Below are 57,671 nucleotides of genomic sequence, written 5' to 3'. Positions count from 1 at the left end.
TTAGAACGTGGAACTGTGGTTTCGTTAGAAATCACGCTAAAAAATACAGCATCATGAATTACAATCTAATCATTGCCGACGACCATAAAATGTTCATTGATGGATTGCAGAGCATTTTAAAAGAAGCTCCTGAATTTACCATCGCAACGACCTTTAAAAACGGAGCTCAGGTCGTTAAATATTTAGATATCAATGGCGTAAAAGACCTGCATCTTTTAATTACGGATCTGACCATGCCAGAAGTAGATGGTATTGAATTGAACAGCATTATTAAAGAAAAATATCCTTCCTTAAAAACGTTGGTGGTGAGTATGCATATTGATGGGGGTATGATTGACACACTTATTCGAAACAATGTAGATGGCTATGTTCCAAAGAACGCAGAGAAGGATGAACTTTTAGAGGCCATTAGAACCATCGTAGCGGGTGAGAAATATTTCTCAAATGAAGTGAAACGCGCCTATACTGATGCCATGTTTGAGAACAAAAAGGCAGAAGAGATATCTTTGACGCAACGCGAAAAAGAAGTGCTCAAACTTATAGCCGAGGAGAACACTACCCAAGAAATAGCCGATACGCTTTTTTTAAGCAAACACACCATAGAAAGTTACCGCAAAAACCTCATCTCAAAACTACAAGTAAAGAACTTAGCGGGGCTTACCAAACATGCCATAAAAATGGGGTTGCTAGATTCTTGACAAGCTACTTTTCTTTGGAGAAACCTGTGTTTTGAGACGCTAGCACCTTTTTCAACTTGCAGCAAACACGTATCTCTTGTGTAGCAAGTTTTCGGTGCACGTGGGCTGTAAGTCTGACAAGAACTTCTCGTCAAACTTAAGTTAGTATGTGCACTATTTCACAATTGGCTTTGACACCATAGGAGGTTTCCTTATCTTAAACAAAATAGAAAAAGTGATTCCTAAATTGCTTTCCCATTTTGTGATTCTAAAAAATCAGATACCTACAATGCTATTCCAAAAGGCGTTTATTCATAGTGTTGAGGAGACCAGGAATACGGAAACAGTGCTTAGAAAAAAGACATGAAAACCCAATTCGATCTGAACTAGTAGACAAGTAAGCATGCTTGCAAGACTTAGTAGTTACCTATTTGACGAGATCAAGCTAAAAAGTTCCTCCTACAGCAGGTATTGTTCAAGTTGCAAAGTAAGCTTTAAAAAATAGGAAGTACAGCTCCCTTTTAATAATTATATGAATCTTAAAAACAAAACCCATGTCAGAGCAACTACAAAAAATGACGGAACATCAATGTTCAAATGCCCCTGCAAAATATGATGACCTTAATGTACTCTTCCTCAATTGTACCTTAAATAGAACTCCAGTCTTGTCACATACAGAAGGGCTAATTGCAGTAGCGCAAAGGGTATTTGAAGCAAATGGTGCTTCTACCAAGGTAATTCGTCCGGTAGACTATGAAATTCCTGCAGGCTTAGGCCTAGATATGTCTCAGACTGCAGAATGGGAAAAGGATGATTGGCCAAAGCTACAAAAGGAAGTAGATGCTTGTGATATTCTAGTGCTTTGTACCTCGGTATGGTTGGGAGAAAAATCTTCAGTCTGTAACCGTGTATTGGAACGCATGTATGGTTATACCCATCAATTCAATGCGAAAGGTCAATATAGAGACTATGGCAAAGTAGGCGCCACCCTAATTACAGGAAACGAAGATGGAGTAAAACACTGTGCCATGAATATTCTATTCTCACTTTCCCATATCGGATATACAGTACCTCCTCAGGCCGATGCAGGGTGGATGGGAGAAGCCGGACCCGGACCTTCATATATGGATGAAGGATCAGGTGGACAAGAAAACGATTTTACCAACCGAAATACCACTTTTCTAGTTTGGAACTGTCTGCACTTGGCACGAATGCTAAAAGATAATGGAGGTATCCCCGCACATGGAAATCAACCTGATGAATGGAAAGCTGGTTGTCGCGCAGGGTTTGACAGCCCAGAGCATAAACGATAGAGCATGGAAAAAATGATGCACTTGGCAGCGCAATATTTGGCTGCCGCCGGAATTAGTTTTGTCGAAAAAGAAGCAGATGATAGTCATACAAATCTGGCGTTTTCAGCCGAAAGTCGAAGTCTAGAAACACGCCCTCTCGCCGATTCAGGCGATGTGCTATCGCTAAATTATACTAATTTTTCCTTAGAGTGGACTGGCAAACATACTAAAACCACCTTTGCATTGGATGGTCAAACACATAGCAATGTTTTGGTCTGGATTGAACAGCAGCTTACCACTTCTAAAATCGGTAAGCCCTACATATATCAATTTCATTACGATCTACCCCATAAAATTACTCCCAGTTTTAGATTTCAGGCGAACCCCAAAAAACTTCAAAAATTGATGGAGTTACGTATATTGGCCGATACGGTTATAGAATCCTTTTTAGAAGATCATCAACTATCTTCCGCTATTAGAATATGGCCACACCATTTTGATACAGGTGCTTTAATAAATCTGGGAGGTAAAATCGACCATACGGCAGGGTTCGGACTTGCTACACCAGATACAATGGTAGATGACCATTATTTTTATTTCAGCGGTTATCACGCCCATAATGCCCTTGATACGGTAAATTTCAACCAATTGACTAATGGCAAATGGCACAGCAACGGATTCAAAGGAGCCGTATTGCGCGCAACGGGGGTAGATAAACAAACCGCCACTACATTTTTTACCGAAGCCTTAAATGCTTATATGACTTAAACAGCACTTTTCCTTTTCAGTTTTCATACCCCTGAAAACAGGGACTCTATTTTCACCAATTCAGGCGTACTCACACCCCACCCTTTATTTCATCTTTGTAGTATAAATCTGCAACACCTACAATTATGAAATTCAAAGCATTTATCCTTAGCATCGGCACGCTTATTATGGCGTGCAATAACGAAGTAAAAGCAACAAAAACCAACCTACAGGTATCTACTTTAAAGTCAGATGTCTTATTGCAGAGCACTGCCTTCAAGCCTTTTTCACGCATTAATAAAAAAGACTTTGTATACCTGAGTCTTTCGGGAAAAACAATCTTAGAAAGCGTGGCAACTTTTAAAGTCACCAACGAAAAAGGTGAAGAATTGCACTGTGAAACCTTCACTGCCAAAGAATTGATTCAACCGGAATATAAAACCGCAAACTCTTCCTTAAAAGAAACACATATACGCGAAGTTGTTGCGGGCTTTTTTGTGGATGATCTTGACTTTCAAAAGGTAAAAGACCATACAATTGCTGGGCTTTAATATCAAATCTTGCTAATCTGTTACTAACCCAAACACGATATCATGATCTTAATTGGAACGAAATCTACCCATCTGACATCGGTAAAGGCATCGAATAGATATTGTGCTGCTTGCCAGAAGTATGAGACTCTAATTTTAAATGTTTTTAGAATACAAATACATCTATTCGGCATTCCCATATTTCCGATAGCGAAAACAGGAAATGCATTCTGCCAAGATTGCAAACAAGTTCTTCAAGAGGAAGCTATGTCTGAACTCATTCTACACGACTATCTCCTTATTAAAAATAACACAAAGGGGCCTACATGGCAGCTTTCGGTCGGACTTTTATTCCTTGGAGTAGCCATCGCCCTATCACTAATAAATACAAGTACGAACCAGACTGAATTGGAATATTTGGCATCGCCGATACAAGGTGATGTCTACGAATACCTAATTGATGACGCTCAATACTCTACTATGAAAATAATTGCGGTTAGCGCTGACAGCTTTTACATAGCATTGAACAAACATAACATTAACGATATTTCGCGAATCGATTGGATTGACAAGGACGAGAATTATCAAAAAAACACAATAGCCTTTGAACGGCAAAAAATAAATGACATGTACAATTCTGGTAAGATTCTAGAGATTAAACGCAAGGCACAAAAAGTAAGTGATACCTTGTAAAACACATGATAATATGCAAGAAAAAAGGTTTTGCCTAGGCAAAACCTTTTTTTGTGACCGCGGAGGGATTCAAACCCCCAACCCTCAGAGCCGAAATCTGATGCGCTATTCAGTTGCGCCACGCGGCCATTATTTCTGGTATTAAGTCATCAAAGCTAATAAACTCTGAACCGCTAAGCTAACTTACTTTTTACTATTGTTGAGATGGTTTTTCCATCTGCTTGTCCAGCTAATTTTTTGGAAACGATTCCCATTACTTTTCCCATATCCTTCATGCCATCAGCACCAACCGCAGCTATTGTTTCAACTACAATTTTTTCAATCTCGTCTTCAGCCATTTGTTCGGGTAAGAACTGCTCAATAACAGCAACTTGGGCTAATTCTGGATCAGCTAAATCCTGTCTGCCTTGATCAATAAAAATAGCGGCACTGTCTTTACGTTGTTTAACCAACTTCTGAACTAATTGAATCTCTGCCTGTTCGCTTAGTTCACCATATGCACCTGATTCAGTCTGCGCTAACAACAAAGCCGATTTAATGGCGCGCAACGATTCTAAAGCAACCTTATCTTTAGCTTTCATAGCTGCTTTCATCTTTTCCATTACTTGTTGTTGTAAGCTCATGACGTTACCTTTTTTTTGGATTGCGAAGATAAAAAATAAACCCGAAAGTAAAACTTACTTCCGGGTTTAAGTAGTGTGTAATTATTGAGTTAGTCTACATTGTCATGTAGGAAAGAGTTATTCGAACGCAATTGAATCTCGTCATTACTATCTTCACTCAAGGTTGTTCTAGAAATCTTTTTTTCCGCAGGAGAATTATCTAGATCAACACCCTGACGTTTGTAAGCAGGTTCTTTTTCAATTTCATCAATATTGCTTAAACTATTCTGAAACTTATAATTGAAATCTTTCAACTTTCTTCTTCTTTCGTCAGCTCGTTCTTTGAGTAGTTCCTCCAATGGGGTTTCCATGGGGTCGATTTCTTTTATGGTCGCACTTGCATTTTCAGCAACGGTTCTTTTTTCAAAAACCAATTCGTCTTCAACAATCTTTGGTTCGAACTCTTCAGCCTTTGATTTTGCTCCGGTCAACTGATTTTCCAACTCCATATAATCGTCCAGGCTATAACGTGTCTCTCCTTCTTTATTATACTCGAGAACGGGAATTACTTCGATATGATCATTTACATCCATCTCACTAAGATCTTCATCGAGATCGAATGTGATAATATTTTCCTTTTCTTCTTCATTCTCGTCGGAAGTCACCAATGGTAATTCAAAACTCATAGCAAATTGATCTTCCTCTACTTCTAGACCAGAAACGACCTCAGGGTCAACCACATCAATATCGCGGATATTGCTTTTTGAATCGACAATAATAAAATCATCTTCCGAAACATTTTCAGCGACCACTTCTTCGTAAAAAACATTAAAATTACGAATGTAGTTTGTAGTCGGAATCAAATCGAAATCGTCGAAGTCATCGGTTAAGGTGTGTTTTAAAACGGGTTCATGTATCGGTTCTTCCTCTTCAATCAGTTGATGAACAATATTTTTTGGTGTCAAATTTTGAACCGCTTTTTGTCCCTCTTCTAAGGTGTGAATTATTTTCTTAGCCTCGCTATTTACAATATCATCTTGTTGATCAACATCAAACCCGGTTGCTATAACGGTTACCGCGATAGACTCGCCTAGGTCCTCATCTTCACCAACACCCATAATAATATTAGCACCATGACCCGCTTCCGTTTGAATATGATCATTGATTTCACCAATCTCATCGATAGTTATTTCTTGAGAACCAGAGACGATTAGTAAAAGCACATTCTTGGCACCTGTAATTTTATTGTCATTCAATAGCGGAGAATCCAATGCTTTCATAATGGCTTCATTTGCTCTTGAAGAACCGGTAGCAATTGCAGAACCCATAATAGCCGTACCACTATTTGAAAGCACGGTTTTGGCATCGCGTAAATCGATGTTTTGCGTGTAGTGATGTGTTATAACCTCGGCGATTCCTCGGGCGGCGGTTGCTAAAACTTCATCAGCTTTTGAGAAACCAGCTTTAAAACCAAGGTTACCATATACTTCTCTAAGCTTATTATTATTAATTACAATCAAAGAATCCACATTGTTTCGAAGTCTTTCGATACCCAACTGAGCCTGTTGGCATCGCATTTTTCCCTCAAATTGAAATGGCATAGTAACAATACCCACAGTCAAGATATCCATTTCTTTGGCCATTTTAGCTATAACGGGAGCAGCACCAGTACCTGTTCCCCCACCCATTCCGGCAGTAATGAATACCATTTTCGTAGTAACATCCAACATTCCTTTGATCTCTTCTGTACTTTCTATAGCGGCCTGTTCGCCCACTTCAGGGTTGGCGCCAGCACCTAATCCTTCTGTTAAGGAAACCCCCAACTGAATTTTGTTAGGTACAGAGCTATTTGTTAGCGCCTGAGAATCGGTATTCAAGATTACAAAATCAACACCATTAATGCCTGCTTGAAACATGTGATTAATGGCATTGCTACCACCACCACCTACTCCGATAACCTTAATTACGTTGCTTTGATTTTTGGGCAAATCGAAAGCTATTCCTTCAAATTCCGTGTTGTTGCTCATACTATTTATATTACTGGTTAATGGATAAATTCTTTTATTATTGGGGTCTCTATTCTGCATTGTCTAAAAAGTCCTTCAACTTGTCAGACCATTTATCAAACACTGATTTACGTTCCTTTTTTACTTTGGTAGCGGTTTGTGAGTCACCATCATGACCTGCTAAAACCGCTTCTTCTTGGGCAAACTCCATGTCATCCTCAGCCGTTGGCTCTTTGCCTTCATTTCCTATAGCGTTCATCAAAAGACCAACCGCAGTTGCATAAAGCGGACTTGCAACCGCCTCGTCGGAATCTCCGGCCAAATGCTCGTTTGGATAACCGATACGGGTATCCATCCCAGTGATGTATTCTACTAATTGCTTCAAGTGCTTTAACTGGCTTCCACCGCCTGTGAGTACGATACCTGCAATTAATTTCTTCTTCTGCTCTTCGTGACCGTAATTTTTTATCTCAACATATACCTGCTCGACTATCTCTACCACTCGTGCATGTATGATTTTTGAAAGGTTTTTAAGGGTGATTTCCTTGGGCTCTCTACCTCTTAAACCTGGTATGGAGACAATCTCATTGTCTTTGTTTTCTCCGGGCCATGCAGAACCAAACTTCATTTTTAAAAGTTCAGCTTGCTTTTCAATAATAGAGCACCCCTCTTTTATGTCTTCAGTAATTACACCTCCACCAAATGGAATAACTGCCGTATGTCTAATGATACCGTCTTTGAAAATTGCCAAATCAGTGGTACCGCCACCTATGTCAATCAATGCCACACCAGCTTCCTTTTCTTCTTGGCTTAATACCGCCTCTGAGGAGGCCAAAGGTTCCAAAGTGATATTACCCAAATCTAAACCGGCACTTTTAATACATCTTGCTACGTTTTTAATAGAGGAGACTTGCCCAACAACCACATGGAAATTGGCTTCTAATCTGCCACCATACATTCCTATCGGTTGCTTGATCTCGGCCTGTCCGTCAACTTTATACTCTTGAGGTAACACATGTATTATTTCTTCCCCAGGAAGCATAACCAGCTTGTACACTTGATTACACAGTTTGTCGAGATCATCTTCATTAATCACTTCTTCCGAATCAGCCCGAGTGATATAATCACTGTGGTGCAAGCTTCTGATATGTTGCCCTGCAATACCAACCACGACAGAACCAATCTTAAGGCCTGAATTAACTTCGGCTTCTTCAACAGCCTGTTGAATAGACTTGATCGTCTGAGTGATATTGTTTACCACACCCCGATGAACGCCAAGGCTTTTAGACTTACCAATACCCAAAACCTCAATTTTACCATACTCATTTTCCTTTCCAATGATGGCTACGATTTTGGTTGTTCCTATATCAAGACCGACTGAATATTTTTCTTGTTCCATTTGATTGATTTATATTTTAGTGCACACTACTTGGTTGTTGAATTCTAAGCTTACGACATTGTAATTGTCTAAGGTTTTATCTCTGTTCGCTTTGGTGTAAAAAGCTTTGAAATTGTTGAACTTTTCTTCCAAACCATCAACTCCTCCCAAATGCACCGTAAACTGCTCCAATCGAAAACGCAATTCGTATTTATCGACATCCGCAACGTGAATACCAATCACATTTTTTCTAAGGAATTGATCCGCATTGATATACTTCAAAATTTCATAGACATCCTCTAAACTTTTGCCAGTAACTTTACCTGTTATTATGGGCACTCTCGCCGAATGAGTCATAGACAAAGGCATGCGTTTACCCTCTTCGTCCAAATAAAATTTGCTTTCTCCTTCTATTCGTCCGATAGGCTTACGCTGCACAATTCTTGCTTCAAGTTCACCATTTATTGTCAGATAAACTTGGGCATTTTTGACCATTTTATTGGTCTCAATGATTTTTTCGATCTTATTCAAAACTAATTTTTCTTTGGGCACATTTTTAAAGCTCCCGTAATTTTGTATTAACAATTTATTAACCATAGCTTCCGTTATGTAAAGGTTCTGATCCCCAACGAATTCAATGTTCAATCCGTCGATTTTCTTCACATTACTTCTATGATTCGAAAATGCATAAAGCCCAGTAACTATAGCTAACAAGGCGATTACCTTTATATAATTCCAATTAATTCGCATACGCTAGTTCTCTTTTTATTTTTGGCACTTCTAATCCTATATCGCCCGCACCCATAGTGACCAGAACTTCAGGTCTTTGCCTATTAATTTCGGCTATTAATTCCGTTTTTTGCACTACTTTTTTCTTCGGATTTTCTATTTTTTCCAAGAGCCAGGCCGATGTAATGCCCGCTATGGGCAATTCTCTAGCCGGATAGATATCTAGTAACAGCACAGCATCGAATTTGGACAAGCTTTTTGCAAAATCGTCTGCAAAATCTTTTGTTCTAGAAAACAGATGAGGCTGAAAAATAGCGACCACCTTTTTATTTGGATGCATTTCAGAAATCGCATCATAAACGGCGTTAATTTCAGTTGGGTGATGCGCATAATCATCGATAAAAACAAAATCATCATTTTTGATTTTGTATGAAAATCTGCGTTGCACTCCTTTAAAAGTTTCAAGTGCTTTGGCTAGGCGGTGTACCGAGGAATTTGATTCCACCGCCATTGCAAAAGCTACCAAACCATTCAGCAAATTATGCCTTCCGGGCTTGTTGAATCGTACTCCTGATAGGGTAGCTTCAGGAGTGTTCAAATCAAATATGTAGGTGCCATGTTCAATCGTTAAATTTGTAATACAATAGTCCGAATCATCTTCAATTCCATAGGTGATTCCTTCTAAAGGCAACCCATTTCGGACGAACAACTTTCCACCAGGTTTTAGTCGATCTGCAAAATCTTTAAACGATTTTTGCAATTCATCGCTGCTGCCATAGATATCTAAATGATCTGCATCCATAGAAGTAATACAGGCAACATTGGGTGATAATCTCAAAAAGGATCGGTCAAACTCATCTGCCTCTACCACAGAAAAGGCTGTTCCCTCCAAGACAAAATTGCTATTAAAATCTTCTGAAATACCCCCTAGAAAAGCCGTCAAAGGCGTACCCGTCTCCTTGAGCAAGTGCGCTAAAATGCTTGAAGTAGTCGTCTTGCCGTGGGTGCCTGCAACGGCAAAACAAAAGGTATCTTTCGTAATTAAACCCAGTACTTCAGATCGCTTTTTAATACTACATCCTTTTTCTATAAAATGTTGATATTCCGAATGTGAAGTTGGCACCGCGGGTGTATAGACCACTAAAGTACTCTTCGCATCAAAATACTCAGAAGCAATCAAGGCTACATTATCTTCATAGTGAATATCAATGCCCAGTTTAGCGAGGTCTTTCGTTAGTGGAGTTATTGTTTTATCATATCCCGCTACATTTTTCTTTATAAACTTGAAATACCGTGCCAAGGCCGACATACCAATACCCCCGATACCGATGAAGTAGACATTATGTATGTTTTTCAAATTCATTTTACGATCTTCTTGTTCAGCATTTTAAGTTAGAAGCCACCTCCCTTGGGGAGAGGAAGGTGCCCTAACTCGTGGCTAATTCAATAATTTTTCTATTTCGTCAACTATATGTTCTGTAGCCTTTGGCAAAGCCATTCTTTTAAAATTTGTGCACAACTCTTGTTGTTTACTTTCGGATTCGAACAATTCGACAAAAGCTGTTTCAAAATTGGCATCTAAGTCTTTTTCCCGTATCATCACGGCCGCATTTTCATCGACTAATGCCTGCGCATTTTTAGTTTGATGATCCTCCGCTACCGTTGGAGAAGGAATAAAAATGGTAGGCTTACCCACGATACTCAATTCAGATACCGAACCTGCTCCAGCTCTAGATATTATAATATCAGCCGCGGCATAGGCAAAATCCATACGGTGCACAAAATCCTCGACCTTGACCATATCAGACTTATATTTTTTATACTCCTCATAGTATAATTTACCACATTGCCAAATAACCTGAATGTCATACTTCTTGAAAAAAGGCAGCTTTTCTTCTATCAACCGGTTGATTCTCCTTGCACCCAAACTGCCACCTAAAATCAACACCGTCGGCGTTCTGAGATTGAGTCTAAAAAACCCTAAGGCTTGGGCCTTATCTGTGTTTATTTCCGATAGATTGCCCCTAACCGGATTGCCCGTTTTTATGACCTTATCTGCAGGAAAGAACTTTTCCATTCCATCATAGGCCACACATATTTTTGCCACTTTATTCTTCAATAGTTTATTGGTGACCCCTGCATATGAATTTTGCTCTTGTAATACACAAGGAATGCCCCTACCGGAGGCCACGCGTAATACAGGGCCACTAGCAAAACCTCCCGTACCAATTACAACATCAGGTTTAAACTCTGCAATGATTTTACCAGCTCTTCTCAAACTTTTAAATACTTTAAAAGGGAAAGACAAATTTTTAAAGGTCAACTTGCGCTGAAACCCAGAAATTTGCAATCCAATAATCTCGTATCCCGCCAAGGGCACTTTTTCCATCTCCATTCTATCCTCAGCGCCTACAAAAAGGAAGTCCGCATTTGGATGCCTTTTTTTTAATTCATTTGCTATCGCAATGGCGGGATAAATATGTCCGCCTGTACCACCTCCAGATAGAATAAACCTATAATTGCCCACTTAGTATTTCTAAAGGATTGGTTTCGTCGATATTCAAATTCGCCTTATTCTTTTTGTGTTTCTTATTACTTACGCTCAATACTATTCCAATGGCCAAACATGTCATCCAAGCAGAGGTTCCACCACTACTAATTAAGGGTAAATTCTGTCCTGTAACCGGAAACAGTTCCACCGCCACCGCCATATTTATCAAAGCTTGAAATATTATTGGTAGCCCTACGGCCAGTGCCAATAAGGTTCCAAAGGTGGTAGGGCTTCCATTCGCTATTACCACTATACGAAATAACAAGAACAAGAAAAACAACATAAGTACTACGCCACCAACCAGGCCATATTCTTCAACAATGATCGCGTAAATAAAATCAGATGAGCTCTGAGGTAGAAAATTCTTCTGAACGCTTTTACCCGCTCCACGGCCAAACGAACCACCCGTAGCTATAGCAATTTTTGCCTTTTCGATTTGATAATCCGCTTCGGTATCCTCTCCATTAATAAAATTCTGATATCTATTCTCCCAGGTATCAACGCGATTAGCAAAGGCATCGGGAAAGGCTTTTGCAACCAGAATAAAAAATGTCAGTGCCAGGAGCCCCGACCCAACAATTCCCAATAGATACTTTATCGGATATCCTCCAATAAAACAAAGCACTAAGACCATTGTAAATATGATTCCTGCCGTGGAGAAATTAGCTGGCAATATTAACCCAACAACTGTAAAAACGGGGATCCATAACGGCACTATGCTGTCTTTAAAAGTGATCACCTCATCCTTGATTTTGGTCAGGTAACGAGCTACATAAATCATCAAAACGACTGCAGCCAAAGTAGAGGTCTGAAACTTTACGAACGGTAGGCGAATCCATCGGCTGGCGTTTGTTCCATCCACCGAGCTTCCTTGAAATAAAGTAATTACCAACAATACAACTACAATCGGCATTGCAATCAGTGATAAACCTTTGAAAAAATGCGTCGGAATTCTGTGGATACCATATATGATTCCAAAACCAAAAATTAAAAAAACGGCATGTCTGACCAAATGACCTATAGGCGTTCCATTACCCACCACATAAACCAAATTGCTACTAGCACTATAAACGGGCAAAAAAGAGAATAAGCCCAATAGCGCTACAACCGCCCAAAGTGCTTTATCACCATTTATATGTTTAAATAATGCCAACATTGTTATAAATTTTTAATCGCATCTTTAAATTGATTTCCCCGATCCTCATAATTCTCAAAAAGGTCGAAACTAGCACAAGCAGGTGAAAGCAAAACGGTATCACCTCGCTCAGCAATTTTATAAGCGACCTTAATGGCTTCCTCCATCGCAAAAGTTTCCACCATAAGGTCTACAACCTTGCCGAACGCATCCTTTATTTTTGAATTATCTAATCCAAGACAAATAATTGCCTTCACTTTTTCACGAACCAAGGGCATTAACTCTTTATAGTCATTGCCTTTGTCAATACCTCCTACAATCCAAACCGTCGGTGTGCTCATACTATCTAAGGCATAATAGGTAGCATTGACATTGGTTGCCTTTGAGTCGTTTATATACTGCACATGGCCAATTTTTAACACCTTCTCTAAGCGATGCGGGGCCCCTTGAAAATTCACTATGCTCTCTCGTATGGTTTCCTTTCGAATACTCACGAGCTTCGCCGCAGTAGCTGCTGCCATCGTATTCTTAAGATTGTGTTTTCCTTCAAGCGCTAAGTTGTCAGTGGTCATATGAATTGTATCGTTTTCTGTTGTTATTGTTATCTTCTTATTTTTGAGATAGGCCCCTTCTATCAATTCTCTTTTAATAGAAAAAGGCATCAAATTAGAGGTTACAGGATGATCTTTTAACCAGTCTTTTATCACTTCATCGTCGGCATCATAAATCAGATAATCCGTCTTGGTCTGATTCATAGCAATACGGAATTTAGAAGCGATATAGTTTTCAAATTGATACCCATATCGATCTAGGTGGTCGGGTGTGATGTTCGTTAGGATAGCGATGTGCGGTTTGAAATCTACAATGCCATCTAACTGAAAACTGCTAATTTCCAATACGTAGAAATCAAAGTCGTTTTCTGCGACCATTTTCGCATAGCTATCACCAATGTTTCCAGCCATGCCCACATGCAAACCAGCTTGTTCACAAATGTGGTTGGTCAACATAGTTGTTGTGGTTTTACCGTTACTTCCAGTAATTCCAATGATAATGGCATCGGTATACTGTGATGCAAATTCAATTTCGGAAATCACGGGAATCCCACTTTTTACTAGTTGTATCACCAAAGGCACAGTATCAGGAATACCTGGACTTTTCATCACTATATCAGCATTTAGAATTTTGCTTTCCGTATGGCTTTCATCCTCCCAATCTATCTCAAAATGTTCAAGAACTTTTTTATACTTTTTTTTAATCTTCCCTTTATCCGATACGAAAACTTCGTATCCTTTCTTTTTGCCTAGAATAGCTGTTCCAACGCCGCTTTCACCTCCACCTAGCACTACCAATCGCTGCATACTAGCGGATTTTTAAGGTCACTATACTCACTACCGCCAAGAATATCCCAACAATCCAAAAACGTGTTACAATCTTACTTTCGTGATATCCTTTTTTCTGATAATGATGGTGCAAGGGTGACATTAGAAAAATACGTTTACCCTCTCCAAATTTCTTTCGTGTATACTTAAAATAGGCGACTTGCAACATCACAGAAATAGATTCCGCGAAGAAGATTCCGCAAAGCAATGGAATCAATAATTCTTTCCTTAATATTATGGCCAAGACGGCTATGATACCTCCGATAGTTAAACTTCCGGTGTCGCCCATAAACACTTGTGCCGGAAAGGTATTGTACCATAAAAATCCGACCAAGGCTCCCACAAAGGCCGAAATAAAAACCAAAATTTCCGCCGATTCAGGTATAAACATAATGTCTAGGTATTCGGAGAAGAAAATATTACCCGAAACCAAGGCAAACACCCCGAGTGTAAAAACAATGATCGCTGAACTTCCCGCTGCCAGCCCGTCAATACCATCGGTAAGATTTGCCCCATTAGAGACTCCTGCTACAATCAAAATAATTATTGGAATAAAAATTAACCATGCATACTGCTTAGCACCTTCTCCAGCCCAAGCGATGATATCACCGTAATCAAACTCGTTGTTTTTGAAGAAGGGAACGGTGGTCATTGTAGACTTTATTTCCTCTCCCCGCACTTCTTCAACTGTAAATTGTTCGGTGATAATTGTCTTACTATGCTCTCGCATGGTTACTTCAGGATGAAAATAAAGCGTGGCTCCTACAATTAGCCCTAGGCCGACCTGACCTAAAATCTTAAACCTTCCTTTGAGACCCTCCTTATTTTTACGGAATACTTTTATATAGTCATCTGCAAAGCCTATAATACCCATCCAAACCGTAGCACCAATCAGCAGAATGATGTAAATATTTTCAAGTTTGGTAAAAAGCAACACCGGAATCATCGTAGAAAGAATGATAATCAAACCACCCATGGTCGGTGTACCAGCTTTTTGTTTCTGACCTTCAAGTCCGAGATCACGAACGGTTTCACCAATTTGTTTTTTTCTTAAAAAGAGAATAATACGCTTACCATAGACCGTAGCAATAATCAGAGAGAACAAGATTGCCATAGCTGCACGAAAGGTTGTGAACTGGAACAAACTGGCACCAGGCACCTGGTACTGTTTCTCTAAATATTCAAATAGGTAGTATAGCATTATTCTTTTGGCTTTGTTTCCCTTCTTCTTCGGTCAGGGTGACATTTTTTTCTTCTTCCTCTAAGCTTTATTCTGTGTTTTATTTATTCAGACTCTTTAAAAAATCCTTTACCATTTTAAAATCATCAAAATCAATTCGCTTGCCGTTAGTTTCTTGATAAGTCTCATGGCCCTTACCAGCCACTAGAATAATATCATGGGCCGAAGCCAACTGACATGCCGTTTTAATTGCCTGTTTTCTATTCTCTATGGATACTATTTTTTTTACATTTTGCGGCTCTACACCATCTTCCATCTCCTCAATTATAGTCGTTGGTGATTCAGTTCGTGGGTTATCGGAGGTAAAAATGGCCTTGTTACTCATTTCCGATGCGATATGACCCATAACCGGGCGCTTAGATCTGTCTCTATCGCCACCACACCCCACAACGGTGATGACGTTTTCATTTCCAGTTCTCAACGTGTTTATAGTTTCAAGCACGTTTTTTAGCGCGTCCGGTGTATGGGCATAATCGACTATAGCTGTAATCTTTTCTTTTGAAATAAAATATTGGAATCGCCCATCAACGTTTTCCAATTCACTTAATAATCTTAAAATCTCCAGTTTTTCTAATCCTAATAAATCTGCGACGGCATAAATAGCCAACATATTATAGGCATTGAAATGACCTATTAGCTTCGACCATAGCTCGTTGTCATCAATTTTCAACAATTGACCATCCAACTGATTCTCAAGAATTTGAGCACGGTAATCGGCATAGTTTTTTAAGGCGTAGGTTTTCTTTCTTGCCACAGTGTTTTGCAACATGACCAAGCCATTCTTGTCGTCGATATTCGTAAGGGCAAAAGCCTTTTTCGACAGCTTATCAAACAATATTTTTTTAGTATCCCGGTACTCCGCAAAGGTTTTATGGTAATCTAAATGATCGTGAGAAAGATTCGTAAAAACCGCACCTTCAAAAACCAGTCCTTCTGTTCTCTTTTGGTGAATACCGTGAGAACTAACCTCCATAAAGCAAAACTCCACACCTGCTTCGTTCATTAAGTTTAAATGTCTATTTATGACCAAAGGATCTGGCGTTGTATGACGTGTAGTGTATTCTTTGTCATCAACCATAATCTTGATGGTAGAAAGCAATCCAACCTTATAACCTGCCTTTTTAAACAACTGATACAACAAACTACTAACGGTTGTTTTTCCGTTGGTACCAGTGGTACCAATAAGTTTTAAATTTTTTGACGGGTTACCATAAAAGTTAGAAGCCATAAGTGCCAAAGCCTGATGCGAATCGTGAACTTCGACATAGGTGATTTCGTTGACTAACTGCTCAGGGAGCTCCTCGCATATAATTGCTTTCGCCCCAGAGTTAATTGCCTTTTCAATGAATTTGTGTCCGTCTGTAATAGTACCCCGCACAGCAATAAAGACATCATCCATCTTGACCTTTCTAGAGTCAAAATGAATTTCGTTGACCATAACATTTGTCGAGCCGCTAACGGCACGAAGGCCTACTGCATATAATATGTCTTTTAACAATTTCACTTCTATTTTCCCTGCTTCTTAAATTTCAATTGTAAGCTCAACTACTTGAAGTTTTAATTCTGCATTTTATCATTTCAGTTTTACGATAATTCAAGTACTATTTTTTGCGCTTTTTTAATGTCAGTTCCCTGAGCAACAGACTGTTTCTTGACCTTTCCATTGCCCTTAATTTCAACTTGAAGACCAAGGTTTTCCAATATAGAAACCGCATCCATTCCACTCATCCCCTTGACATTAGGCACTTTATTATATTTTTTCTGGGCTTCAGCATAATATTTCTGATAGGCCTGTTCAAGATTTTCGTATTCTGCCTGGAACATATCAACCTCGTCAACCATTGGAGATGTAGCGTATATTTTCTGAGCTATCGATTTAAAAACCGGACCTGAAACATCAGCTCCATAATAACCTACACTTTTGTCTGGTTCATGAATCACAACAATACATGAATATTTAGGGTCATCAGCAGGAAAGTATCCGGCGAAGGTGGAGATATAACCAAACTTATCACTGCTCTTATCTCGATAGTTTTTCTGCGCCGTACCTGTTTTTCCAGCCATAGAAAAGTTAGGAGAATACATTCGATGCCCAGTGCCATGTTTTTTCTCAACTACATTTTTCAGCATTTGCTGTACGTGTTTTGCGGTTTCTCGAGAACAAACTGCAGGATTGATAACTTCCTTTTCAAACTTTTGAATAGTCTTGTTCCATTCCTTGACTTCCTTAATCATTCGCGGTTTTATCATAATGCCATCGTTAGCGATAGCATTGTAAAATGTCAAGGTTTGCAGGGGAGTCATTGAAACTTCGTAGCCGTGAGACATCCATGCCAATGAAATTCCTGACCACCCTTTATCACCTGGGTATCGAATGACTGGAGTACCTTCTCCTTTTATAGGAAGCCCCAATTCTTGATGCAGGTTCATGCTCATCAATCGATTCACGAAGCGCGATGGTTTCTCTTTATACCCGTTGTGAATCATTTTGGCAAAAGCCGTATTCGAAGAAACCTCGAAAGCCTTTGCCGCCGAGATTTTACCATAGCCTCCGTGTTTAGAATCACGAACTGTACGATCATAAATTCTCCAACGCCCCTTTTCCGTATCCAAAACCGAACTAGTATCAATAACTTTGTCTTCTAAGGCAGCAACCATGCTCATCAACTTAAAAGTAGAACCCGGTTCATGTGACTCTCCAATTGCATAGTTTAGACGTTCGTAGTATTTTCCTTCTTTGGTGATTCCAAGATTCGAAATGGCCTTTACTTCTCCCGTTTCTCTTTCCATGACAATCACACAGCCATGATCTGCCTTGTATTTTTCCAACTGCCCCAATAGCGCATGATGTGCAATATCTTGTATGTTTATGTCAATTGTTGAAATCAAATCATAGCCGTCTTTGGGTTCAACAATATTGTCCCAACCGATGGGTTTCCATTGCCCTTTGGCTATTTTTTGTTTGAGACGCTTTCCTTCAATACCACGTAAGTATGCTCCGAAAGCTCGCTCAAGACCCACGCCGCTATAGTATCCGTTTTCATCAACATTTTCATAACCTACGCTTCGCTCTGCTATTTTTCCCAAAGGATGCTCTCGAACTGTTTTCTGTTCAACAATTAATCCGCCTTTATAAGGACCTTTATTGAACAGAGGAAACTTTTTCACTTCCATATATTCAGAATAATCCAAGTTTCTGGCAATTAGAGTGTAGCGATTCTTATTCGTTTTGGCCTTGCGTAGCAACTGCTGATAGTGCGATGCAGGCTTGCCCAGTAGTTTTGATAATGCCTCAGAAAGGGGTTTTATGTTTTCCTGAAAGTCTTCCGCCTTTACAGTTACAGCGTCAAATCTTATAGTGTAGCGTGAGACTGAGGTCGCTAACAAACTTCCATCATCGGAAATAAGATTTCCGCGATTCGGGGCGATAGTAAACATCTTTGTTGTTCGCTTTTCTGCCAAGTCACGATATTTATCTCCATGTACCATTTGGATACTCACCAACTTAAAGACCACTGCACACGAAAACAAGAAGAGGCTGCCGGCCACCAAATACAAACGGGTCAATATTTTTTTGTCACTTACTGCCACTATTTTTCTTCCTTTGCTTTTACTTTAATCTTTTTAGGTGGTGTTTCAGAGGGGTACAACTCTTTTTCTTGAAGTACCTCAGTAATTTTTGACTCCAACTTCAACTGTTGCACATCAGATCGAACATCGACAAACTCGCTATTCAGTTCTTTTACTTCTTCGTTTAATGCAGCAATTTGATGTACCTTTTTATCGGCGCTATGTGAACTTCCAATCATTACGGAGGCCAAAAAGGAAACGAATATGATAAATAGCCAGTTTTTAGGTGCATCACCACTTACCAAAAATTTTCCTTTTAAAATGTCAAGAATTCCTTTTTTTACCATCAAACTATATATTGTCTTTTCCGTCCGTTGATCTCAGTTGCGATAGCCGCAAACCTAAACTCGTTTATGTCATACAACAGCTTGTACATCAGTCAAACCCCTTTATGGGAAAATTATAATCTTTCCGCAATGCGCAACTTTGCACTTCTTGCTCTATTGTTGATTCGTATTTCTTCTTTTGAAGGAACTATTAATCCTCCCACTTTTTTAAAGGGAACATCGATATTTCCATAAAAGTCTTTTTCAGGTTCTCCTTCAAATTGACCAGCCCTTATGAACCGCTTAACCAAACGATCTTCTAAAGAGTGGTAACTGATAGCACTCAGTCTTCCGCCTTTATCCAACAAATCAGGAGTTTGCATCAAAAACTCCTCGATTACGGCAATTTCCTGATTCACTTCAATGCGAATGGCCTGATATACCTGTGCCAAAATTTTATGCTCTTTTGACTTTGGTAAAAATTGTCGCAATGCCTCTTTTAATTGTTCGGTAGTTTGAATTGGGCTTTCCTCTCTTTTCACTATAAGTGCTTTCGCCATAGCTCCTCCACTTCGCAAATCACCGTACTTAAACAGTACATTTCGCAACTCCTCAAAAGTGTAGCTGTTAACTACATCATAGGCCGAGATGCTATTTTTCTTGCTCATCCGCATATCTAAATCTGCGTCAAAGCGTGTTGAAAAACCACGTTCTGCCCTATCAAATTGATGTGATGAAACGCCAAAATCTGCTAAGATTCCATCAACTTTCCGAATGCCATAGAACTTTAAAAATTGTTTGATGTACCTAAAATTTTCGTTGATCAGCGTAAATCGGTCATCGTCAAGCCCGTTCTCCAAAGCGTCTTCATCTTGATCGAAGGCAATCAACTTGCCGCTCTTTCCCAATCGATTCAAAATTTCCCTAGAATGACCACCTCCTCCAAAAGTTACATCTACATATACACCATCCTCTTTTACCACCAGTCCGTCAACAGACTCCTTTAATAAAACCGGATTATGATACATTGTCGGAGTCATCACCATCATCTCCCATCACTTCCTCTGCCAAACTTGCAAAGTCCTCCGCCGTTTCGTCCAAAACCTTTTCATAGCTATCCTTATCCCATATCTCAACAATATTAATTGCTGAGCTTAAAACCACTTCCTTTGTAATTCCTGCAACGGCAACTAAATTTTTTGGTATCAACAGCCTTCCGGTAGCATCGATCTCAATCATTTTCACCCCAGCCGAAAAGCGTCGAATAAAATCATTGTTCTTCTTCTTAAAACGATTCTTCTTGTTCATTTTCTCCATAAGAAGATTCCACTCTGCCATCGGATATAATTCCAAACAAGGCTGAAAAACTGACCTTTTTATAACAAAACCTTCTTTTAGAACAGGTGCCATCTGATTTTTTAGGGCAACAGGCAACATTACCCTACCTTTGGTATCGGCTTTGCAGTCGTATGTTCCAATGAAATTGATCACTTAAAAGCTTGGTTTTCATTTAATAACTCAAATATATATATTTTATTACCACATTTTACCACATTTTACCACTTTCTTGCTAAAAAAGTGCTTTTTTAGATGAACTACATCTAAATGAGACGTATACCTATTGATTAGAAAAGTTGATTTTAAATCGAGTTTGTTGTATTTAAAAAGAAAACTGCTATCTTTTGCCCCGTCTAACCAACCCGGCTTATACGAAGGGAAATCGTATATTTGCCAGCAGAGCTTGAAGCACCGCTGAATGGAAGAAAAAATTATTACGGAAGGAAAATTTAAGTATGTTGAAATAGGGGAAGGCACCCCTATTATCATTTTACATGGCCTCATGGGAGGCCTAAGTAATTTTCATGGAGTAACCGAATACTTTCCTGATAAGGGGTACAAAGTTCTTATTCCAGAACTACCCATTTATGACATGCCCATGTTAAAAACCAATGTGAAGCAGTTTGCCAAATTTTTGGAAAAATTCATAGAGTTCAAAGGGCTAAAAGATGTTATTCTATTGGGAAACTCGCTAGGTGGTCATATTGGCTTATTACATACCAAGTTATATCCTGAAATGGTAAAAGCTTTGGTAATTACTGGAAGCTCAGGATTGTATGAAAGTGCTATGGGAGATGGTTATCCCAGGAGAGGAGACTATGATTTCATTAAGAAAAAGGCACAGAATGTTTTTTATGATCCAGCAGTGGCCACTAAGGAAATTGTTGATGAAGTTTTTGCCACTGTGAACGATAGAAGTAAAATTGTCAAAACTTTGGCGATTGCCAAAAGTGCAATCAGACACAATATGGCAGAAGATCTGCCAAAAATGAAAACACCAACTTGTATCATTTGGGGAGAAGACGATGGCGTTACTCCACCAGATGTTGCCGACCTTTTTCATGAATTGCTCCCTGATTCCGATTTATTTTGGATGAAAAAATGTGGGCATGCCCCAATGATGGAGCATCCGCAAGAATTCAATCAAATTCTAGACGCCTGGCTACAAAAACGCGGGTTTTTAGGAGCGCTATAAAATCGTTTTGTCTCCCTGTAATACCTTCTTATCGTGAAAATAAAATCTGCCAACTTTGTGATGAGCAATTCAGATGTTTCGAAATGTCCATCAGAACCACTACCTGAATATGCTTTTATTGGCAGGTCGAATGTCGGAAAGTCTTCATTGATCAACATGTTAATGGATCGCAAGCATTTGGCAAAAACTTCTGGAAGACCAGGAAAAACCCAACTTATCAATCACTTTAAAGTGAACGATAACTGGTTTTTAGTCGATTTGCCTGGTTATGGATATGCCCGGGTTTCGAAAAAAGACAAAAACATTTTCCAGAAATATATTACCAATTATTTTGAGCAACGAAGACAGTTGGTCTGCTCTTTTGTCTTGGTTGATATACGGCACGAACCACAAAAAGTAGATATGGAGTTTATGGAGTGGTTGGGTGAAAACGGTATTCCCTTCTGCATAATTTTTACCAAAGCTGATAAACTAAAGCCAAAAGCAATTCAAAATCAAGTGGAGAGCTATTTACAAAAAATGGTCAATGGCATATGGGAAGAAGCACCCCAGCATTTTATTACGTCATCATCTAATAGCTCAGGACGTGATGAAGTATTAAATTTTATTGAAGAAATCAATCTACAGTTTTTTAAGGAGAACGCTGTTTAATTAGCTCAATTAATACCTCAGCATTTTTCATTCCATTTAATTCTTTCGTCTTTACGAAAACCTCTAACCCATTGCGCGATACCGCCAATACAATGGGAAAAGTATATTTGTGACCAAATTTTGATGCATAGATTTTTACAAATTCATCTTTGTGCAAGAACTCCATTTCCAAGTCGGTCTCTTTTCTGAACTTCTTCCAAACGGCATTCTCAGTGAAGGCTCCATAAGTAATCTCACAAAGGCTGCAAGCATACGTATCAGGACTAAATATCTTATGAGCACCGTCCATTATCATATTTCCAATACCTGAATCGGCATTATATATAAAAATCAGTTTTTGCAATTGAGTGTCCTTCATTTTTGATCGGTAAAGCTATATATTTATAATTCGCAAAGAAATCATTTATGTGGATTAAAAAGACCTATACCCTAATTGTCGTTGCAGTGTTTTTTCAGTTGCAATGTAAGTCACAAAAAACTGATGTAGCTTACAAGTCAGAAAGCCTAAAGGTAATCTCCATTTCTGAAAATAGCTATGTACACATTTCCTATTTAAACACAAATGATTTTGGCACGGTAGCGTGCAACGGAATGATTTACCTAAAAAACAAGGAAGCTGTAATATTTGACACGCCAAGCGATCTCGCAGCTTCAGAAGAATTATTAAAATGGTTAACCGATGCTAAAAAGGTCAAGGTAAAAGCAATTGTGGTCAACCATTTTCATGTAGATTGTTTAGCAGGTTTAAATACCTTTCACCAGGCTGAAATTGCTTCCTATGCCAACACTAGAACCATAGCATTAGCTATGAAAGATAGTGTTACAGCGCCTCAAATTGGGTTTGAAATGCAAAATGAATTGAATATCGGAGGCGAACGAATCATCAACCGCCATTTCGGTGAAGCGCATACCGAAGATAATATTATAAGTTACATTCCTAGTGAAGAACTGATTTTTGGAGGCTGTATGATAAAGTCTCTAAACGCCCCCAAAGGTAATCTTGAAGACGCTAATACCGATACATGGAGTAAAACGGTACAAAATATAAAGGACAATTATCCGAACTTAAAGGTTGTTGTTCCTGGTCATGGGAAGTACGGAAGCACAGAACTATTAGATTATACTATAGAACTCTTTAAGCCCAATTGATAATGAAAAACGTGTTGAATCTTGTTTTTGCAGTACTCTTATTAATCGGATGTAGCGAAATAGTAGAAAAAAGAAAGGATGAGCTACCACCTGTGGTTGCACCCTTCTCCGATTTAGATACGCTGGCCATAAATGATTGGTGGAACCGGGGCGAAAATCCCATACTAAATTTAAAGGTTAGCAGAGATAGTGTAATTGCCTTCGGAATTTATACAGTTTCAAATCAGACTTTAAAACTATCCGCTCAACTATATCCGTTATACCCCGATGAATCACGCGAGCTTCGTTTGGAAATTGAAGAAAATGGAGCTTGGAAAGAAATCCAAAAACAAAAAATAAACGATATTGGTTGGTCTAGCTTGTTTCGCGTTGAAAATTGGAATGATACTAAAGACACCAAATACCGTATTCGTCATGGATTAAAATCGCAATTTGAAGGATTGATTCGCAAAGACCCTAAGGATAAGGAAACGATTTCTATTGCTGCGCTCTCTTGCAATTCGAATAAAGATCGTGGCATGCGTGAAAATTACGTGCGAAATATTAACCATCAAAATCCTGATTTGATATTTTTTGCCGGCGACCAATCGTACGACCATACCGAACATACAGCGGCCTGGTTAAAGTTTGGGCTACAGTTTCGCGAGACCTTTCGCAATCGCCCCGCGATCACAATTCCAGATGATCACGATATCGGACAAGGAAATCTTTGGGGTGAAAATGGCAAGTTATCGGTTACTAAAGGAAGTGCCGACGGAGGTTATCGTTATCATATCGAATATGTAAAAATGGTAGAACGTTGTCAGACTGCTCATCTTCCTGACCCCTATGATCCTACGCCAGTTGAGCGAGGTATTGGGGTGTATTATACCAACCTGCTTTTGGGCGGTGTAGATTTTGCTATTTTGGAAGACCGCAAATTCAAGTCGGGACCGGAAGGAAAGATTCCGCAACAAGGCCCGCGACCAGATCATATTCGAAATGCCGACTACGATCCAACTTCGATTGATTTACCAGAACTTACGCTATTAGGAGATCGCCAATTGGCATTTTTGGAACATTGGGGCAATGCCAACAAACAGGTCATAAAGGTGGTGCTATCGCAAACTGGTTTTTGTGGGGGTGCTCATATCCACGGGCAAAAGGCAAATCGCTTACATGCCGATTTAGACTCAAATGGTTGGCCGCAGACGGGGCGCAAGAAAGCGCTAGAACTGATTCAAAAAGCCGGTGCGGTTCATATAGCAGGAGATCAGCATTTGGCGACGGTAATCAAACAAGGCATCAATGAATTTGGCGACGGCCCTTGGGCATTTGTTGTGCCTGCTATTGTAAACGATTATTACAGCCGGTGGTGGTGGCCTGAAAATGAAAAGCCTGGGGCCAACCCCAACCTAAATACCTCATTGCCCTGGACGGGAGATTACCTCGATGGGTTCAACAATAAAATCAGTATGATGGCCTATGTCAATCCTGAAAGTAACTCCAAAGGCGGTGGTTACGGATTCATACGGTTTGACAAAAAAAACCATACGACTACTTTCGAATGCTGGCCGCGCTATGTTGATGTCACCCAAGAAGATGCCGAACAGTTTGAAGGCTGGCCCATAACGGTAAGTACCCCACTTCCATAAAATTACTGCAGCTCTAATTTCTCGGCAAAATATGCACAAAAATCCTTCATTTGGGCGGTCATCTTTTCATCTTGGGTTGCTTTCATAAAGGTATCAGAAAGCGAAACCAAGGTCTGGTGAAAGAAAATCTTCATTTCATCTACAGGCATATCTTTTGTCCACAAATCGATTTTTAAAGACTCCTTATTCTTACTGTCCCAAACAGATAAAAGCATGGCTTTAGCTTCTTCGTTGTCCACTCCCCCATCTTGGGCAGACCATTTCAAGGTTTCCGGCACTCGATTTTCATCCAAGCCCACGGTTAAGGTAATCTCTGAAGTATGTAATTCTGACATCGTTGTATCTAGTTTTCAACCCCAAATTGCATCTTGAAATTGGAGGTTTGGTTTTTTGGCCCCAAAATTTCTGGGTGAATACCCATATGGTATTACTTTTCCGGTTTATAATTAGCTTTTTTAAAGATTTCCTCGGCTGGTAAATTAAGTAGTTGCTGAACGGTAACTTCGTTCTTATCCATAAATGCTCGTACGATTTGCCATCCTATATATTGGCCGAGTCGGCCTGGCGACTCATTATCTAGTTCCAAGCCAAATTTTGAAAAGGGTGCGGGTTCCAAAAAGCGCAGGCGCAATTCACCATCCGTGCTGTACAAATGTTCTTGCTCAATAAAATTTCGCCAAATGGGAACCTCGTTGGCAATTGCCCAATCGAGCTGATCTTGTGAATATCCCATTTTCAATGTGTCATCTGCATTAGGTATAAATTTATCTTTCAAGTATAAAATCTTTCCATAATAGACCATATCTGATAAGAAAGTACGATCTCTTAAGCGTGGCACAACCTTGCGTGCAAAGTTATCTGCCACGTCAGTTACAATGTATTTCTTGTCCAAGCCAGCCGAAATATACCTTTGAATATCTATATAAAACCGATGTTCGGCCCCCAAGTAATTATCCAATCCTATCAACAATAAAGTATCGGCTAAAATTACCCGACTGTTATAATCGACCTCGGAGGTCAATGTAATTACCTTTGGAACTTTAAATCTCGGAAAGTAATACTTGATATGCTGAAAGAGGGCGGTAAGATCTTGCGTTTCATCTTCAAAATCAGGGAAAGCTTTCCCCACTTCATCAAACAACTCGATCTGTATGCTGTCTTTTAGTTTGGTTTCCCAAATACTATCATGGTATTGTTTAGGGAATAAATAAGGATAAGTACTTTTCAACTTGGGTAAATCTGCCGGTGTCGCTTCGGCAAACTCCCTGTCAAATCTTGATAGCCTAACCTCTATTGGAATCTTTGCGATTTCCGACGCTACTTTGTCGGTATCATTGCATCCAAAAAAAACAAAGAAAATTAGGAAAACGATAAAAATGAGTCTTTTCATAGAAAGTAATATCCGTAACATTTTAATATTAAACTGGTTCGGTTTATTTTTAGGGGCAAAGTTAATCGTTTACGAGACTGTATTAAAATATGTCATTAGAATTTTTATAACAGTCTCTACTTAAACAACTAAAACATGCAAACGGATAAAGTAGTAGAGTATATTGTAAGTTGGCTAAAAGACTATGCCGTTGAGGCTAACATCAAAGGGTTTACCATTGGTATTTCAGGCGGTATTGATTCTGCAGTTACCTCTACCCTCTGTGCCAAGACCGGTCTTGATCTTTTGTGTTTGGAGATGCCTATTCATCAAGCTCCGAATCAGGTAACACGAGCCTCGAACCATATCGAATGGTTAACATCTAATTTTACCAATGTAGAGCGTCAAATGGTTAAACTCACTCCTGTTTTTGACAGTTTGGTAGCAGCTCTTCCTACAGTAGAAAATGAGGAAGACCGCTTTATGTCTTTGGCTAATACTCGCGCTCGTCTGAGAATGAGCACCTTGTATTATTTTGCGGCCTTGAAGGGATATTTGGTCGCTGGTACAGGAAACAAAGTTGAGGATTTTGGAGTCGGATTTTTTACAAAATATGGAGATGGAGGAGTAGATTTGAGCCCCATTGCAGATTTGTATAAATCTGAGGTATATGAGATCGCAAAATATTTAGGAATTAACGATGAAATTCAGGAAGCCGCCCCTACCGATGGACTTTGGGGGGATAATCGTACGGATGAAGACCAAATTGGTGCTTCCTATCCCGAATTAGAGTGGGCAATGAAAATGGATGACGAGGGTAAAAAAATCGATGATTTTGAGGGAAGGGATAAGGAAGTTTTCAAGATTTACAAGCGATTTAATTCTGCCAATAAGCATAAGATGATTCCGATACCAATATGTAAGATTCCGAGTACGCTAATTTAGCACTTTGACGTAAATACTTGTGTTTAAGTCGAATAAAATCACATATGGGAGGTATTTTGTAAAAAAAATTTCAAATTTGTTAACAAATTAGATAATTAAGCCTTACATTGCGTGTCAGTAATTATAGACAGACCAAGCAACCAAGGTAGTTTATCCCAAAAACATAATCAAAAATGATTAAAGTACTAATTGCAGACAACCACCCAATCATTAGAATGGGGGTAAAGCACGTACTGGATTCCGCAAACGGTTTTCAAGTCGTGGACGCTGTTTCAAACACAGCCGAATTATTTGAGCGTTTACAGAAAGTTACTCCAGACGTTGTTATGTTGGAAATGGATATTCCTGAAATTAACGGAATAGCCACTCTACGAAAAATCAAAAAAGAATATCCAGACATTAAAGTGTTAATGTATAGTGGACAATCAGAAGATGTTTATGCATTGAGCACGATTCGAGCTGGTGCTTTCGGTTATTTATCTAAAGCTTCCGATATTGACTACATTATTTCAGCCGTTAAAAAGGTAAGCGAAGGTAACATGTTCATTACAAATGAGCTTGCCCAGCGCTTAGCTTTCGATGAAGGCACCCAAAAACCACGTCGATTCTTCAGAAAACTCTCTACCAGAGAAGTAGAAGTTTTGAAGTTATTGGCCAGTGGAAAGCGCAACAAAGATGTTGCCAAAGGACTGAATTTAAATGAAAAGACGGTCAGTACCTATAAAGCACGTTTAATGAAAAAGTTAAACGTAGACAATATGGTTGACCTATTGCAACAGGCCAAGGCTCTAGAATTATACTAGAAACAGCACATAAAAGTCTCATAAAAAAGCCCAGTTTTATTGGGCTTTTTTATTTTTCAAGCTCATATCACCTTAGGAAAGAACCCTATTTAGTTTTCTATTGAGAAGTGTATTTAACTGCAAGTAGTTCATAATCTCTTCTAAGGTCTCGCGATTGTCTTCTTGGTTGACCTCCGTATCTTTTTGAAGGGTCAACATTCTCTTTTTTATCAAATAACAACGAAGTGTTAAGATAGTTTCGCTTACCAGTTGTGCAATGACCGTTTTCTTTTCCTTTGGATAAATATCTTTACGGGCCCAATCGTGAAGTACGTACTTCTCCTCTTCCATTAAAATAGAAGATACTTCAGAAACCATTTCTTGGTTTAAATCAGTTAGAAAGGTATTTACCGCAAAATCTTCTTTCTCGTTGAGTTCAGCGATAAGTTTCAAATAAATGTTTCGAAACTTTTCGTTGGTCAATTCGATCTCATCGTCTTGTAAATCCAAATAGATTTTCTCGTAAACCTTGATTTCCAGCGATTCGGGTTCTAAAACCAAATCTCCTTCCTCGTTTTCCTTCAAAACCAAATCTTCAAACTGCTGTTTCTCATTTCCGTACAGCAATAGTATTTCTATAATTTTGCGTTCAAGCTCATACTGCACGTCTACTTTTTCTACAGCCTTTTCATTCTTGACGATATCGAAGACTTTTTGTTCTTGCCTCACTTTTTTAGAAGCATCAGCCATCTCTTTCTTTCCAATCTGAGCCAAAGTACTAAACAGCACTCCTTCAGAAACTTTCATGATGCTAGCGCATTCCTGAATATAGATTTCTCTTTTAATGACATCTGGAATCTTTGCGATACTATTCACGATATCTCGAACAGTATCTGCCCGTTTAATTGGGTCGTCGGCGGCTTCTTCCGCTAACAGGTTGGCCTTAAACTGAATAAAGTCTTTGGAATTCGTATTTAGATATTCACGAACGTCCTCCAAAGCGTTGTTCTTAGCAAAACTATCAGGGTCTTCACCTTCAGGGAAGGTACAGACCTTTACATTCATGCCTTGCTCTAGAATTAGGTCGATTCCGCGTAAGGAAGCACGTAATCCTGCTGCATCGCCATCAAAAAGCACCGTTATGTTTTTGGTCAACCGATTAACAAGTCGAATTTGTTCAGCAGTCAAGGCAGTACCACTGGAGGCAACTACATTTTGAATTCCTCTTTGATAAAATTGAATAACATCTGTATATCCTTCCACCAAATAACAGTTGTCCTCCTTGGCAATTGCTTGTTTAGCATAGTAGATTCCATACAGTACTTTACTCTTATGGTAAATACCACTTTCTGGCGAGTTTAAATATTTAGCCGCCTTTGAATCACTAGTTAAAATACGACCTCCGAAACCAAGAACTCTTCCGCTCATCGAATGAATGGGAAACATTACCCTGGCCTTAAATCGATCAAACTTCCTTGTGTTATTGGGGTTAGAGGCATCCTCCTTCACAATGGTTAATCCTGTTTTTTCTAGATACTTGAGTTGATAGGAGTTTTCCAAAGCGGCCATAGTAAAACCATCCCATTGATCTAAACAGTAGCCCAAATGAAAGTTTTTAATGGTCTCATCGGTAAAGCCTCTTTCCTTGAAATAGCTAAGTCCTATCGCTTTTCCCAATTCACTTTTCCATAAAATCTCGGTGAAATATTTCTGCGCATATTCAGAAACCAAATACATACTTTCACGTTCGTTGGCTTCCTCTTTCTGCTCATCGGTACGTTCGGTTTCCTCTACTTCGATATTATATTTCTTTGCGAGATATTTAATGGCTTCCGGATAGGTGAAATGTTCGTGCTCCATCAAGAAGGCAACCACATTACCCCCTTTACCACTACTAAAATCCTTCCAAATTTGCTTGACAGGAGAGACCATAAAACTTGGGGTACGTTCATCGGAAAACGGACTCAATCCTTTAAAATTCGAACCTGATTTTTTCAGTTGCACAAAATCACCTATCACCTCCTCCAAACGGGCAGTCTCATACACTTGATCTATGGTGGATTTTGAAATCAATTCTATCGGGTTTTGCTATTAAAATAGTAGCCTCACAATATCGTGAAGATAAATTAAATATGGAAAATAATTGCTTAAAAGTACTATGCAAACTTCAGCGGAAAAAGAGAAATCACTTCCACTTTCTGACCCCGCGCCTCTTTTAAGGGGTTTTGGAAACGGAAATGGTAATATTTCCTCCCCATAGAGACGTTTAGCCACCGAATACCCAGTTTTCAGGGAGTCAAAATTCACTGTGAAATGGGTGAAATCTACTTCAAGATTGGCGCAACTTTGTATCGTAGCAATTTTCCACTGTGTTCATTTCAGTGACTAAACCAAATTAATAACCTTAAAAACAAAAATTATGATCTGGGGAATTACATTAATTCTATTGAGTATTATCGCAGTGCCTTCATTGATACTGTCTAAAAAGCCAAACGCAAAAGAACTTTTGGAAAAAGTAGAACCCTATCAAGGATGGATTGGGCTTGTCTTCTGCTTCTGGGGCGTTTGGGGAATTATCACAGCCGTCTTAAACCTTAATTGGCTCAGTGTCGCACCAATTTGGTGGATTACGCTATTAGCTGGAAACATTGTATCTGCAGCTCTTGGCTTTATGTTGAGTTCTGGATTGATCAACAGATTGTTTCTGTCTAAAAACGAAGCGGCTAGGACTAGGGCCGAAGAAATAAGGGCTAAAATTGCTCCTAAACAAGGTAAGCTAGGTATTTTAGGTATTATTGTAGGAATATGGATGATTGTAGCCTCCTTCATGTGGACGGTTACATAAGTTTCCATCAAATAAAACGTTAGCATTTCAACCAATAATCACAAGTCCAAATAGCGAGATAATTCAGTTTGGAAAATTAAAACAAGATCTCCTCCTTGTAGGAGCAGACATTAAAGTAAATCATTATGAAAAAACTTGTAGCAAGCCTGGCAATGGTTCTTATTACTATAGGCGCTTTGGCACAAAATTATCAAAATAACTTAACTGTAAATGGATCACATACCTATAGTATTAGTCCTGAATATTCTAGCAAAATGATAGTTAGTTTAAACAATGTTTACTACGACGCCCAAACCATGAGTATGTCTGAGGTAAAATCGGGGTACTTAGATAAACTTGCCAAAGCCGGCATTAGTAGTGATCGTTTGACCGAAGATAGTTTACATTATGCTCTTTTAGGGTACGAAAAGGAAGGTACCATCCTTGTGTTTAAAACCAAATCACTAGCAGAAATGCAGCAGTTCCTAAATGTAAAGTCCATTGGCGTTAGTCGTTCAGACACTACGCTCAATATGGAATTGAGTGATGCTCAAATAGCAGATTATGCAAAAGCCGCTTTTGAAAATGCAAAAAACAAGGCGAATACTGTTGCGATAAAAATTGGTAGAAGTATTGGCAAGGCCATTTATATAAGCGATACCAACACCAAAAAAATAGCAGAATCTATGTACTACGGCAACGCAAAGGAAACAAGAGATTATCACATCACCGTTTCTTTCGAATTACAATAACGAATTTGGTTGGTTGTTTATGAAAACCCTGTTTGTGCTTGCCCAAGCCAATGGGGTTTTCGCATACCTTCACAACTGATTTTGAACTATGAACATGAACCACAAAACAGTATTCTTTTTCGTATCTCTTTGTTGGCTATTTTGCGCCTGCGGTCAAAAGAAACCCGATAACGAAAGGCCCGTATCAAAAACCGAGGTTTTATCAAATAGCAATGGCACCGGAAGTACGATAGCATCACGATTCAGCCCACCAGAAGATTTTGCAAGGATACCTACCGATAGTGCTTCCTTTGCACGCTATCTTAGAAACCTCCCTCTAAAACCAGAAGGTTCTTTGGTTTCCTACTATAATGGAGCAATTAAGCCGAACAAAGGCATTTACGAAGCCGTGGTAGATTTACCCATTGGAAATAGAGATCTGCATCAATGTGCTGATGCCGTTATTCACTTACGAGCCAATTATCTTTACCAAAATAGAAGGTACGACAGCATTCATTTCAAATTTACCAATGGCTTTGAAGCAGATTATGCAGATTGGCGTAAAGGAAAACGAATTGCCGTAAACGGAAATCAGGTCACTTGGAAGCAAACATCCCAAGCTTCCGATTCTCCAAGCAATTTTTGGAAGTATCTCGAAATGGTTTTTAGCTATGCTGGTACCGCATCCTTAGAAAAAGAGATGCAATCAGTTGCTTTGAAAAACATGCGTGTGGGAGATGTCTTCATTAAAGGTGGCTTCCCCGGGCACGCGGTAATCGTGGTGGATATGGCAATTGACATAAGCACAAATGAAAAGGTTTTCCTATTGGCCCAAAGCTACATGCCAGCGCAAGAGCTCCAAATTCTTACAAACCCTAATAATGCCTATTTGACCCCTTGGTATAGCCTTTCTGAAATTTCGAATTCGCTGCGTACGCCCGAATGGACTTTTAGTAAAACGGATTTGAGGCGGTTTTAAATTGATTAATTTTGTGCTATTAATAATAGATTCATGATTCTATTCTTTGGCACAAGACCAGGCAAGACACAATATTCGCCGCTATTGGGTGTAAAGTGCCCATATTGTGAACAAATGGGCACACTTACCCTCACTCAAACCACCAATTGGTTTCATTTTTTTTGGATTACCCTCTTTAAAATTTCAAGTTCTACTGTCGCCGAGTGCTCACATTGCAAAAGGGTTTATTACAAGGAAGAATTTACACCATCTATGAAAGCGGGTTTAGATGATTTATAGACGGCCCTTAGTCTAGGTCAAATCGTAGCCCCAAAGAGATATTTCGCTGTTCTACATCCGCATCTTTAAAAATAGGATTCAAATCGTACTTTGCATAGAGTTGAACACCATCAAAGCCAACATAGGCACTTAGCCCGTATACGAAACTAGATGTATTGTAACCTCCTTTTAATTTATCTTTTACGTTGCGACCATCACGAGTATACTTCAGCTTTTGTCTTGCCCCAATATTGAAACCTCCATATCCTCCGATACCCATTCTAAATTGATTACGAATAGAGTAACGTATTCTTTTGTCAGTTTCGCTAAACCTTGAGGGGCCAAATTCAAAATGTACGGGAAAAACAAGGTTGTCCATTCGAAACTTCGATTTTCTCAGATCAAATTCAAATTCTTGAAGGTTAGTTTGACCGTCTTCAACAACGAAATATTGATTGTCTTTTGGTTTTAAACCATTGAATTGAAAAGAAACTCCATAACTCAAACGCAAGGCGTTGGAATTTTTAAATACCCGGGTTCGCCATGCCCAACCCAATTCAAAAAATCGGCTTCCTCCCAATTTATAGGGAGAATCTTCTAGCGATTGTCCATCAATGATTGCGTTATTCATACCAATAGCAATCACCGGATCTACATAGGTACGACGATCATACTTTACCTCTCTTTTCCAATCGTTAGAATTAAAAGAAACAACCCGTTCTCCATTAACATCTATTTTGAATATGCCATCATCTTCATACTGGTCATCTTGAATGGCTATCACATCATCTTCATTTCGCTTTAGCAAGGCAATCTTATTTTCGACAATAGCAACTTTATTTTCAATATTTAGGGCATGAGTTTTCGCTGCTTCTTCCTTTAGTACTTTGGCCTGTTCGCTAGTAATTTGATCTTTCTTCAGTTGCTGGTTAATTCTTTCAACCTCCTTTTTCAGGGCATCTTTTTCTTGAATGACTATGTCATCTTTTAAGTTCTCTAGAACTTCTATTTTTCTTTTGTTTTGCTCCTCTTGAGCACTCAAGTTTGGTGAAACAAATGTCACTAGTAGTAGTAAAAAGTAAAGTGTTATCGTTCTCATACTGATTTTGATTTGTTCAGCTCACACCCACCCCTCTGCTTGAAAGGGTGAATGGAACCAAAAATTAATGATTGATGAATCTCTATTTGTTGCGGTCTGCAACGGCGGTACGAACCTTTAAAAAACCTGCTTTTAAAGACTCGAAAATTTGGTCTCGAAACGACTGATCTAACTCGTCTTCAACTTCTGTTAATAATGCCATCGCGTCAACCGATCCATTTTGATTAAAAAGTTTATCACGCACTATTTCCTCTTGGGCGCTACGTAACAAATTATCTACCTCGGCTTCGGTCAATGCTGCGCTATTTAGTTCAAGGGAGTCAACCGCAGCAACAATTTCCAATATTTTAGTGTTTATGATTTCCTCTTCAAGATGGTTAGCTGCTACCACTTTTTCAGTTGCGTTATCACTAAAGTTTGCTGTCTTTTCCGCTACAGCGGTAATTTCATCTTTTAACTCTGGGAGTTGATCTTTAACTATCTTGGCTACCTGCACAGGAGAAGGTGCTTCAATTTGGTCATTTTCGACAACAGCTCCTTCGCTTTCCATTTCAAACCCACGCGCTCTATCGGTCTTCGTTTCGGTAGGTTCATCACTAGTTTCAACAATTTGAATATCTGATGAATCTGAAGGGCTTCTAAAATTAAAATACAATATCGAAACAATCAAAAGCCCTATAACGCTTGCCGCTACACCATACCAGACATAATGGCGTTTCTTAGATTCGGGAGCAGCAGTGCCTATCTTCTCAGCTACACGTTGCCAAGCATTCGCCGAGGGCTGAATCTCACGCTCTTGAAGTTGCTTTTTGATATGTTTTTCAAACTTATTCGGTTCCATAACCTATAATATTTTGTTGCTTTAATTTTTCCTTGAGTATTTTTCTTGACTTAAACAATTGAGATCTTGATGTTCCTTCAGAAATATTCAGCATCTCGCCTATTTCCGTATGTGAATATCCCTCGATCGCAAATAGCACAAATACCGCTCTGTAACCCTCAGGTAAAGTATCAATCAAGCGTTGAATATGTGCGACGTCAAGTTCTGATGAAGGCGGCTCACTTTTTACTACAGTCTTATCAAATATATTATCGTCATACACTACAAACTGTCGCTTCCGCAGGTGGGTAATACTTTCTCTGACCATTATTCTGCGTATCCATCCTTCAAAACTTCCTTCAAACCTAAAACTGTGCAAATGATTAAACACCTTAACAAAACCGTTGACCATTACATCCTCTGCAAAATGAATATCCTTGATATACTGCCTGCAAACGCCTAGCATCTTTGGAGCATACTTTTCGTAAAGGTGATGTTGCGCCTCTCGATTGCCAGATGCTGACTTTTTGATCAGCTGCCTCTCATTTTTATAGAATGGAATAATTTTCAAAACAGTTTGGTTATCTTCTATTAGCATAGACGGGGAGTATTCCAAAATCGTTGCCTGAGGCTAACGATTTTTTTGAAAATACGTCTTGCGTTATGGCTAGAGCTTTACCCTATGAAGCCACCTGCTACTTTTTCTCCCTAAGTGTCAGCTTAGGTCTTGTCAGTTACTTGGTTGAAGACTTCGTACCAATCATTCTTCTTCAACACCTAGATTGGTTACTTTTTACGGTCTACCACATAGTTGACCATGAGCTCCAAAGAACCTTTATAATCTGATTCAGGATAAGCCTTCAACAAATCAAGAGCCTCGTTCTTATAAGCTAGCATTTTTTGCACGGCATAATCAAGCCCTCCTTTTTCTTTTACAAAGGTGATGACTTCTTTTACTCTTTTCTTGTCTTTGTTATGATTTTTGATAGAATTGATCAGCCATCTTTTTTCATCATTAGAACACGTATTTAAAACATGAATTAACGGAAGAGTCATTTTCTGTTCTTTGATATCGATACCTGTAGGTTTACCAATAGCCGTACTTCCATAATCAAAAAGGTCATCCTTTATTTGAAAAGCCATTCCGCAGAGTTCTCCGAACTTTCGGAAGGTCTCTACCTCAGGCGAACCAGGCTTTACCGAACAAGCCCCCATACTGCAACACGCTGCAATGAGCGTTGCCGTTTTTTGACGAATAATCTCATAATATACGGCCTCGGTAATGTCAAGCTTGCGCGCCTTTTCAAGTTGTAAAAGTTCACCTTCGCTAATCTCACGCATTGCCACCGAAATAATTCGCAGCAGATCAAAATCACCATTATCAACGGATAGCAACATACCTCTTGCCAGCAAAAAATCACCGACAAGCACAGCTATTTTATTTTTCCACAACGCATTAATGGAGAAAAAACCTCGTCTTTTATTACTATCATCCACTACATCATCGTGCACCAGTGATGCGGTGTGAATAAGTTCGATTACTGAGGCTCCGCGATAGGCGCGTTCATTGATCTCACCGTTGTTAAGCATCTTTGCGGTAAGAAAAACGAACATAGGACGCATTTGCTTCCCTTTTCTGTTGACAATATAATGGGTAATACGGTTGATTAACGGAACTTTTGAAGACATTGACTCGCGAAACTTTGACTCAAAGAGTTCCATTTCAGGGCGAATCGGATCTTTTATTTGGGATACTATCTTCAAAGTATGAGCTATTTTGCAAACAAGTTAGTTGGAAGTATAAAATTAGCAAAAAGGAAGGAGTAAATGGTGTTCAAACGGCAGTATTAAACTGGTAACATTAAAACGAAGTTTGATACGGAGCTTTATTAGTACTAGTCTACAGAAAACGATTCAACCGCTGGTTAGTCTTAACCACTTTCTGTTTATGATTTGTTCGCAAGTTGTCCGCAGGCAGCATCAATGTCTTTACCACGCGAGCGACGTACGGTTACCACTATTCCGTTTCGTTCGAGTGTATGTACATACATATCTAAAGCTTGGTTCGACGCTTGTTGAAACTTACCGTCATCAATGGGGTTATATTCAATCAAATTTACTTTCGAAGGGGCGAACCGACAAAAATTCACCAAGGCATCTACATCTTTTTGAGTATCATTAATTCCTTTCCAAACCACATACTCATAGGTAATTCTACTTTTGGTCTTATGATACCAATACACCAAAGCTTCCCTAAGATCAGCTAAGGTGAAGGTGGCGTTAAAGGGCATAATCGAAGTTCGAATCTCGTCAATGGCAGAGTGAAGAGATACCGCTAAATTGAATTTAACTTCCTCATCGGCCATCTTTTTAATTATTTTAGGCACGCCAGAAGTAGAAACCGTAATCCGCTTTGGAGACATTCCTAACCCTTCATTTGAAGTGATTTTATTAATGGCCTTCAAAACGTTCTTGTAATTCATAAGCGGTTCGCCCATTCCCATAAAAACGATGTTACTTAACGGACGATCAAAGTACAATCTACTTTCGTTGTCAATGGCAACCACTTGATCATAAATCTCATCAGGATTCAAGTTGCGCATGCGTTTTAATCTTGCCGTAGCGCAAAATTTACAGTCTAAACTGCATCCTACCTGACTCGACACGCAGGCCGTAGTTCTTGTTTTGGTAGGTATTAATACAGATTCGACTATTAGGTCATCATACAAACGTACCGCATTTTTTATGGTACCATCAGTGCTGCGCTGCATCACATCAACTTTGATGTGGTTGATAACAAAATTGGCTTCCAAGATGTCGCGCGTCTCTTTTGAGATGTTGGTCATGACATCAAAAGAATGTGCAGACTTCCGCCACAGCCATTCGTAAACTTGATTTCCGCGAAAGGGTTGATCACCATTTTCAACAAAGAAATCTCGCAGTTGCTCGAGCGTTAAAGCACGTATGTCTTTCTTTTTTGTTTTCACTTGATAAAAAAATCCCTCTTTAACCTGTTACCAATCTAAAGAGGGATGAATTTGATTTTAGTCTAAACGGTAATGAACGCTTAGATTATTAACATCGCATCACCATAGGAGTAAAACTTATAGCTTTCTAAGATGGCTTCTTTGTACGACTTTTTCATTAAATCGTGACCCATGAAAGCAGAAACCATCATCAACAAGGTAGACTTTGGAAGATGAAAGTTAGTAACCATGGCATTTGCAATACTAAACTCATAAGGTGGAAAAATGAATTTGTTTGTCCAACCATCATGCGTATTTAAAGTATGTTGTGAAGAAACTGCGCTTTCCAATCCGCGCATAGCTGTTGTACCTACAGCACATATTCTACGCTTATTTGCCTTGGCATTGTTTACAATCTCGGTGGCCTTTTCATCGATGATTAATTCTTCACTATCCATTTTGTGTTTTGAAAGATCTTCGACCTCAACCGGATTAAAAGTACCAAGACCAACATGCAGCGTTAATTCAGCAAATTTTACTCCTTTGATCTCTAGACGTTTCAAAAGGTGTTTTGAAAAGTGTAAACCTGCGGTTGGTGCCGCAACAGCACCTTCATGCTTTGCATAAATAGTTTGATAACGGTCTTCATCTTCTGGCTCTACATCTCTTTTGATATATTTAGGCAAGGGAGTTTCACCCAATTCTCTAAGCTTTCTTCTAAAATCGGTATACGACCCATCATAAAGAAAACGCAAGGTTCTACCTCTTGACGTTGTATTATCGATTACCTCAGCGACTAAAGTCTCATCTTCTCCAAAATACAACTTGTTACCAATTCGTATTTTTCTAGCAGGATCAACAAGTACATCCCAAAGGCGTTGTTCTTCATTTAGTTCACGAAGTAAAAAAACCTCGATACGAGCCCCAGTTTTTTCTTTATTTCCATACAACCTGGCCGGAAAAACTTTGGTATTGTTGATGACCATAATATCGTCTTCATCAAAATAATCGATCATATCTTTGAACATTTTGTGCTCAATCTTTCCGGTTTCCCTGTGGATAACCATCAATTTCGATTCATCTCTATTTTCTGACGGGTACTCCGCTAGCAAGTTATCTGGAAGTTCAAAACTGAAGTGTGATAATTTCATTTACAGTGTTTTAATTCGGTTTTTTTTCGGCTGCAAATATACGACCCCGAGATAGGGGATGTCAAGTAAAACGATGATTAAATGCAGATTATAATTCCTTTACTGAAAATTGTAATTGTTTCAGGTCTTTCCAGTAGTCAGGATACGATTTGGAGACTACTTGGGCGTCGTTGATCACAATCGGTATTTTCAATGCCAATGGTGCGAAGGCCATCGCCATTCTGTGATCATTATAGGTGTCAATGGCAACTTCAGGTTTAATGCTCGAGGAAGGCTCTAAAGTCAATGCTTTGTCCGTTACCGAGATGCTTGCGCCCAACTTGGTCAATTCGACATATAAGGCTTCTAGGCGGTCAGTCTCCTTTATTTTTAAGGTATGTAGACCGATCAAATGGCAACCCACCCCCAGACCGAAACAAGTAACAGCTATGGTTTGTGCAATATCGGGTGCATTGGCCAGGTCATATGTGAAAGTTGACTTTAGACAATTGCCCGTTTTCTTCAATATGATTTTAGCATTATCGAAAATAGTTTCAACACCAAAATCCTTATAAATCGTACTTAATACGCTATCGCCTTGCAGACTGTTTCTTTTATAGGCCGATAAGGTAATTTGCGATCCGATAGCTGAAAGTGCCATAACACTGTAAAAATAGGAGGCCGAACTCCAATCCGATTCTACTACTAAATCAGTAGGTTCAGCGAAAGACATTGCCGATACTTTGATGGTATTTCCTTTAAAGGAGCATTCAACTCCTATTTCATTCAAAAGTGCTAGTGTCATTTTAATATACGGAACAGAGGTAATTTTGCCGATTAGCTCTAATACGAGCCCATTTTCTAAGCTTGGAGCGATTAGCAATAATGACGAAATATATTGACTACTTATGTCAGCAGGAAGACTTACAGTATGCTTGTTCAGTTTTTTCCCCCTTATACGAATTGGTGGATACCCTTCATTCTTTGCATAAGTAATATCGGCACCCAAACTGCGTAACGCATCTACCAAAACCTTAACAGGGCGTTCTGTCATTCTTTGCGATCCGGTAAGGGTAACTTCCTTACCCTCCTGAGACGCAAAATAACCTATAAGAAAACGCATCGCCGTACCTGCATGATGAATATCAACAAGGCCTTTAGAAATTTGGAGGCCCTTTTGCATGACCTCAGCATCATCAGAATTTGAAAGATTGCTTATGGTTATATTCGAATAGAGCTTCTGTAACAACAATGAACGGTTCGATTCACTCTTCGAACCTGTAATTTGAATTGTTTCTTGTAGCAAATGATTGGATGGGCCAGATAGGTGTAATTTCAAGGTAGTGCGCTCTTTTGTTGGTTTCTACTCTCGGTAGTCTGTAAATAAAAGCAATCTTACAGACGCATCGAAATCAAGAGGTAAAGATAACACTATTTCAACTTTTTGTTATTGTGATGGCGGTCGTGATCGCGTTTGGTTTTCATATCGAGTTTCTTATCAAAAGCCTCTTGAAGGTCTACTCCAGTTTGATTGGCCAAACAAAGCACAACAAAGAGCACGTCAGCGAGTTCTTCGCCCAAATCCTTGTTTTTATCCGATTCTTTTTCGCTTTGCTCACCGTATCTACGAGCAATAATTCGGGCCACTTCGCCCACCTCCTCTGTTAGCTGGGCCATATTTGTTAATTCATTAAAATAACGGACCCCGTGTTCGGTAATCCAATTATCTACTGCCTTCTGCGCTTTTTGAAGTTCCATCCGAAGTAATTTTAGATAAAACTACTTTTTCTGTTTGTTTTTCAACTGCATTTTTGAATAATTCTTTCAAATCTGCGTAATAATTGGGTCCAATTACAGCATGGTTTATTTTCAAGTCTACCATGACCTGAAGGCTTTTTCCATTCTCCACGATTTTATACTTAAAACCGCCTAGATTTTCGGCTAGCACCATATTGACATCTGCAGGTTTTGAGGTTAGCTCATATCCGTCTGGCATTTTAATATTCATTACATACCTTTCTTGCCAGGGATATGTGAAATCAATTGGATAAAGTCGCTCTTCAAGCTTAAAAGGGTTTTCGGTTAAGGCCATATGAAACATGGGTGCAAAATAAATTTTATCACCAATAACATCTGCCTGAGCATCTAAATTAAAGGTAAAGCTCTCCATAATCGGCTTGCCTATGTCCATTTTGTTTTTAAGGGTGTATGCTGAGATTTCCATACCTTCATTCTTATTCTCTAACTTTTCCAAATATTCTTCTTCATTTACCGAAGCATTGGTATTGCGAAAGAGATAGGCATCGTAGTCATTATAGGTGGTTCTGCACTTTCCACTTATATCACCATGCTCTGTTAAGGTTACTCCCATACTTATATTCTCTTTAGAGACTTTTTTTGGCAACAGATTTACGGTAGTAAAAGTGCCATCCTTTTTGATTAATTTTCCAAACCAATTCAAGGCTCTAGTGGGTAAAAGATTGGGTTTGGTATATTTGTTTGAAGCATCTAAAAGTAGGGTTTTACCATCAATTTGAACCGAGGCAATTACGTAGTTAAAGCCCTCCCTGGTGGGAAATAAAGGAACCCCATGATCTCGAGTACTCACCAAAACAGGACTTGCATCTAATCCGGCCTTCTGAAGCATTGACGTTAAGATCAAATTGATATCCGCTATATTTCCTGATTTTTCTTTGTAAGCCTCCTTGACCCCTTTATCTGTTCCATATCCGTTATAACTGTTCCAAGTCATTCGCCTTTGAACATGTAAAAAGATAGCGGTAGCCAGCTTCGCTTCTGAACTATTAGCAGCTTGCAACGCTTCCAAATCTTCCTTGTAGTACTTGCTTGGTTTTAACTGCCCTCCAAAACCGTCGCTCTCATAGATCTTCTTGATGACCTCTTCCCAGGTGGTGGTATAGCTTTCACGTGAAGACTGCGGAAACTGTACATATTGCAACTCATAATTTACTGCACTTCTGTAATTGTCCATATCATTTACGAATGGCTCTTCTTTCAATGCTGCCACATCATTCATAATATACTCGGTAGTGTTAATTTGGTAGTCAACTTGATTGTTGCTAAAGGAGGTACCCTGAACAACACCACCTGCCCGATTTCTATTCTTCGAAACCAAATTTATTTTTCCTGTTTTGCTCCCATACTGCGGTCTCAAAGCTAAGTACCCTTTCATATTTGGCTTAAACACAAAATATTCTGGGGTAGCTATTGACACCTCCATTCGTTTTATGGGAATGTCATATTGGAATTTAATTTCATCAATTGAATAATAAAAAGGAGAGGTAATTTGATACTCGTATTCGATCACACTACCCTCTTTGATATTGGGAAGCGTAAATTTTTCCTCGTTTCGGTATTTATTTAAGGCTGTTGAAAAAATGCCCGACTTGTCCATTTTCTGTTTTACGATCTTTTCACCCTCTAAGTTATACGTAAAGGCTTTCAAATTTGATATTGATTCTTTACTGCCTCCACTTTTATAGAGCACTTCTGAAACGGTGGCATAAGCAAAGCCATCTTTGTTGTATATTTTTACGCGTTCATGTACGTCTGTCAATACTTTGAAACCAACACCCTGTATATAATTGAATCGTATCTTTTTATTGCGATACAACACCGCAGCCGCAGCCGAAGAATCTTTGGCATATAATTTTTCGTCAAGTTCTTCTTTAGATACTTTTCCGAATTTATAGTCTTGGGCACTTACATTAGCCACAAGTAGCACTAAAACGACTAGTATAGATTTATGAAGTTTGGTCATGATAATGGTATTTGTTGGTATTGGAATGGTTTATTTTTTTACAAGAACTACTTGTGCATCATCGGCCCTTGCCGTTTGTTTTCTAAAATCGCGATAAGCAGCATATTTTTCTTTTGGATATACCCCTTTTTTTATAAGGAGTTTTCTTTTGTATACTATAGTATTTGTTTCCCTATCTTTTTCAAAAGATATCGTATAAGTACCGAAATCGGTGTCAATGGTTTTCTCTGATGGAATGGCTTCAATCTCATAATCTTCTGGAAGTTGAATCGTTAACTCATCTTCATCTAAAAACCCTCTTTGAATCTCAAAAGGAAGCTTTCTATTACGGTATCTGTTGGGTATATACCCATTATTATTAAACGTATTTGCGGTGAATAGAATGCGGTTGCCACTTATGGAGGCGTAATTTGTAGCGTTCAAATCAACTTTTTCCGTAAAAACAACATTTGCTCTGTCATTTTCAAAACTATAAGTATCAACCTTCAGGTTATTGATATTGCTCCAGTAACTTTTGTAATGCTTTAAAACATCGTCTTCTGAATTTCGCTCTAATTTAAAGCGATTGTCATATTGAATTCCTTTGGTAACAATACTCGCCCTACCTGTTATAGCCCCTAAAGCGTTTAAAGTATACTGCGCTTTGGTAAATTGATGATTATCTGCATTGATATAGGCTACCGTATTTACGATTTCACCACCCTCAGGCTTTACCACCAAAGCTTTTCTATCATCGGTAAAATCACCCACAAAACCGAAAGGATGAACTTGCGAGGTACAATCAATCCAATAGTATTTATCATTGTACGGTATGGCCAAAATCGCATGATTACCTTGTAGGGCAGCAAAGTCTGGATCAAAATCGACCTGCCTGTTCCCAGCATGAATAACCGTATAATACGATTTAACACCAACTGCTTTCAATAATGCATACGTATAATTCGACAAGCCTTTACAATCGCCATATTTTACGCGGTCGATATCTATTGCGCTGATCGGTTTCCAGCCACCGATGCCGATTTGAACGCTAATATATCTTGTATTGTCTTGGACATACTTATAAATAATTTTTGCCTTTTCAAGATCGTCGTCAACCCCAGAAACTAGACTCTTAGCCTTGCTAATTGTAGCCTCATTCAATTCTGCCCTGTTTTTTAGCAGGGAATTATTCATCCAGACTCCCATATCTTTCCAGTCATTTACCTGCGCCTCTTCTCCTTTTAAATTGAACTTCTTCAAGCGCACTTTCAAACGAGGTACAACATCTCTAAATGAAGGTCCTAAGCTTTCCGGTTTAATGGCTTTGATATTTGATGCCTCATAAACTATTTTTCCATCCTCATCTCTTTTAGCAACCGAAATATTTTCGAGATTTAATTCCTTAATTTGGGGTTTGAGTTGTGCATTAGCGTAGGTAATGCTGTAATAACTTTTTTCAACACTAAGCTTGTAATTAGAAAGAAAATACCAAGGAGGAAAAAACCCAGTATCGGAAGTTTCCGCGGTATAGCTAAATACAATGGTGTAAGGATAACTTGTAGGAGTATACCTGTTTATTAGCAGTCGATCATCGGTATATAATGAAAATCCATCCGCGGCGCTGACATCTTTAAAATCTTTCTTTTTTATACGCGCTATCTCCTTGCCTAACTTATCATAAATGTATACATCTAAACTCTTTATTTTTCGCTCTTTATCATAGGCCACACGGTTTATGGCAAAACTATTGCCATCACTATTGAGAACGGTAGTCACCTGTCTCACTTCGTACGACATCTTATTCGTAGCCTCTAGATGTATTTTCATCTCATCTAATCTAACGACAGCATTGGCATTATCAGTAAGACTTTTGTCTAATAAAATGGACTGATATTGTGATTCTTGTGCAATACCAATTAGAGATAGGAATAGGGAACTTAGTAGAAAAAGGAAGCGCATTTATTAGGTTCGGTGGTTGAATACAAAACGTAATATTCGTAATTTTCTTACATAAGGGTCAAAAAAAATCGACGAAAGCAGTTATTCTTTGTTCTTTGTATCGAAGACAATGGTAACGGGACCGTCATTTAGTAAATCAACCTGCATATCAGCTCCAAAAATACCTGTGCCCACAGATTTTCCTAAATCGGTTTGTAATTGAATAACAAATTTTTCGTACAAAGGAATTGATATGTCTGGCTTGGCTGCTTTTAGATAGGAAGGGCGATTTCCTTTTTTTGTGGAAGCATGCAGTGTAAATTGACTTACCACGATAGCGTCGCCGGCTACCTCAAGTAGCGATTTATTCATGACCCCTTCAGCATCATTAAAAATACGCAAATTAGTTATTTTACGGGAAAGCCATTCAATATCTTCTTGTGAATCCTTGTTTTCAATGCCCAGCAGAATAAGCAATCCGGTTTCGATTTTGGAAACATATTTTCCTTCTACCCTTACACTTGCTCGTAAAACTCTTTGAATTACCGCCCTCACTTTTTTTCTCCGTAAATATCTATTCTATAATTTTCCTCTTCGCCTGTTATCATTTGCACATAACTCTTATAGCGGCTCCAGGCAATCTCATCATTGTCTAAGGCTTGTTTTACAGCGCATTTGGGTTCATCTAAATGAAGGCAATTATTAAACTTGCAATTGATTTTCAATTTAAAAAATTCACGAAAGTAGTCGCCGATTTCTTCTTTTTCCATATCCACAATTCCGAAACCTTTAATGCCGGGAGTGTCTATGATTTTTGCATCGAAGCCCAGGTCGTACATTTCGGCAAAAGTGGTGGTATGCTGACCATGTAGATGTTGTTCTGAAATCTTCTTGGTCCTTAAATTAAGATTGGGTTCTAGGGTATTGATCAGGGTAGACTTTCCAGCACCAGAGTTACCGGCAAACATACTAGTTTTGCCTGTCATCAACGCTTTAACCATGTCCACATTTTTGCCGGTAATTGCTGAAATGCCAATACATTCATAGCCGATATTCCGATAGAGTGCGGCTAAATACTTTACCTCAAGCATTTCGTCTTGGTTGTAGGTGTCTACTTTATTGAAAAGCAATACCACTGGAACATCATAGGCCTCGGCTGTAGCCAAGAACCGATCAACAAAAACTGGATACGTTTTCGGATTGTTTAAGGTAACCAACAAAAAAACCTGATCTAGGTTGGCTGCAATAATATGCGTCTGCTTTGACAGGTTTACCGATTTGCGGATAATGTAGTTCTTGCGTTCTTCAATGGCTGAGATCGTTCCCACCATATCATCACCCAATTGTTCAATCTCAAACTGCACAACATCACCAACTGCAATCGGATTAGTACTTTTAATACCTTGTATACGAAACTTGCCTTTGATTCGACACTCATAAAAGGTACCATCTTCGGCCTTTACAGTATACCAGCTACCAGTAGATTTATAAACAATGCCTAACATTAACTACATTTAGGCTACAAAGAAAAGCAATACTTTTATATTACTGTCTTTCAGAAGGTAGTATCCGCCCGTAAGTCATTTTGTACCTCTAAAATTGAACATATGCAACCCTTCAACAAACCGGCTGTCTATTCATACTAACAAATACATATTATATCATGAAGAAAATTGTACTTATTACCAGCTTAATTATGCTTGCAGCAATGGAAGTAAATGCGCAACAAATCAAAGTAATAACCAGTGTAGAATCGATTGTACCAAGTGGATTAGGTCGTTCTCGTATTGTGGATGCTCAAGAGGAGAAGAATTTTGGAGAATATACTTCCACTCAAACCGCAGAAGACAATACTAGGAACAAATCAAAAAGAGGCGATATCAGAGTAAAGAATTTTGAAGAAACCAAATTGCTTAACTTTTATAATATCGCCGGAATTCGTTTCCAAAATATCGCGGCAAACGATGCCGTTATTTCTTCAAAACTGACATCCATGATCAAAGATGGATGGGAGTTGATGTTCGTTACCAGTGGTGTAGAAGCAGATGCAGGTGGAGACGACGGGCAGGGCATTTTTATTACCCGATATATATTTAAGAAAAAGTAAAACGCAAGGAGGGGAATTCAACTTTTAAAGTATCAAGAAGTCTTTTTTATGATTTCTGTGGTACGGTTGTATCATTTGCAGCTTTCTGGCTTCAAATGATACAAACTAAAAGTCAATTCCCCTTTTGCAAATATAAAACTGCAAACTGCTAATCTTTGCCTGATAAGCTTGAAGCTGTGATTGCGTATCGCCAAGAGCATCTATGCGTTGTTGCAAATTTTGAAGCCATAGCTCCTCTAGTGCTTCGAAGTTTTCCCCATAAATACGTTCATAGCTCCCATATGACCCTGCGTCTGGGGCGTAGATAAAATTCATGAAATCTTCTTTTCCGTATTCCTCCAAAACAAACTTGAAAAAGTCGGCTCGCAATGGATAACTTTGAACTAAACATGCTAAGTTTAAGTCAAAATGCTTGTCTTTTAATTCTTGCAGCGGAATTAGATTATCCTCATTTAGCCATAAGCCTGCTGCAATCGTTGTCGAAAATCCGTAAAGACTGAAACCTACATTTTCTGGAAACAACTTAGAGGACATAAGTTCTGCCAGCCCTTCTTCAAGAAAACCGTCAGAGCTCCATCCCTTATAAAAACGCAAAACATGTGCGAATTCATGGGGTAGCTCCCCAAGGTATCCAGTCTCAAATCGGAATAGGAAGATCTCTCCATTCTCGTTGACAAAAGGTATTCTAGGTGCTCCCCCATTTTCGGAAAAGGCGTCTCCCCCTAAGTTTATGATCGTTTTTTCTTGGGGTAAGTTTTCAACTCCGAAGTATTCCAAATATTTGGTATATACCTCTTCCGCAAACCGTTTGGCTTCTTCTATTTCTTGGGTAGTGGCTTGATTCTCGTTCCATTTAAGAACAAAATGCTTTGTTTCAGCATTATTCGCCGGTTGATCTTTTGAACAAGCAAAGTTCAATAGAAGTACTATCGCCAAGAAAAGCCACATCTTCATCTTTTACCCTATGTTAGAATAATTCTGTTAAAAATAACAAAAGGGAACTACTTTTATGTGGTTTATGCCGCTCTTAGGCCTTAACAATCTTCTCTTGATGATTGATTGACTCTTGGTGAATCGCCTTGAACATGCGAAGCACAAACTCTTCACTCAAGCCTTTTGCTTCACCTTCTAAAATCATTTTACCCAAGATCTCATTCCAACGATTGGTTTGCAGAACAGCTACATTTCTTGTTTTTTTCAGTTGACCGATGCCATCAGAGATTTTCATTCTTTTTCCCAAAGTATCGATCAATTGATTATCAATAACATCGATCTGCGCCCTCAAACCACTTAACTTACTATTGTACTCTGCCTCAGGGTCATCTTCTTTTCTGATTTTCAAATCATTCATAATTTGTACCAATCGATCTGGTGTCACTTGCTGTGCAGCATCACTCCATGCATTATCAGGATCATGGTGCGTTTCAATCATCAAACCGTCGAAATTTAAATCTAATGCAGTTTGAGAAACATCAAAGATCATATCACGCTTTCCTGTGATGTGCGATGGATCATTAATCAATGGTAGATCTGGAAATTTGTTCTGAAACTCAATTGCCAATTGCCATTCTGGAATATTTCGATATTTCGATTTTTCGTACGTAGAAAAACCTCTATGAATCGCTCCTAATTTTGAGATACCAGCGGTATGTAAACGTTCAATTCCTCCCAACCATAAAGCCAAATCAGGGTTTACCGGGTTCTTTACCAAAACAATCTTATCGGTACCCGCCATGGCATCGGCCAACTCTTGCATGATAAATGGGCTCACCGTTGAACGAGCGCCAATCCAAAGCAAATCGATGTCATGCTCTAGAGCCAACTCTACATGTGTTCGGTTCGCGACTTCTGTAGCCGTTTTCAAGCCTGTTTCAGCTTTAACTTTTTGGAGCCATTTCAAACCTAAGGCACCAACTCCCTCAAAATTACCAGGGCGTGTTCTGGGCTTCCAGATACCCGCGCGATAGTAGTTGACATCGGTATCTTTTAAGCTGTGTGCTATGCCTAGCACCTGCTCTTCGGTTTCAGCACTACATGGCCCTGCTATTACTAGTGGATGGTCTAAACCCATATCATCCAACCATGTTCTCATTTCTTTTGTATTCTCCATTACTTTGTTTTTGGGTGAAGGGCAAAAGGTCAAGGGTAAAGGCTTGCACCATCTTGCGCGTTCTTCAATTTAAATATTAATTATTTTGTTTTTGATATTTGCTTATTTCTAAAATCACTTTTTATTCAAAGGAATACCATTCAATATTGCTTTAATCTTATTGGTGTTATTCATCTCGCTGTAAATACCTTCAAAGTCATTTTTTACAAGCATCTGCTTAAAATCCTCTAGATTTTGAATATACTCCTCAAGCGTTTCTACAACATTATCTTTATTCTGTTCAAAAATGGGTGTCCACATGGCGGGTGAACTTTTGGCCAAACGCACAGTACTTTCGAAACCTGACCCAGCCATGTCAAAAATGTCACGTTCATTCTTTTCTTTCTCAATAACCGTCTTACCCAGCATAAAAGAACTAATGTGCGATAAATGAGATACATAGGCAATATGCTTATCATGCGCTTCTGGGTTCATGTATCGAATGCGCATACCCATTTTTTGAAATAATTCAAGTGCTCTTTCCTGTAATTTAAAAGCGGTCTTTTCTACTTCGCAGATGATATTGGTTTTACCTTCGTACAAACCTTCGATAGCTGCGGCAGGTCCAGAAAATTCAGTACCTGCAATGGGGTGACAAGCCAAATAATTTCTTCGCTTCGGATGGTCTTCCAGTTGCTTGCAGATCAAATTCTTTGTAGAACCTCCATCAATAACCACACAATCATCGCTTACAGCATCTAGTATTTTGGGAAGCTCCCTTACTAGGCTATCTACCGGAATGGATACGATGACCATATCGGCCTTGCCCAAATCATCATAGTCAGACTTCGCATCAATCAAATGTAAAGCCAAGGCTTCTTCTAAGTGCGTTTCACTGGCATCGATACCATGGATTACTGCACCAGGCACAATGCGTTTGATGTCTTTTGCAAACGACCCTCCAATCAATCCGATTCCGATTACAAATACGTTCATTCTAAAATCTATCTATTGCTTCGATTATTTTCTCTTCTGTTACACAAAGTGAAAAACGGATATATCCTTCCCCATTACTTCCAAAAATAGTTCCTGGTGCAATGAAAATATCTTTGTCATACAAGATGTCATCAATAAACTTTTCTGCAGATGGTACTCCGTAAGGCAACTTTGCCCAAATGAACATTCCAATAGAAGATGAATCATAGGTACATCCTAATTTCTTAACCAATTGCAACATCAATTCTTTTCTAGCAGTATACACCCTATTCAAATCATCGAACCATTCTTGAGCACTTCCCAATGCCGCAATCGCCCCTTTTTGAATTCCATAGAACATCCCAGAATCCATATTGCTTTTAACTTTTAAAATGGATTTCAAGTTTTCCGCATTCCCTAACACCATTCCGACGCGCCATCCTGCCATGTTAAACGTTTTGCTTAATGAATTTAATTCCAATGCAACGTCTTTTGCGCTTGCTACGCTGAAAATACTAGCAGGATTTTCGTTCAATACAAAACTATACGGATTGTCATTGACTATAAGGATATGGTTTCGCCTTGCAAAGGCAATCAGCTTTTCAAATTGCATTTTGGTTGCCGTAGCTCCAGTCGGCATGTGCGGATAGCTAACCCACATCAGTTTCACTTTGGTCAAATCTTCCTTTTCCAATTCTTCCAATTCAGGAAACCAGCCTTTATCTTCTACCAAATCGTAATACTTGGGACTCGCACCAACCAATTTACTGACTGCAGTGTAGGTGGGATAACCTGGATTTGGAATCAATACCTCATCACCTTCATTTAAAAAGGCCATGCTGATGTGCATAATACCTTCTTTCGAACCCATTAATGGTAAAATCTCATTGGTAGCATCGGCTTCAACACCAAATTTCGATAGGTAGAATTCAGAAATCGCTTCGCGTAATTCTAGAAGGCCTTGATAACTTTGATACTGATGTGCCCCACCATCGGTGACCGCATTTTGAATCGCCTTGATAACAGCCTCAGACGGCGCCAAATCAGGACTTCCAATGCCCATATTTATAATTGGACGGCCTTTGGCCATGAGTCCCCGCACTTCTCGTAACTTTTTTGAGAAATAATATTCCTGAACCGTATCAAGTCTATCAGCAGTCTGTATCATCCTCTGGCATTTTTATATTCACCCAATACTTTAAAGTCTTCTGACATGATGTTCAACAACGCTTTTGCTTTTTCGAAATTGGCATAACCATCAAAAGTTACATCAACAAAAAAGGCATATTTCCAAGGGGTTTCAATAATCGGAAGACTTTGAATTTTCGTCAAGTTTAAATTGCAATCACTCATTACATTAAGCATAGCCGCCAAACTACCGCGTTTGTGGTCGGTAATGAAGCGTACAGACGCTTTATTAATGTCTTCCTTGGGAAGCTCCTTGTTTTTAGTTTTTACAATGATAAATCGAGTGGCATTATTCTTAATCGTCTGTATGTCTGTCGCTACGATGTCCAAACCGTAAAGTTCGGCAGCAACCTTAGGTGCAATTGCAGCAATACCCTTTAAATCACGCTCTTGAATCTGTTTGGCAGTTTCGGCGGTATCTACATCCTCTACTACTTTTATGTGGGGTACAGTTTTAAGATATTCTCGGCATTGTAAAAGTGCCATAGGATGCGAACGTACTTCTTTAATATCATTCAAACCCTCTCCTTTTGAAACCATCAGGTGATGATGGATGTTCAAATAATGTTCGCCAATAATATGTAGTCCGTTGTCATATACTAAGGCGTAGTTTGGAATAATCGACCCTGCAATTGAATTTTCGATGGCCATAATTCCCTTGTCGGCCGCACCACTTAACAATTGGTCTACCAACCCATGGAAGGACAAACATTCCACCAGCTCGATCTTATCTCCATAATAATCTTTGGCTACCTGGTGGTGGTTAGAGCCCTTGATTCCTTGGATAGCTATTTTTAGTTTCATTTTGTTTTTCTTTAAACAGACCCTGAATCACCGAAAATTAATTCAGCGTGAGTGCGTTCAAGCCATTCTTTGAATTCAGAGAATTTGAAGAATAAAAAAAGTCCCGCTTTTCGCAGGACTTCTATATTATATCTAACTTGAATATACTACAACAGTCCTGCACATCTCTTAAAAAAGAAGTAGAAGAAAAATCTGTTATAGAAATATTGCTTTGTCATAATACACTTAAACTTGTGGCTAATGTATGAATTAAATTTAAAAATCACCTTTTCAGGAGATTTTTTTTCATTTTGATTACATTTTGTTAATACATCGGGCTAACGCATCGCTTTATAGGTTGTCCCACTACAGCATCGATAAATCAAAGTTTTTCCTTTAAAATAGCAATCATGGTTTTTATTCCCTCTCTATAATTTCCTAGTCGAAGATTTTCATTCGGACTATGCTGATTGTTATCTCGATTTACAGTTGGAACGGTAACTGCAGGAATTCCTAAAGTAGTGACAAAAGGAGAAATGGGAATGGACCCCCCACTCATACGAATCATTATGGGTTCTTGTCCGAAGGCATTTTGCAAGGCGCTTCTCAACCAAATTCCCACTTCGGAGTCAAAATCGGTACGAAAGGATTGATACGATATCTCAGAGGTAAAGGTGGCAATTTTATTGTGTTTTAGCCGGTCCTTCTCAGTAGGTACACCAGCAACCACATAATAACCTTGATTGGCAACATGATTTTTAATAAGTTTAAGAAGTCGATCTGGATCTGATTCCAAAACCAAGCGAACGTCGATTTCTGCCCGAGCCCAGCCCGGGATAATAGTTCTAACCTTTTCATCGATCCATCCTGATTGCATGCCTCTAATATTTAAAGAAGGGTATTGAATGGCTTCTTGATAATACCCCCCTACCTTGTCGGTTTTCGCTATTTGTAGTCGTTTTTTGATTTGGGCTTCATTATCTGGGACTGCTCTAAGTATCTTTTCGGTTTTCGAATCGATCGCTATTCCATCATAAAAACCTGGGATTATCACTTTTCCTTCCTCATCTTTCATTGAAGCCAGCAATTTTGACAAGCGAAGCGCTGGATTTGGAGCATAATTTCCAAAGTGACCGCTGTGCTGCGGTACTCGGGGGCCATAGGTAGTCAATTGTATGGTGGCGATGCCTCGAGCACCAAAGGTCAAGGTAGGTCGATTGGTAATATGTCGCGGACCGTCATATATAATCAACATATCTGCTTCGAGTAAATCTGCATTTTTGACCACAGCATCAGGTAATCTAGGAGAACCCAACTCCTCTTCAAAATCCATAATAACCTTGATGTTGTAATTCGGAACGATCTTCACGGAGGCCGCAGCATCTAATGCTGCCAAAAACATAGCTACGGGTCCTTTAGCGTCACTAGCGGAGCGCGCAAACACGCGCCAGTGGTCTTGGTAGTTCCTGATATTATCCCAGGCTACAGCTTCCCATTCGTCATTAGAGTTCTTCTTTTTCAACACCGGTTTATACGGACTTTCTTGAAACCAACGGGTGCTATCAACTGGCTGACCATCTATTTGCAGATAAATCAAAACCGTCTTTTTGGCTTTCTTATGCTTTCGTTCTGCCAATAGTAAAGGCACTGTTGAAGTTGCGATGCGCCTCGTGCTAAAATCTCTTTGGCCAAAGGCCGTCTCACACCATACCACATTCTTTTCTATGAAGTCTGGGTAAAAAGCATCATTTGGTATACTCAACAGCTCTTTGAGTATGGGAAACGACTTTACAGCATAGGAACTAGAAAGCTCATCAAGTGATTTGGATTTTTGCCCAAAAAAGAGGCAGGGCAACATAAAAAAAAGGACAAGGTACTTCATATTAGTTGAAATCGAAGTTTGTATTCGCTTCCTACTAAAATAGCACTTATCCTTTTAAGGGGAACTACGTATCAGAAAAGAAGAGCTTTTAGAATTTCAAAGCCAAGCCTATACCGTTTTGATTACTTGTAGGAACCAAGCGATATGAAGTCCTCTTGTCAAGAGCGTCATTGTATTCTAAAATAGCAGTTCTTTTATTTTTGGAGGAGGCGTGAAAGAAAATAGCACCTATAAGACCCGTACCCGCAGCAGTGATCAAAGGAGCAGTGAGGGGTTCATTCTTATCAAGATTGGAAATCAACCAAACGGTAGAACCAAAGTTGGCAGCTCCAAAAAGTAAGCCCCCTAAGGCCTGTTTTTTAGACTTTTGCCAATGCATCTCTGCCACTTGACTTTCCTTCATAATGGCGTCGATTTCCTTCCACGTAAGTTTCTTTTTATCCTGATAAAAAGCTTCTCCCCACATCCCAGGGAAGGAAGTAATTTCCTGGGCCTTTAGACCTGATGTGCACATACCTAAAAATAAGAATGCAGCTACTAATTTTTTCATGATATAAATTTTTGTTTAAAGATAATAAAAAATCGTTAAACAAATAACTTATAAAGTGTTAAATGAAATTCAGACTCAATTATTGAATTCTATCCAAGTTCTCATCTACATCTTTGTTCTTGTAGTTAGGGTCTTTGATTTTGCCAAAGGTGTATTTCATTGAAAAAGCAAGTTCTTGAGCATCGGCGAAATATACACCTTCAGCATTAACGCCATTGATCGAATAGCGTTCTTCAAAGTTCATTGCACCTGTAATATCATTGAAACGTAAAGAACAATGAAGCTTGTCAAAAAAGGTTTTAGTGATGGTCGAATTTAGAACCACCATAGCATTTCTTTCAAAAATACCCTGAACGCGTTTTGTTAATGCCCAGCCACCGAAGGAAATCGTGGTGTCCTTTCCAATTTTGAATTGATGGTCTGTAAAAAAATACAAATATGGCTTTGCAGATTTAGAAACGGTGTTTTTATCTTCAATTCGCCTTGATGACAAGGTTACAGAATTGTTTGAGGTATAGCTACCTTTCGACACAGGCATGGTTAAGGCAATATCGATTCCAGATTCTCTTTGCAGATTTCGAAGAGACAAGACCGCCATATCGTCATTATCTTTATAACCAATAGTAAAAAACATGGGATTTTTGCGTCTTAAATAATTGATAGACAAGGAACTATTCTTTACTTGAAAATTAGCGGATAGCTCCTCTGCAAACGTAGGTCTTAAATTCACATTGCCCGCACCTTCCAAAAACGGATTTATAAAAGAGCTTATTGAACTTGCTCTTGAATAGTTAGGGCGTTCGATACTTCTCGAATAGTTGAGCGTGAGGTTTTTGGTACTATCAATTTGGAAATTCAACATCACTTTCGGAAAGAGATTTGTATTCATTCTATTTACCACAGGAATATCAATAGCTTCGACCTCACCTCTTACGGTATTATTTTCTAGGCGTAAGCCCGCATTGAAGTTGATCTTTTTACCAATGTTTCCAGATAGCTGCGCATAGCCAGCAAGATTTTTCTCTGAATAATCAAAATCTGTGTTTGCCATGCTGTTCGATTCGAAAAACAGAATATTTGTAAAAGCGTTCGCCTTAGCATAGCTAAAGTTAGACCCAAATTCAAATTTCATATTATTCTTAAACTTTCCTACTAAATCAAATCGATACGCCAATACATCAATACGGTATTTCTGCTCTCGATCTTGAGCACGTTCAAACCCGCTCTCATTGAAGTTATTAGAAATTTTTGTATTCAACCGTTGTATAAAAGACGAGTATTGAACACCTGTAAATACATTACTATTTGAACTCAGTTTTTTATTGTAATTAAAATTTCCACTTACAAAATCTTTGGTATTATCATTTTTCGTTTTAGTAATGACATTATCAATCTGCAATTCTTGTCTTAGAAAAGTATCGGTATCTATAGTAAATTCATCTGTTTGCAGGCGAACGGTTGCGTTTGCCGAGAAGTAATCGTCACTATTTATTTGGTAAAATATGCCCCCTCCAGAATTTATTTGTGTCCTTTTATTTGGGTCGATTAAAACGAGATAGTCTGTAAACACCGCCGCCTCGGGAATTCCAAATTCGAATTGATGACTTTCCCAAGTTTGTAAATCGTTATAACCGAAATTGGCTTTTAACGTCATTTTCTTTTTTTTGTAGCTTCCGTTAAGACTATAGTAATTGTTGAAATTTTGTCTAAACGAAACGGTTTCGTAAAGGTTTGCTTTAACCCCTTCTGTATCGCTTATTCTAAGGGTAATTAAAAGCACGGCTCTTCCATCTGCTTCATATTTAACTGATGGATTCTTAATAATTTCAATAGCACTAATCGCATCTACTGAAATTGCATTTAGTTCTTCTAACGATATTCGTTGATTACCCAGATAAATCAAAGGCGTGCCTTTTCCAATTACTGCTACAGCTTCTCTGTCATAACTAATTTGCAAGTTCGGAAGTCTCGCAAGCAATTCTATCGGGTCAGGTATTGATGAAAACACTGGGTTGGTCACATCTATTCTCAAATTGCCATTTTCATTGGTAACAATAGGTTTGGCTGCAATGATCTCAACTTCATCTAGATCAACAGCGCTTTCTGTAAGCTGAATCGTCAGCGCTATGTTTTTATATAAGTCTAAATCCTCTTCTACGCTCTCAAAACCCAAACAAGAAATTCGTAAGCGATAGCTACCCACGGCAATGTTTTGTAGAGAAAAACGGCCATCTACTATCGAGCCATATTTTAAAAGGGTATCATTTTGTCTGGAAAACAATAAAACGTCACCTACAGCAATGGGTTGGTTTTGAACATCTGTTATCTTACCAGAAATGCTATGTTGGTGCTGAGTATATGCTGAAGTTCCCAAAAGAAAAAGAAACAATAACGTCAGTTTTTGCATCATCGAAGTTTATGACGCAAGTAAATAGCTAATCAACCCAAAAAAGAAAACAAGCAGTCTGATTTAAGTACTAGTACCCCTACGAGTTTTGCGCTTTCCGCAGCAATTCTTGCCGGCTCGATACCCGTAACTTACTATATATGTTGGTGATATGTGTTTTTACAGTGCTTAAACTGATAAAAAGTTCGTTGGCAATCTCCTTATTGCTCTTGCCCTCAAGGATTAATCCTTTAATATTCCTTTCTTGCCTGCTTAAATCAGCATTATGATCATGCTTTTTACTTCGCTGCAAACGAAAAACCAAGACTATCAATCCTACGGCAATCAATCCCAAGAGCATGTTGATTATCTTGCTTGTGGCATATTTATTTTCAGCTGCCTCGGTAGTTAAAAAAGCTAGCTTGTTCTCTAAAAATAGATAGTCGGAACGCTCAATATCACTTTCTTTTAGCTCTGTCAGTAGGGCTAGATAATAGTCAGGATTTTTGGCAATATCTTTCTCAAGCAAATCTTTGGTATCCAATTGCTTAATACCTATTAATTTCACCATTAAGATTGCAAGAGAGTCTTTCGCATACGTCTTTAGACTAGCGACATACGCTTCAGTCAAACTATCCTCTTTTTTAAAAGTTGATTTGCGCAATTGACGTTCAAACCTACGTAGCTTTTGCCATTCTTTATCTGCCAAATTGGTATTGGTATATTCAGCAAAGGGTATGTCACTCTTTTTAAAATGAATCGTATCGCTATTGGAAAGCAAAAACAACTGCTCAACTTGTACCGAGTCTTTTAAAGCGGCTTCAAAACGCTTTACATGCAATTTGTAAATGGCTTCCTTATCTGAAATCAGACTTTGTTTGAAACTGAAAAAGCCATTCTTGTCTAGTGATGTGGTGGCCAGCTCCTCAATAGTTCTTATTGGGGTAGAAGAGCTATCATTAGAAAGATCCTCTAAGGCAACTTGAGATAGGTACACTTTGGGTACGGATTCAGCATTTTCTAAATCGACAAAGCCTGATATCGCATTTTGTGCGTAGATCACTGAGCCGTTTAGAATTAAAAAACAAAACAAAAATCTTTTTATCATGATACTATGCAAATGTATGGCACTAATTTAGTGTTTTGCAATCGATTCGTTCTATTTACAAAAACTCTAGGAACAAGGAGTCAAAAATTTTCAAATCATTTAAAGGTTTTACCACCGAATTAAAATTTCCTTTTCCAACACTAAGGTTTTCAATCTTCTACTTTCAAGTATTGCTGCCTT

At 38.9% G+C, this 57,671-nt stretch carries 57 protein-coding genes and 1 tRNA gene (2 of these 58 running past the window's edge); 17 read left to right on the top strand and 41 right to left on the bottom strand.

Annotated features, from left to right (window positions below; genetic code table 11):
- The 6 genes from ABJN95_RS00795 to ABJN95_RS00770 form a co-directional block, all read left to right on the top strand.
- On the top strand, positions 1-57 hold the end of the coding sequence (locus ABJN95_RS00795) for a histidine kinase (protein WP_348368077.1). 1,863 nt of this gene lie to the left of the window's left edge; 57 of the gene's 1,920 nt are visible here — the last part of the coding sequence; the start codon falls outside the window, past its left edge; the stop codon is at positions 55-57.
- Complete coding sequence (locus tag ABJN95_RS00790; protein ID WP_348368076.1) at positions 54-698, top strand: response regulator transcription factor; 645 nt, start codon at positions 54-56, stop codon at positions 696-698. Before ABJN95_RS00795 ends, ABJN95_RS00790 begins: the two co-directional genes overlap by 4 nt.
- A 533-nt stretch (positions 699-1,231) precedes the next feature.
- On the top strand, positions 1,232-1,990 hold the full coding sequence (locus tag ABJN95_RS00785; protein ID WP_348368075.1) for an NAD(P)H-dependent oxidoreductase: 759 nt from the start codon (positions 1,232-1,234) through the stop codon (positions 1,988-1,990).
- Between the two features lie 3 nt (positions 1,991-1,993).
- On the top strand, positions 1,994-2,737 hold the full coding sequence (locus tag ABJN95_RS00780; protein WP_348368074.1) for a hypothetical protein: 744 nt from the start codon (positions 1,994-1,996) through the stop codon (positions 2,735-2,737).
- 125 nt (positions 2,738-2,862) lie between these two features.
- Positions 2,863-3,267 (top strand): hypothetical protein, encoded by a 405-nt coding sequence (locus ABJN95_RS00775; RefSeq protein ID WP_348368073.1) that lies wholly within the window; start codon positions 2,863-2,865, stop codon positions 3,265-3,267.
- A 42-nt stretch (positions 3,268-3,309) separates the two neighbouring features.
- Positions 3,310-3,939: a hypothetical protein gene (locus ABJN95_RS00770; RefSeq protein ID WP_348368072.1), complete on the top strand. Its 630-nt coding sequence runs from the start codon at positions 3,310-3,312 to the stop codon at positions 3,937-3,939.
- Positions 3,940-3,993: 54 nt separating this feature from the next.
- Here the strand turns inward: ABJN95_RS00770 and ABJN95_RS00765 are convergent.
- From ABJN95_RS00765 to mraZ, 15 genes are all read right to left on the bottom strand, one after another.
- Positions 3,994-4,067: transfer RNA gene (locus ABJN95_RS00765), tRNA-Arg, on the bottom strand.
- A 45-nt stretch (positions 4,068-4,112) separates the two neighbouring features.
- Complete coding sequence (locus ABJN95_RS00760; RefSeq protein ID WP_348368071.1) at positions 4,113-4,562, bottom strand: GatB/YqeY domain-containing protein; 450 nt, start codon at positions 4,560-4,562, stop codon at positions 4,113-4,115.
- Positions 4,563-4,651: 89 nt separating this feature from the next.
- Positions 4,652-6,568 carry a cell division protein FtsZ gene (gene ftsZ / locus ABJN95_RS00755; protein WP_348368070.1) on the bottom strand — a complete coding sequence of 639 codons (1,917 nt, stop codon included), beginning with the start codon at positions 6,566-6,568 and terminating at the stop codon, positions 4,652-4,654.
- A gap of 49 nt (positions 6,569-6,617) precedes the next feature.
- Entirely contained in the window at positions 6,618-7,946 is a 1,329-nt protein-coding gene (gene ftsA / locus ABJN95_RS00750) for a cell division protein FtsA (RefSeq protein ID WP_348368069.1), read from the bottom strand.
- Positions 7,947-7,955: 9 nt separating this feature from the next.
- Positions 7,956-8,675 (bottom strand): hypothetical protein, encoded by a 720-nt coding sequence (locus ABJN95_RS00745; protein ID WP_348368068.1) that lies wholly within the window; start codon positions 8,673-8,675, stop codon positions 7,956-7,958.
- Entirely contained in the window at positions 8,665-10,017 is a 1,353-nt protein-coding gene (murC, locus tag ABJN95_RS00740) for a UDP-N-acetylmuramate--L-alanine ligase (RefSeq protein WP_348368067.1), read from the bottom strand. The genes ABJN95_RS00745 and murC overlap by 11 nt, the downstream gene beginning before the upstream one ends.
- Before the next feature lie 75 nt (positions 10,018-10,092).
- The gene (gene murG, locus ABJN95_RS00735; RefSeq protein WP_348368066.1) at positions 10,093-11,181 is read right to left on the bottom strand and encodes an undecaprenyldiphospho-muramoylpentapeptide beta-N-acetylglucosaminyltransferase; all 1,089 of its coding nucleotides are present in this window, start codon (positions 11,179-11,181) and stop codon (positions 10,093-10,095) included.
- The gene (locus ABJN95_RS00730; RefSeq protein WP_348368065.1) at positions 11,168-12,361 is read right to left on the bottom strand and encodes an FtsW/RodA/SpoVE family cell cycle protein; all 1,194 of its coding nucleotides are present in this window, start codon (positions 12,359-12,361) and stop codon (positions 11,168-11,170) included. The genes murG and ABJN95_RS00730 overlap by 14 nt, the downstream gene beginning before the upstream one ends.
- Before the next feature lie 2 nt (positions 12,362-12,363).
- A complete protein-coding gene (murD, locus tag ABJN95_RS00725; RefSeq protein ID WP_348368064.1) occupies positions 12,364-13,698 on the bottom strand; it encodes a UDP-N-acetylmuramoyl-L-alanine--D-glutamate ligase in 1,335 nt (444 codons plus the stop codon).
- A 1-nt stretch (position 13,699) separates the two neighbouring features.
- Entirely contained in the window at positions 13,700-14,920 is a 1,221-nt protein-coding gene (gene mraY, locus ABJN95_RS00720; RefSeq protein WP_348368063.1) for a phospho-N-acetylmuramoyl-pentapeptide-transferase, read from the bottom strand.
- 79 nt (positions 14,921-14,999) lie between these two features.
- Entirely contained in the window at positions 15,000-16,463 is a 1,464-nt protein-coding gene (locus ABJN95_RS00715) for a UDP-N-acetylmuramoyl-L-alanyl-D-glutamate--2,6-diaminopimelate ligase (protein ID WP_348368062.1), read from the bottom strand.
- 80 nt (positions 16,464-16,543) lie between these two features.
- A complete protein-coding gene (locus ABJN95_RS00710) occupies positions 16,544-18,550 on the bottom strand; it encodes a penicillin-binding protein (RefSeq protein WP_348368061.1) in 2,007 nt (668 codons plus the stop codon).
- Entirely contained in the window at positions 18,550-18,876 is a 327-nt protein-coding gene (locus ABJN95_RS00705; RefSeq protein ID WP_348368060.1) for an FtsL-like putative cell division protein, read from the bottom strand. The genes ABJN95_RS00710 and ABJN95_RS00705 overlap by 1 nt, the downstream gene beginning before the upstream one ends.
- A 113-nt stretch (positions 18,877-18,989) precedes the next feature.
- Complete coding sequence (gene rsmH, locus ABJN95_RS00700) at positions 18,990-19,895, bottom strand: 16S rRNA (cytosine(1402)-N(4))-methyltransferase RsmH (RefSeq protein WP_348368059.1); 906 nt, start codon at positions 19,893-19,895, stop codon at positions 18,990-18,992.
- On the bottom strand, positions 19,873-20,346 hold the full coding sequence (mraZ, locus tag ABJN95_RS00695; RefSeq protein ID WP_348368058.1) for a division/cell wall cluster transcriptional repressor MraZ: 474 nt from the start codon (positions 20,344-20,346) through the stop codon (positions 19,873-19,875). Before mraZ ends, rsmH begins: the two co-directional genes overlap by 23 nt.
- A 265-nt stretch (positions 20,347-20,611) precedes the next feature.
- On the opposite strand from mraZ, the gene ABJN95_RS00690 reads away from it, so the two are divergent.
- Together ABJN95_RS00690 and yihA are read left to right on the top strand one after the other, a co-directional pair.
- Positions 20,612-21,388 carry an alpha/beta hydrolase gene (locus tag ABJN95_RS00690; protein ID WP_348368057.1) on the top strand — a complete coding sequence of 259 codons (777 nt, stop codon included), beginning with the start codon at positions 20,612-20,614 and terminating at the stop codon, positions 21,386-21,388.
- 33 nt (positions 21,389-21,421) lie between these two features.
- The gene (yihA, locus tag ABJN95_RS00685; protein WP_348368056.1) at positions 21,422-22,039 is read left to right on the top strand and encodes a ribosome biogenesis GTP-binding protein YihA/YsxC; all 618 of its coding nucleotides are present in this window, start codon (positions 21,422-21,424) and stop codon (positions 22,037-22,039) included.
- Here yihA and ABJN95_RS00680 read toward each other — a convergent pair.
- Positions 22,020-22,397 (bottom strand): GTPase, encoded by a 378-nt coding sequence (locus ABJN95_RS00680; protein WP_348368055.1) that lies wholly within the window; start codon positions 22,395-22,397, stop codon positions 22,020-22,022. The genes yihA and ABJN95_RS00680 overlap by 20 nt on opposite strands.
- A 47-nt stretch (positions 22,398-22,444) precedes the next feature.
- Here ABJN95_RS00680 and bla point away from each other — a divergent pair, with 47 nt between their 5' ends.
- On the top strand, positions 22,445-23,188 hold the full coding sequence (gene bla, locus ABJN95_RS00675) for a subclass B1 metallo-beta-lactamase (protein WP_348368054.1): 744 nt from the start codon (positions 22,445-22,447) through the stop codon (positions 23,186-23,188).
- Positions 23,189-23,190: 2 nt separating this feature from the next.
- Positions 23,191-24,822 (top strand): alkaline phosphatase D family protein, encoded by a 1,632-nt coding sequence (locus tag ABJN95_RS00670; RefSeq protein ID WP_348368053.1) that lies wholly within the window; start codon positions 23,191-23,193, stop codon positions 24,820-24,822.
- 2 nt (positions 24,823-24,824) lie between these two features.
- Here the strand turns inward: ABJN95_RS00670 and gldC are convergent, their stop codons facing one another.
- Both gldC and gldB read right to left on the bottom strand, forming a co-directional pair.
- Positions 24,825-25,157: a gliding motility protein GldC gene (gene gldC, locus ABJN95_RS00665; protein ID WP_348368052.1), complete on the bottom strand. Its 333-nt coding sequence runs from the start codon at positions 25,155-25,157 to the stop codon at positions 24,825-24,827.
- A 92-nt stretch (positions 25,158-25,249) separates the two neighbouring features.
- On the bottom strand, positions 25,250-26,212 hold the full coding sequence (gene gldB, locus ABJN95_RS00660) for a gliding motility lipoprotein GldB (protein WP_348368051.1): 963 nt from the start codon (positions 26,210-26,212) through the stop codon (positions 25,250-25,252).
- Between the two features lie 135 nt (positions 26,213-26,347).
- Between gldB and nadE the strand changes: the two genes are divergently transcribed.
- Both nadE and ABJN95_RS00650 read left to right on the top strand, forming a co-directional pair.
- A complete protein-coding gene (gene nadE, locus ABJN95_RS00655) occupies positions 26,348-27,136 on the top strand; it encodes an NAD(+) synthase (RefSeq protein ID WP_348368050.1) in 789 nt (262 codons plus the stop codon).
- Positions 27,137-27,309: 173 nt separating this feature from the next.
- Positions 27,310-27,939 (top strand): response regulator transcription factor, encoded by a 630-nt coding sequence (locus ABJN95_RS00650; protein ID WP_348368049.1) that lies wholly within the window; start codon positions 27,310-27,312, stop codon positions 27,937-27,939.
- A gap of 72 nt (positions 27,940-28,011) precedes the next feature.
- Here ABJN95_RS00650 and dnaG read toward each other — a convergent pair whose 3' ends face one another.
- Complete coding sequence (dnaG, locus tag ABJN95_RS00645; RefSeq protein WP_348368048.1) at positions 28,012-29,991, bottom strand: DNA primase; 1,980 nt, start codon at positions 29,989-29,991, stop codon at positions 28,012-28,014.
- Between the two features lie 346 nt (positions 29,992-30,337).
- Between dnaG and ABJN95_RS00640 the strand changes: the two genes are divergently transcribed.
- The 4 genes from ABJN95_RS00640 (at position 30,338) to ABJN95_RS00625 (ending at position 32,731) form a co-directional block, all read left to right on the top strand.
- Positions 30,338-30,763, top strand: a complete 426-nt coding sequence (locus ABJN95_RS00640; protein ID WP_348368047.1) for a hypothetical protein — start codon at positions 30,338-30,340, stop codon at positions 30,761-30,763.
- 125 nt (positions 30,764-30,888) lie between these two features.
- Positions 30,889-31,494, top strand: a complete 606-nt coding sequence (locus tag ABJN95_RS00635) for an SIMPL domain-containing protein (protein WP_348368046.1) — start codon at positions 30,889-30,891, stop codon at positions 31,492-31,494.
- A gap of 94 nt (positions 31,495-31,588) precedes the next feature.
- Complete coding sequence (locus ABJN95_RS00630) at positions 31,589-32,452, top strand: DUF4846 domain-containing protein (RefSeq protein ID WP_348368045.1); 864 nt, start codon at positions 31,589-31,591, stop codon at positions 32,450-32,452.
- A gap of 33 nt (positions 32,453-32,485) precedes the next feature.
- Positions 32,486-32,731, top strand: a complete 246-nt coding sequence (locus ABJN95_RS00625) for a zinc-ribbon domain-containing protein (protein WP_348368044.1) — start codon at positions 32,486-32,488, stop codon at positions 32,729-32,731.
- Positions 32,732-32,738: 7 nt separating this feature from the next.
- Here ABJN95_RS00625 and ABJN95_RS00620 read toward each other — a convergent pair whose 3' ends face one another.
- From ABJN95_RS00620 to rsgA, 12 genes are all read right to left on the bottom strand, one after another.
- Positions 32,739-33,809, bottom strand: coding sequence for a hypothetical protein (locus tag ABJN95_RS00620; RefSeq protein ID WP_348368043.1), 1,071 nt, complete (start codon positions 33,807-33,809; stop codon positions 32,739-32,741).
- 82 nt (positions 33,810-33,891) lie between these two features.
- Positions 33,892-34,650 carry a hypothetical protein gene (locus ABJN95_RS00615; RefSeq protein WP_348368042.1) on the bottom strand — a complete coding sequence of 253 codons (759 nt, stop codon included), beginning with the start codon at positions 34,648-34,650 and terminating at the stop codon, positions 33,892-33,894.
- Positions 34,637-35,200 (bottom strand): RNA polymerase sigma factor, encoded by a 564-nt coding sequence (locus ABJN95_RS00610; protein ID WP_348368133.1) that lies wholly within the window; start codon positions 35,198-35,200, stop codon positions 34,637-34,639. The genes ABJN95_RS00615 and ABJN95_RS00610 overlap by 14 nt, the downstream gene beginning before the upstream one ends.
- Positions 35,201-35,415: 215 nt before the next feature.
- Entirely contained in the window at positions 35,416-36,393 is a 978-nt protein-coding gene (locus ABJN95_RS00605; protein ID WP_348368041.1) for a polyprenyl synthetase family protein, read from the bottom strand.
- A gap of 182 nt (positions 36,394-36,575) precedes the next feature.
- A complete protein-coding gene (gene rlmN / locus ABJN95_RS00600) occupies positions 36,576-37,616 on the bottom strand; it encodes a 23S rRNA (adenine(2503)-C(2))-methyltransferase RlmN (RefSeq protein ID WP_348368040.1) in 1,041 nt (346 codons plus the stop codon).
- An 80-nt stretch (positions 37,617-37,696) separates the two neighbouring features.
- Positions 37,697-38,746, bottom strand: coding sequence for a tRNA preQ1(34) S-adenosylmethionine ribosyltransferase-isomerase QueA (queA, locus tag ABJN95_RS00595; protein ID WP_348368039.1), 1,050 nt, complete (start codon positions 38,744-38,746; stop codon positions 37,697-37,699).
- An 88-nt stretch (positions 38,747-38,834) separates the two neighbouring features.
- Positions 38,835-40,064, bottom strand: coding sequence for a 3-phosphoshikimate 1-carboxyvinyltransferase (locus tag ABJN95_RS00590; protein WP_348368038.1), 1,230 nt, complete (start codon positions 40,062-40,064; stop codon positions 38,835-38,837).
- A 92-nt stretch (positions 40,065-40,156) separates the two neighbouring features.
- The gene (locus ABJN95_RS00585) at positions 40,157-40,483 is read right to left on the bottom strand and encodes a nucleotide pyrophosphohydrolase (RefSeq protein WP_348368037.1); all 327 of its coding nucleotides are present in this window, start codon (positions 40,481-40,483) and stop codon (positions 40,157-40,159) included.
- A complete protein-coding gene (locus tag ABJN95_RS00580; protein ID WP_348368036.1) occupies positions 40,449-42,506 on the bottom strand; it encodes a DUF3858 domain-containing protein in 2,058 nt (685 codons plus the stop codon). Before ABJN95_RS00580 ends, ABJN95_RS00585 begins: the two co-directional genes overlap by 35 nt.
- Positions 42,507-42,536: 30 nt before the next feature.
- Positions 42,537-44,444: a DUF3857 domain-containing protein gene (locus ABJN95_RS00575; protein ID WP_348368035.1), complete on the bottom strand. Its 1,908-nt coding sequence runs from the start codon at positions 44,442-44,444 to the stop codon at positions 42,537-42,539.
- 81 nt (positions 44,445-44,525) lie between these two features.
- A complete protein-coding gene (gene dtd, locus ABJN95_RS00570; protein ID WP_348368034.1) occupies positions 44,526-44,978 on the bottom strand; it encodes a D-aminoacyl-tRNA deacylase in 453 nt (150 codons plus the stop codon).
- Positions 44,975-45,928 (bottom strand): ribosome small subunit-dependent GTPase A, encoded by a 954-nt coding sequence (gene rsgA / locus ABJN95_RS00565; protein ID WP_348368033.1) that lies wholly within the window; start codon positions 45,926-45,928, stop codon positions 44,975-44,977. The genes dtd and rsgA overlap by 4 nt, the downstream gene beginning before the upstream one ends.
- A 158-nt stretch (positions 45,929-46,086) precedes the next feature.
- Between rsgA and ABJN95_RS00560 the strand changes: the two genes are divergently transcribed.
- Positions 46,087-46,530, top strand: coding sequence for a hypothetical protein (locus ABJN95_RS00560; protein WP_348368032.1), 444 nt, complete (start codon positions 46,087-46,089; stop codon positions 46,528-46,530).
- A 105-nt stretch (positions 46,531-46,635) separates the two neighbouring features.
- Here ABJN95_RS00560 and ABJN95_RS00555 read toward each other — a convergent pair whose 3' ends face one another.
- From ABJN95_RS00555 to ABJN95_RS00510, 10 genes are all read right to left on the bottom strand, one after another.
- Positions 46,636-47,484 (bottom strand): hypothetical protein, encoded by an 849-nt coding sequence (locus ABJN95_RS00555; protein WP_348368031.1) that lies wholly within the window; start codon positions 47,482-47,484, stop codon positions 46,636-46,638.
- A gap of 73 nt (positions 47,485-47,557) precedes the next feature.
- Positions 47,558-48,640: a bifunctional 3-deoxy-7-phosphoheptulonate synthase/chorismate mutase type II gene (locus ABJN95_RS00550; RefSeq protein ID WP_348368030.1), complete on the bottom strand. Its 1,083-nt coding sequence runs from the start codon at positions 48,638-48,640 to the stop codon at positions 47,558-47,560.
- A gap of 114 nt (positions 48,641-48,754) precedes the next feature.
- Positions 48,755-49,615 carry a prephenate dehydrogenase gene (locus tag ABJN95_RS00545; RefSeq protein WP_348368029.1) on the bottom strand — a complete coding sequence of 287 codons (861 nt, stop codon included), beginning with the start codon at positions 49,613-49,615 and terminating at the stop codon, positions 48,755-48,757.
- A gap of 1 nt (position 49,616) precedes the next feature.
- A complete protein-coding gene (locus tag ABJN95_RS00540; protein ID WP_348368028.1) occupies positions 49,617-50,762 on the bottom strand; it encodes an aminotransferase class I/II-fold pyridoxal phosphate-dependent enzyme in 1,146 nt (381 codons plus the stop codon).
- Positions 50,759-51,586, bottom strand: a complete 828-nt coding sequence (locus ABJN95_RS00535) for a prephenate dehydratase (RefSeq protein WP_348368027.1) — start codon at positions 51,584-51,586, stop codon at positions 50,759-50,761. The genes ABJN95_RS00540 and ABJN95_RS00535 overlap by 4 nt, the downstream gene beginning before the upstream one ends.
- A 361-nt stretch (positions 51,587-51,947) precedes the next feature.
- Positions 51,948-53,447: a M20/M25/M40 family metallo-hydrolase gene (locus ABJN95_RS00530; protein ID WP_348368026.1), complete on the bottom strand. Its 1,500-nt coding sequence runs from the start codon at positions 53,445-53,447 to the stop codon at positions 51,948-51,950.
- 88 nt (positions 53,448-53,535) lie between these two features.
- Positions 53,536-53,997 carry a hypothetical protein gene (locus tag ABJN95_RS00525; RefSeq protein ID WP_348368025.1) on the bottom strand — a complete coding sequence of 154 codons (462 nt, stop codon included), beginning with the start codon at positions 53,995-53,997 and terminating at the stop codon, positions 53,536-53,538.
- 79 nt (positions 53,998-54,076) lie between these two features.
- On the bottom strand, positions 54,077-56,404 hold the full coding sequence (locus ABJN95_RS00520; RefSeq protein ID WP_348368024.1) for an outer membrane beta-barrel family protein: 2,328 nt from the start codon (positions 56,402-56,404) through the stop codon (positions 54,077-54,079).
- Positions 56,405-56,483: 79 nt separating this feature from the next.
- Entirely contained in the window at positions 56,484-57,446 is a 963-nt protein-coding gene (locus tag ABJN95_RS00515) for a LuxR C-terminal-related transcriptional regulator (RefSeq protein WP_348368023.1), read from the bottom strand.
- 194 nt (positions 57,447-57,640) lie between these two features.
- Positions 57,641-57,671, bottom strand: the 3' end of a protein-coding gene (locus tag ABJN95_RS00510; protein WP_348368022.1) for a sulfatase. 1,472 nt of this gene lie beyond the right edge of the window; only the last 31 of its 1,503 coding nucleotides appear in the window; the start codon falls outside the window, past its right edge; its stop codon occupies positions 57,641-57,643.

It is taken from the genome of Maribacter sp., assembly GCF_039974175.1.
Classification (GTDB): Bacteria; Bacteroidota; Bacteroidia; order Flavobacteriales; family Flavobacteriaceae; genus Maribacter_C.
The sequence above is the reverse complement of the archived record's forward strand: the minus strand, read 5'-3'. Positions and strand labels throughout refer to the sequence as shown.

Coding starts and splice junctions, on each gene's coding strand:
- rsmH (WP_348368059.1), bottom strand. CDS start 19,895: ATGACTCCGACAATGTATCATAATCCGGTTTTATTAAAGGAGTCTGTT.
- ABJN95_RS00690 (WP_348368057.1), top strand. CDS start 20,612: ATGGAAGAAAAAATTATTACGGAAGGAAAATTTAAGTATGTTGAAATA.
- murD (WP_348368064.1), bottom strand. CDS start 13,698: ATGCAGCGATTGGTAGTGCTAGGTGGAGGTGAAAGCGGCGTTGGAACA.
- ABJN95_RS00730 (WP_348368065.1), bottom strand. CDS start 12,361: ATGTTGGCATTATTTAAACATATAAATGGTGATAAAGCACTTTGGGCG.
- murC (WP_348368067.1), bottom strand. CDS start 10,017: ATGAATTTGAAAAACATACATAATGTCTACTTCATCGGTATCGGGGGT.
- ABJN95_RS00745 (WP_348368068.1), bottom strand. CDS start 8,675: ATGCGAATTAATTGGAATTATATAAAGGTAATCGCCTTGTTAGCTATA.
- gldB (WP_348368051.1), bottom strand. CDS start 26,212: ATGAAAAGACTCATTTTTATCGTTTTCCTAATTTTCTTTGTTTTTTTT.
- ABJN95_RS00620 (WP_348368043.1), bottom strand. CDS start 33,809: ATGAGAACGATAACACTTTACTTTTTACTACTACTAGTGACATTTGTT.
- ABJN95_RS00555 (WP_348368031.1), bottom strand. CDS start 47,484: ATGAAGATGTGGCTTTTCTTGGCGATAGTACTTCTATTGAACTTTGCT.
- ABJN95_RS00615 (WP_348368042.1), bottom strand. CDS start 34,650: ATGGAACCGAATAAGTTTGAAAAACATATCAAAAAGCAACTTCAAGAG.
- ABJN95_RS00630 (WP_348368045.1), top strand. CDS start 31,589: ATGAACCACAAAACAGTATTCTTTTTCGTATCTCTTTGTTGGCTATTT.
- ABJN95_RS00585 (WP_348368037.1), bottom strand. CDS start 40,483: ATGGAACTTCAAAAAGCGCAGAAGGCAGTAGATAATTGGATTACCGAA.
- ABJN95_RS00650 (WP_348368049.1), top strand. CDS start 27,310: ATGATTAAAGTACTAATTGCAGACAACCACCCAATCATTAGAATGGGG.
- ftsZ (WP_348368070.1), bottom strand. CDS start 6,568: ATGAGCAACAACACGGAATTTGAAGGAATAGCTTTCGATTTGCCCAAA.
- nadE (WP_348368050.1), top strand. CDS start 26,348: ATGCAAACGGATAAAGTAGTAGAGTATATTGTAAGTTGGCTAAAAGAC.
- gldC (WP_348368052.1), bottom strand. CDS start 25,157: ATGTCAGAATTACATACTTCAGAGATTACCTTAACCGTGGGCTTGGAT.
- ABJN95_RS00775 (WP_348368073.1), top strand. CDS start 2,863: ATGAAATTCAAAGCATTTATCCTTAGCATCGGCACGCTTATTATGGCG.
- ABJN95_RS00545 (WP_348368029.1), bottom strand. CDS start 49,615: ATGAACGTATTTGTAATCGGAATCGGATTGATTGGAGGGTCGTTTGCA.
- ABJN95_RS00635 (WP_348368046.1), top strand. CDS start 30,889: ATGAAAAAACTTGTAGCAAGCCTGGCAATGGTTCTTATTACTATAGGC.
- ABJN95_RS00520 (WP_348368024.1), bottom strand. CDS start 56,404: ATGCAAAAACTGACGTTATTGTTTCTTTTTCTTTTGGGAACTTCAGCA.
- ABJN95_RS00530 (WP_348368026.1), bottom strand. CDS start 53,447: ATGAAGTACCTTGTCCTTTTTTTTATGTTGCCCTGCCTCTTTTTTGGG.
- bla (WP_348368054.1), top strand. CDS start 22,445: ATGTGGATTAAAAAGACCTATACCCTAATTGTCGTTGCAGTGTTTTTT.
- ftsA (WP_348368069.1), bottom strand. CDS start 7,946: ATGGAACAAGAAAAATATTCAGTCGGTCTTGATATAGGAACAACCAAA.
- ABJN95_RS00785 (WP_348368075.1), top strand. CDS start 1,232: ATGTCAGAGCAACTACAAAAAATGACGGAACATCAATGTTCAAATGCC.
- ABJN95_RS00640 (WP_348368047.1), top strand. CDS start 30,338: ATGATCTGGGGAATTACATTAATTCTATTGAGTATTATCGCAGTGCCT.
- ABJN95_RS00550 (WP_348368030.1), bottom strand. CDS start 48,640: ATGGAGAATACAAAAGAAATGAGAACATGGTTGGATGATATGGGTTTA.
- mraY (WP_348368063.1), bottom strand. CDS start 14,920: ATGCTATACTACCTATTTGAATATTTAGAGAAACAGTACCAGGTGCCT.
- ABJN95_RS00705 (WP_348368060.1), bottom strand. CDS start 18,876: ATGGTAAAAAAAGGAATTCTTGACATTTTAAAAGGAAAATTTTTGGTA.
- ABJN95_RS00760 (WP_348368071.1), bottom strand. CDS start 4,562: ATGAGCTTACAACAACAAGTAATGGAAAAGATGAAAGCAGCTATGAAA.
- ABJN95_RS00780 (WP_348368074.1), top strand. CDS start 1,994: ATGGAAAAAATGATGCACTTGGCAGCGCAATATTTGGCTGCCGCCGGA.
- ABJN95_RS00670 (WP_348368053.1), top strand. CDS start 23,191: ATGAAAAACGTGTTGAATCTTGTTTTTGCAGTACTCTTATTAATCGGA.
- queA (WP_348368039.1), bottom strand. CDS start 38,746: ATGAAATTATCACACTTCAGTTTTGAACTTCCAGATAACTTGCTAGCG.
- ABJN95_RS00770 (WP_348368072.1), top strand. CDS start 3,310: ATGATCTTAATTGGAACGAAATCTACCCATCTGACATCGGTAAAGGCA.
- ABJN95_RS00575 (WP_348368035.1), bottom strand. CDS start 44,444: ATGCGCTTCCTTTTTCTACTAAGTTCCCTATTCCTATCTCTAATTGGT.
- ABJN95_RS00535 (WP_348368027.1), bottom strand. CDS start 51,586: ATGAAACTAAAAATAGCTATCCAAGGAATCAAGGGCTCTAACCACCAC.
- ABJN95_RS00525 (WP_348368025.1), bottom strand. CDS start 53,997: ATGAAAAAATTAGTAGCTGCATTCTTATTTTTAGGTATGTGCACATCA.
- ABJN95_RS00540 (WP_348368028.1), bottom strand. CDS start 50,762: ATGATACAGACTGCTGATAGACTTGATACGGTTCAGGAATATTATTTC.
- ABJN95_RS00580 (WP_348368036.1), bottom strand. CDS start 42,506: ATGACCAAACTTCATAAATCTATACTAGTCGTTTTAGTGCTACTTGTG.
- ABJN95_RS00790 (WP_348368076.1), top strand. CDS start 54: ATGAATTACAATCTAATCATTGCCGACGACCATAAAATGTTCATTGAT.
- ABJN95_RS00680 (WP_348368055.1), bottom strand. CDS start 22,397: ATGAAGGACACTCAATTGCAAAAACTGATTTTTATATATAATGCCGAT.
- ABJN95_RS00625 (WP_348368044.1), top strand. CDS start 32,486: ATGATTCTATTCTTTGGCACAAGACCAGGCAAGACACAATATTCGCCG.
- rsgA (WP_348368033.1), bottom strand. CDS start 45,928: ATGTTAGGCATTGTTTATAAATCTACTGGTAGCTGGTATACTGTAAAG.
- ABJN95_RS00560 (WP_348368032.1), top strand. CDS start 46,087: ATGAAGAAAATTGTACTTATTACCAGCTTAATTATGCTTGCAGCAATG.